The organism is Erwinia sp. BNK-24-b, assembly GCF_047456155.1.
Taxonomy (GTDB): Bacteria; Pseudomonadota; Gammaproteobacteria; order Enterobacterales; family Enterobacteriaceae; genus Erwinia; species Erwinia phyllosphaerae.
On the sequence record NZ_CP179901.1, the window covers coordinates 1 to 57,671 of the forward strand.

Below are 57,671 nucleotides of genomic sequence, written 5' to 3' on the forward strand. Positions count from 1 at the left end.
GAGAACTCCCTATAATGCGCCTCCACTGACACGGAACAACGGCTTACGAGTCGCCGGGTTAGAAAGAGAAAAGTGAGAAATTCCTTGACTCTACAGCGGGAAAGCGTAACATCTGCACCCCGCGCCACACGAGATATGTGGCAACGCTCTTTAACAATTTATCAGACAATCTGTGTGGGCACTCGCAGGATTGATATCAGCGTCTCCGGACGCAAAAAATATCAAGTCTTAAGAGTGAACACATAATGAAAATTCATTATGACGTTTTACACTTGAGCATCGCTGCACTTGTTGCAGCAAATCAAACTTAAATTGAAGAGTTTGATCATGGCTCAGATTGAACGCTGGCGGCAGGCCTAACACATGCAAGTCGAACGGTAGCACAGAAGAGCTTGCTCTTCGGGTGACGAGTGGCGGACGGGTGAGTAATGTCTGGGGATCTGCCCGATAGAGGGGGATAACCACTGGAAACGGTGGCTAATACCGCATAACGTCGCAAGACCAAAGAGGGGGACCTTCGGGCCTCTCACTATCGGATGAACCCAGATGGGATTAGCTAGTAGGTGGGGTAACGGCTCACCTAGGCAACGATCCCTAGCTGGTCTGAGAGGATGACCAGCCACACTGGAACTGAGACACGGTCCAGACTCCTACGGGAGGCAGCAGTGGGGAATATTGCACAATGGGCGCAAGCCTGATGCAGCCATGCCGCGTGTATGAAGAAGGCCTTCGGGTTGTAAAGTACTTTCAGCGGGGAGGAAGGGACAGAGCTTAATACGCTCTGTCATTGACGTTACCCGCAGAAGAAGCACCGGCTAACTCCGTGCCAGCAGCCGCGGTAATACGGAGGGTGCAAGCGTTAATCGGAATTACTGGGCGTAAAGCGCACGCAGGCGGTCTGTCAAGTCGGATGTGAAATCCCCGGGCTCAACCCGGGAACTGCATTCGAAACTGGCAGGCTAGAGTCTCGTAGAGGGGGGTAGAATTCCAGGTGTAGCGGTGAAATGCGTAGAGATCTGGAGGAATACCGGTGGCGAAGGCGGCCCCCTGGACGAAGACTGACGCTCAGGTGCGAAAGCGTGGGGAGCAAACAGGATTAGATACCCTGGTAGTCCACGCCGTAAACGATGTCGACTTGGAGGTTGTGCCCTTGAGGCGTGGCTTCCGGAGCTAACGCGTTAAGTCGACCGCCTGGGGAGTACGGCCGCAAGGTTAAAACTCAAATGAATTGACGGGGGCCCGCACAAGCGGTGGAGCATGTGGTTTAATTCGATGCAACGCGAAGAACCTTACCTGGCCTTGACATCCACGGAATTTGGCAGAGATGCCTTAGTGCCTTCGGGAACCGTGAGACAGGTGCTGCATGGCTGTCGTCAGCTCGTGTTGTGAAATGTTGGGTTAAGTCCCGCAACGAGCGCAACCCTTATCCTTTGTTGCCAGCGATTCGGTCGGGAACTCAAAGGAGACTGCCGGTGATAAACCGGAGGAAGGTGGGGATGACGTCAAGTCATCATGGCCCTTACGGCCAGGGCTACACACGTGCTACAATGGCGCATACAAAGAGAAGCGACCTCGCGAGAGCAAGCGGACCTCATAAAGTGCGTCGTAGTCCGGATCGGAGTCTGCAACTCGACTCCGTGAAGTCGGAATCGCTAGTAATCGTGGATCAGAATGCCACGGTGAATACGTTCCCGGGCCTTGTACACACCGCCCGTCACACCATGGGAGTGGGTTGCAAAAGAAGTAGGTAGCTTAACCTTCGGGAGGGCGCTTACCACTTTGTGATTCATGACTGGGGTGAAGTCGTAACAAGGTAACCGTAGGGGAACCTGCGGTTGGATCACCTCCTTACCTGAAGATACCGTCGTGCGAAGTGCTCACACAGATTGTCTGATAGAAAAGTAACGAGCAGAAAAAACCTCTACAGGCTTGTAGCTCAGGTGGTTAGAGCGCACCCCTGATAAGGGTGAGGTCGGTGGTTCAAGTCCACTCAGGCCTACCAGATTCTTTCCTGTCCTGCGTTGTGACTTCACTTGCATATCGTGATATGCGGCGCGAAGCCACGCCTTGACCAGAAAAGAATTGCATCTTTCGCAGGAGAGATGCTGCTGCGGTTTTCCGCAAGGAAAAACGTGACCTGGTGGAGTGGTAGATGGTCTCTGCAGTAACTGTATGGGGCTATAGCTCAGCTGGGAGAGCGCCTGCCTTGCACGCAGGAGGTCAGCGGTTCGATCCCGCTTAGCTCCACCATGCAGTTTACAACACTATCTCAAAACTGGCTTACGAGCCACGTTTGAGATATTTGCTCTTTAACAATCCGGAACAAGCTGAAAATTGAAACGACGCGTCGCGTTCATTCTCCGTAATAAGAATGAACAGAGCGATGTGGTCGAGTCTCTCAATGCCTGCAACAGCAATGTGTCCTTTCGGGACGCTTGTGGGTTGTGAGGTTAAGTGACTAAGCGTACACGGTGGATGCCCTGGCAGTCAGAGGCGATGAAGGGCGTGCTAATCTGCGATAAGCGTCGGTAAGGTGATATGAACCGTTACAACCGACGATACCCGAATGGGGAAACCCGGTGCACTTGTGCATCATTGCAGCATGAATACATAGTGCTGCAAGGCGAACCTGGGGAACTGAAACATCTAAGTACCCAGAGGAAAAGAAATCAACCGAGATTCCCCCAGTAGCGGCGAGCGAACGGGGAACAGCCCGGAACCATCATCAGTTTGTGTGTCAGTGGAAGCGTCTGGAAAGTCGCAGGGTACAGGGTGATACTCCCGTACACGAAGATACACTTGCTGTGAGTTCGAAGAGTAGGGCGGGACACGTGATATCCTGTCTGAAGATGGGGGGACCATCCTCCAAGGCTAAATACTCCTGACTGACCGATAGTGAACCAGTACCGTGAGGGAAAGGCGAAAAGAACCCCGGCGAGGGGAGTGAAACAGAACCTGAAACCGTGTACGTACAAGCAGTGGGAGCACCCTTGTGGTGTGACTGCGTACCTTTTGTATAATGGGTCAGCGACTTATATTCTGTAGCAAGGTTAACCGTATAGGGGAGCCGCAGGGAAACCGAGTCTTAACTGGGCGTTAAGTTGCAGGGTATAGACCCGAAACCCGGTGATCTAGCCATGGGCAGGTTGAAGGTTGGGTAACACTAACTGGAGGACCGAACCGACTAATGTTGAAAAATTAGCGGATGACCTGTGGCTGGGGGTGAAAGGCCAATCAAACCGGGAGATAGCTGGTTCTCCCCGAAAGCTATTTAGGTAGCGCCTCGTGAATTCATCTCCGGGGGTAGAGCACTGTTTCGGCTAGGGGGCCATCCCGGCTTACCAACCCGATGCAAACTGCGAATACCGGAGAATGTTATCACGGGAGACACACGGCGGGTGCTAACGTCCGTCGTGAAGAGGGAAACAACCCAGACCGCCAGCTAAGGTCCCAAAGTCATGGTTAAGTGGGAAACGATGTGGGAAGGCACAGACAGCCAGGATGTTGGCTTAGAAGCAGCCATCATTTAAAGAAAGCGTAATAGCTCACTGGTCGAGTCGGCCTGCGCGGAAGATGTAACGGGGCTAAACCATGCACCGAAGCTGCGGCAGCGACACTATGTGTTGTTGGGTAGGGGAGCGTTCTGTAAGCCGTCGAAGGTGGCCTGTGAGGGCTGCTGGAGGTATCAGAAGTGCGAATGCTGACATAAGTAACGATAAAGCGGGTGAAAAGCCCGCTCGCCGGAAGACCAAGGGTTCCTGTCCAACGTTAATCGGGGCAGGGTGAGTCGACCCCTAAGGCGAGGCCGAAAGGCGTAGTCGATGGGAAACAGGTTAATATTCCTGTACTCGGTGTTACTGCGAAGGGGGGACGGAGAAGGCTATGTTGGCCGGGCGACGGTTGTCCCGGTTTAAGCGTGTAGGCTGAGCATCCAGGCAAATCCGGATGCTTAAGGCTGAGGCGTGACGACGAGGCACTACGGTGCTGAAGTAACAGATGCCCTGCTTCCAGGAAAAGCCTCTAAGCTCCAGGTAACACAGAATCGTACCCCAAACCGACACAGGTGGTCAGGTAGAGAATACCAAGGCGCTTGAGAGAACTCGGGTGAAGGAACTAGGCAAAATGGTGCCGTAACTTCGGGAGAAGGCACGCTGGCGCGTAGGTGGAGGGACTTGCTCCCCGAGCCGAAGCCAGTCGAAGATACCAGCTGGCTGCAACTGTTTATTAAAAACACAGCACTGTGCAAACACGAAAGTGGACGTATACGGTGTGACGCCTGCCCGGTGCCGGAAGGTTAATTGATGGGGTTATCCGCAAGGAGAAGCTCTTGATCGAAGCCCCGGTAAACGGCGGCCGTAACTATAACGGTCCTAAGGTAGCGAAATTCCTTGTCGGGTAAGTTCCGACCTGCACGAATGGCGTAATGATGGCCAGGCTGTCTCCACCCGAGACTCAGTGAAATTGAACTCGCTGTGAAGATGCAGTGTACCCGCGGCAAGACGGAAAGACCCCGTGAACCTTTACTACAGCTTGACACTGAACATTGAGCCTTGATGTGTAGGATAGGTGGGAGGCTTTGAAGCGTGGACGCCAGTCTGCGTGGAGCCATCCTTGAAATACCACCCTTTAACGTTTGATGTTCTAACCTGGCGCCATAATCTGGCGTGGGGACAGTGTCTGGTGGGTAGTTTGACTGGGGCGGTCTCCTCCCAAAGAGTAACGGAGGAGCACGAAGGTCAGCTAATCACGGTCGGACATCGTGAGGTTAGTGCAATGGCATAAGCTGGCTTGACTGCGAGAGTGACGGCTCGAGCAGGTGCGAAAGCAGGTCATAGTGATCCGGTGGTTCTGTATGGAAGGGCCATCGCTCAACGGATAAAAGGTACTCCGGGGATAACAGGCTGATACCGCCCAAGAGTTCATATCGACGGCGGTGTTTGGCACCTCGATGTCGGCTCATCACATCCTGGGGCTGAAGTAGGTCCCAAGGGTACGGCTGTTCGCCGTTTAAAGTGGTACGCGAGCTGGGTTTAGAACGTCGTGAGACAGTTCGGTCCCTATCTGCCGTGGGCGCTGGAGAATTGAGAGGGGTTGCTCCTAGTACGAGAGGACCGGAGTGAACGCACCGCTGGTGTTCGGGTTGTCACGCCAGTGGCATTGCCCGGTAGCTAAGTGCGGAAAAGATAAGCGCTGAAAGCATCTAAGCGCGAAACTTGCCTCGAGATGAGTTCTCCCTGTGGCTATACGCCACCTGAAGGGACGTTGAAGACGACGACGTTGATAGGCCGGATGTGTAAGCGCAGCGATGCGTTGAGCTAACCGGTACTAATGACCCGTGAGGCTTAACCTTACAACGCCAGAAGCGTTCTGGCAGTGTTGAGAGACACACAATTTTCAGCTTTGTTCCCGGATAACTTTGCGCGGCCTGTGGCGGCGTGAAGAACAGAATTTGCCTGGCGGCTTTAGCGCGGTGGTCCCACCTGACCCCATGCCGAACTCAGAAGTGAAACGCCGTAGCGCCGATGGTAGTGTGGGGCCTCCCCATGCGAGAGTAGGGAACTGCCAGGCATCAAATTAGACCATTTATGGTCATGACCTTTCCGGTGACATGGAAAGGGCGAAACACCTGATATCAGAGGCAACATTCTGAGTTCAGTACAGAATCGGTGGAGCGGTAGTTCAGTTGGTTAGAATACCTGCCTGTCACGCAGGGGGTCGCGGGTTCGAGCCCCGTCCGTTCCGCCACCCTTTTAGGGGCGTAGTTCAATTGGTAGAGCACCGGTCTCCAAAACCGGGTGTTGGGAGTTCGAGTCTCTCCGCCCCTGCCAAATAAAAAATAATCCTTTGCTTCGGCAAAGGATTTTTTTTGTCCTGAAAATGTCTTTCTGTATCTTTTCTTTTTTTCATTCACTTCTTTTTTAGCAAAAAATCTTAGCAAAAACGTAGATACGCTATTCAAAATAAAACCAGAATGGCCAGAGATCTTCCCATCTATAGCACTAAGCTATGGATCAACGATCCAGGCTTTGTTTATCTACTGTGCTGAAATATAGCCAATGACCCAGACTTTGTTGATCTCTGCTGTGCTGAGATAGGGTAAATAGCCATAAATTTGCTCAGCTGCTGCGCTGAACTATGAAATAACCAGAGACTTGTTCATCTGCTGCGCTGAATAATGGCAGATGGCCAGAGACCTGACCATCTGCTGCGTTGAACTATCTGGATGGTCAGAGACCTGACCATCTAATGCGTTGAACTATGGCGTATTGACCGGGAACTTTAGCAGCTGTCGGATATGCGCCTGCTGATCGCTGTTTTGTAACCAGACTGCATAAAGCGGCCTGACGGCGACAGGCGTATCGGGGATCACAATCAGATCCGCATATTCGCTGTGCCAGAGATCCGGTAAGAAAGCGCAGGCACCGGTTGTATGCAGCAGCTGACGCGTCAAATGAGCCGAGGTTGTCGTCAAGACCGGCACATCATCGGCACCTGCCAGGTAGCTCTCATGTTGATGAAAGTCCGCCCCCCATTCCAGCTTAATGTAGTCATATTTCTCACGTTTCTCCGATTTTCGCGAACGATAAAGCGTAAGAGAGATATGGCCAATTTGCTGACTGGTAAGCTCGTCCATTTTTGGCGCTTCGGTCGTAATGAGCAGATCGAGCTGACGCTCATGTAGCTGCTTCACCAGCAAATGTCGCTGGGCCACCCTTGCTTCAAGATGCAAATCTTCCCGGTTTTCATACAGCGTTTGCAGCCATGGCGTCAGATACGCCTCCCACAAGGACGCGCTGGCCCCGATGGAAAGCTCATGGTGCTGCTGCGTGTGGGCTACCTCTTTTTTCGCCATGATCCAGGTACTCATCAGGCTTTCGGCATAAGGGAGCAGCCGTTCACCTGCCGAGGTCAGACGAATGTTATTACGATGACGGGTAAAGAGGTTGACGCCAAGCTGGTTTTCCAACTGCCTGATACGAAAGCTAACGGCAGATTGCGTAAGGTAGAGCGCTTCAGCGGCACGTCCAAAGTGGCGAGTTCTGCTCACTTCAAGAAAGGTTTTTAATAATTCCGTATCCACATCCGTCTCCTGAAAATCATTTGTCGTCATGATTTAAATGTTTTGTTTTACACTCTGTCAAGCGTATCTAATACTCCGCGCCATAAATAGCACGGCCATAAAAGAGTTAGGAGCGTGTAAAATGGCGGAAAGCTTCGCAACAACGAATCGTTTTTTTGATAATAAACATTACCCGCGCGGTTTCTCGCGTCACGGTGATTTCACCATCAAAGAAGCTCAACTTCTTGAGCGTTATGGTTACGCTTTTAACGAGCTGGATTTGGCAAAGCGTGAACCGGCAACGGAAGAAGAGCGTCTGTTTATTGAGGTATGCCGTGGCATACGTGAGCCTCAAACCGAAGCCGAACGGGTTTGGTCAAAATATATGACGCGAATCAAGCGTCCCAAGCGTTTTCACACGCTTTCCGGCGGCAAGCCGCAGATGGAAGGTGTGGAAGACTATTCGGACAGCGATGATTAATGATAAAGGGGCTTCGGCCCCTTTATTGTCAGTGATAAACGCTTTTTTGCAAGGCAAAACCTTATTCCAGGCTCCTGAGCAGGTGAATTAACAACCTGTCGATAGCACGATAGCTTAAAGCCTCGTGTAAATGTTCCCGCTTAATGCTTTTCTCTTCCGCCAGATCGGCAATGGTGCGCGCAACTTTCAAAATGCGTTGCCAGGCTCGTACAGAAAGTCCCAGCTGGCTTAACACCTCTTCCAGCCACTTTGCGTCTTTATCCTCAATGTCACAATGCTGACGGATTTCATGCGGTTTCAACATTCCGTTTATTGCTCCGGCACGCGCTTGCTGAATTTTCCTTGCTGACAGAACACGTTGTCGTACCGTCGCGCTGGGGTTCATGGCCGCTATCAGCTGGAAACGTGCTGGCCAGGTTACTTTTGCCCGTGCGCGCGAGATACAGATACTGCCAGATTCGACAGGTTCCCGTAAGGCATCCAGCGTCTTACGTTCAAATTCCGGTAATTCATCCAGAAACAGGATGCCGTTGTGGGCCAGCGATATCTCGCCAGGCTTAGGTAATGCTCCACCGCCGACCAGCGCATAGCGTGAAGAAGTATGATGAGGTGCACGGAAAGGCCGCTGACGCCACTGATGCTGAATGAGCGATGAGCTAACCACGCTGGCAATAGCGGCGCTCTCCAGCGCTTCATTGTCGCTTAACGGCGGTAACAACCCGGCAAGCCGCATGGCCAGCATCGTTTTTCCTGTGCCAGGCGGCCCGATTAACAGCAGGTTATGGCCGCCGGCGGCAGCCACTTCCAGCGCTCTTTTTGCCTGCTGCTGCCCGATAATTTCATTCAGGTCTTCAGGTGGGAAAAGGGGCGCGGCCGCGTTATAGCAAGCTTTTTCCAGCGGTGCCTGGCCGTTCAGAAAAGTACACACCTCCAGCAGACTGGTTGCCAGGTGGCTGTGCGCATGACGTACCAGACCAACCTCATCCCGATTATCGCAAGAGAGGATAAGCTCACGGTTAGCGTCGGCTGCGGCCATCGCTGCAGGGATCGCAGCCTGTACGCCCCGCAGAGCCCCCGTCAGCGCAAGTTCTCCCAGTAACTCATACTTCCCCAGTTTTTCTCCGGAAATTTGCTCTGAGGCCGCCAGAATCGCTATGGCAATAGGCAGATCGTATCGGCCGCCTTCCTTGGGTAAATCCGCAGGGGCGAGATTGACGGTAATGCGCCTGGCAGGGAAAGAAAAACCGCAGTTTATCAATGCGCTCCGCACACGCTCTCGGGCTTCTTTTACCGTTGTTTCCGGTAAGCCAACCAGCGTAAGCGCAGGCAGACCATTACTCAGATGAACCTCAACGGTGACCAGCGGCGCTTCTACGCCCATGGCGGCACGGGTGTAGGCTATAGATAACGACATAAAAACTCCTTTTGGCGTTATTTTGTCCGCTGGCGGATACAAATACGATGCCCCAATGTTTGTTTACGAAGACAGCTCGCAGAAAAATTGCTGGCGGCAACATTGTTGCGCATAATTTTTCGATGCATCTCGCAAGTTAAAGCAGCGGCGATAACCGGCATAAAACGTTACGTCGGGTGCGTAATGAATAATTTTCAGGATCTGGGTTATGGGTTGATTAATAAGTGCTTTTTAATTAATCATGGCTTGCGCCAAAAAATAAAATGATGAAAAAAGTTGAATGCGATCCGCTAACTGTGATAACTCTGTAGGCATTACTTCGAACAAGTGAATTTATCGAAACTAAATGAAAGCCCTTCTACGAGTCCTAAGCCTTGTCATTATCAACGTCGTCGTGATTATTATCACGCCGTGCGGGGCTACGCTCGGAGGAAGAAAGGCTTAAAAATCAAGCCTGATTTCAGAAGAACCCCCGCACCGAAAGGTCCGGGGGTTTTTTTTTGGCAGGGCTTCCAGTGTATTAACGACAGAGGAACAGAAGATGAACAGTAGAATAAAATGCTGTTGTTCCCAGCGAGAGGCGGGGAAATAACTATGAATGGTGCTCAGTGGGTGGTTCAGGCGTTGCGTGGGCAGGGGGTCGAGACGGTTTTCGGCTATCCGGGTGGTGCAATTATGCCCGTCTATGACGCGCTTTATGATGGCGGCGTCGAACACCTACTGTGCCGTCATGAGCAGGGCGCTGCTATGGCCGCCATTGGCTATGCCCGTTCTACCGGCAAGGTAGGCGTTTGCATCGCAACTTCTGGCCCTGGCGCGACCAATCTTATTACCGGCCTGGCGGATGCAATGATGGACTCCGTGCCGGTTGTGGCCATTACCGGCCAGGTTGCTGGCGGCCTGATCGGCACCGACGCCTTTCAGGAAATCGACGTGCTGGGTTTGTCATTGGCCTGCACTAAACACAGTTTCCTGGTGGGGTCTCTGGAAGAGCTGCCGGAAGTGATGGCTGAGGCTTTTGCCATTGCACAGTCTGGTCGTCCGGGCCCGGTTTTAATCGATATTCCTAAAGATATTCAGTTAGCCAGCGGCGATCTGACCGCGCATCTGCTGCCGGTTGAAGATGACGCAGAGCATCCTCATCAGGAGCTGCAGCAGGCGCGGGCTATGCTGGCCCAGGCCAAAAAGCCGGTACTGTATGTAGGCGGCGGCGTAGGTATGGCGAACGCCGTTGGTGCACTGCGCTCATTTGCCCGCGAAACGGGTATTCCTGTTGTCGCCACGCTGAAAGGCCTGGGCGCACCCGATCCTCAGGATGCCTGCTATCTGGGTATGCTGGGCATGCACGGTACTAAAGCGGCTAACTTCGCCGTGCAGCAGTGTGATTTGCTGATTGCCGTGGGCGCGCGTTTTGACGACCGCGTGACGGGTAAGCTTGATACATTCGCTCCCCACGCCAGCGTTATCCACATGGATATCGACCCGGCTGAACTCAATAAACTGCGCCAGGCGCATGTTGCCCTGCGCGGCGATCTCAATAAGTTATTACCCGACCTGTATCATCCAACAGACATTACTGCATGGCGCGACCACGTGCAGGCGCTGAAGGCGGATCACGGCTGGCGTTACGATCACCCGGGCGAAGCCATTTATGCGCCGCTGTTTTTAAAGCAGCTTTCCGATCGTAAACCTGCCAGCGCTGTAGTGACCACAGATGTTGGCCAGCACCAGATGTGGACGGCACAGCATGTAAGCTTTAACCAGCCGGAAGATTTCATTACTTCCAGCGGCCTGGGCACGATGGGCTTTGGGCTGCCAGCCGCCGTGGGTGCTCAGGTGGCGCGCCCTGACGATACGGTCATCTGCGTCTCGGGCGATGGCTCTTTTATGATGAACGTCCAGGAGCTGGGCACCATCAAGCGTAAGCAGCTGCCGCTGAAAATCGTGCTGCTGGACAACCAGCGCTTAGGCATGGTGCGCCAGTGGCAGCAGCTGTTCTTCTCAGAACGCTACAGCGAAACCAACCTGTCTGATAACCCGGATTTCCTGATGCTGGCACGCGCCTTTGACATTCCCGGCCAGCGCATTACGCGTAAAGATCAGGTAGAAGCCGCGCTGGACGCCATGTTGAACAGCAAAGGCCCTTATATGCTGCACGTGTCCATTGATGAATTAGAAAACGTCTGGCCGCTGGTGCCGCCGGGCGCCAGCAACGAAAATATGATGGAGAAAACCTCATGATGCAGCATCAGTTATCCATTGAGGCGCGTCCGCGTCCCGAAATCCTGGAGCGTATCCTGCGCGTCGTTCGCCATCGTGGCTTCCAGATTTGCGCCATGAATATGTCTTCTGGCGAAAACAGCGGCAATATTAATATTGAAATGACCGTTGCCAGCCAACGTCCGGTCGACTTACTGTCGACACAGTTAAGCAAGCTGATGGATGTAGCTACCGTTCATATCCAACACCAGACAACACAACAAATCCGCGCCTGAGCGCGAAAGGAAAGAAGAATGACGAAGAAAGCTGACTTTATCTGGTTCAATGGCGAGATGGTTAAGTGGGAAGAAGCGAAGGTAAGCGTCATGTCCCACGCGTTGCACTACGGCACCTCTGTATTTGAAGGCGTCCGCTGCTACGACTCGCACAAAGGCCCGGTAGTCTTCCGCCATCGTGAACACATGCAGCGCCTGCGCGACTCAGCAAAAATCTATCGTTTCCCGGTGACGCAAAGCGTCGATGACCTGATGGAAGCGTGCCGTGAAGTGCTGCGCGTCAACAAGCTGACCAGCGCTTATATTCGTCCGCTGGTGTTTGTCGGCGATGTTGGTCTGGGCGTGAACCCGCCGGACGGTTACAGCACCGACGTGATTATTGCCGCTTTCCCGTGGGGCGCTTACCTGGGCGCAGAAGCGCTGGAGCAAGGTATTGACGCGATGGTTTCTTCCTGGAACCGCGTAGCGCCAAATACGCTGCCAACGGCGGCGAAGGCGGGCGGTAACTATCTTTCCTCTCTGCTGGTAGGCAGCGAAGCGCGTCGTCACGGCTATCAGGAAGGCATCGCGCTGGATACACAGGGTTATATCTCTGAAGGCGCGGGCGAAAACCTGTTTGAAGTGAAGGATGGCATTTTGTTTACGCCGCCGTTTACCTCTTCCGCGCTGCCGGGCATCACGCGTGACGCCATCATCAAGCTGGCGAAAGATATGGGTATCGAAGTCCGCGAGCAGGTGCTGTCCCGTGAATCGCTTTACCTGGCCGACGAAATCTTTATGTCCGGCACTGCAGCAGAAATCACGCCGGTACGCAGCGTAGACGGTATTCAGGTAGGTGAAGGTAAACGTGGTCCGGTGACAACGCGTATTCAGTCCGCCTTCTTTGGGCTGTTCACTGGCGAAACCGAAGACAAATGGGGCTGGTTAGATCCGGTAAACCCATAATAATGAAAATTGACGGGCGCCGTCTGGCGTCCGTATACCGTCTGATTCTGGAGTATGAGCATGCCTAAGTACCGTTCCGCCACTACCACCCATGGCCGTAATATGGCCGGTGCCCGCGCGCTGTGGCGCGCCACGGGAATGACCGATGACGATTTTGGTAAACCCATTATTGCCGTAGTGAACTCCTTTACGCAGTTTGTGCCGGGTCACGTCCATCTGCGCGATCTGGGCAAGCTGGTTGCCGAACAGATTGAAGCTTCCGGCGGCGTCGCCAAAGAGTTCAACACTATCGCCGTTGATGATGGCATCGCGATGGGGCACGGCGGCATGCTTTACTCTCTGCCTTCGCGCGAGCTGATTGCTGACTCGGTAGAGTACATGGTTAACGCCCATTGCGCGGATGCCATGGTCTGTATCTCTAACTGCGACAAAATCACGCCGGGCATGCTGATGGCCTCCCTGCGTTTGAATATTCCGGTGATCTTTGTTTCCGGCGGCCCAATGGAAGCCGGTAAAACCAAGCTTTCCGACAAAATCATCAAGCTGGATCTGGTCGATGCAATGATCCAAGGGGCTAACCCGAACGTCAGCGACGAAGACAGCGACAAAATCGAGCGCTCTGCCTGTCCTACCTGCGGTTCCTGTTCCGGTATGTTTACCGCGAACTCAATGAACTGTCTGACGGAAGCGCTGGGCCTGTCACAGCCGGGCAACGGCTCGCTGCTGGCAACGCATGCTGACCGTAAAGAGCTGTTCCTGAATGCCGGCAAGCGCATTGTCGAGCTGGCTAAACGCTATTACGAGCAGGATGACGAAAGCGCACTGCCGCGCAACATCGCCAGCAAAGCCGCTTTTGAAAACGCGATGACGCTGGATATCGCCATGGGCGGTTCAACCAATACCGTGCTGCACCTGTTAGCGGCAGCGCAGGAAGGCGAAATCGATTTCAATATGTCCGATATCGATCGCCTGTCACGTAAGGTGCCGCATCTGTGCAAGGTCGCGCCAAGCACGCCGAAATACCATATGGAAGATGTGCACCGTGCAGGCGGCGTTCTCGGCATTCTTGGCGAGCTGAACCGCGCGGGCCTGATGGACAACAGCGTCAAAAACGTGCTGAACCTGAGCCTGAACGAAACGCTGGAACAGTACGACATCATGCTGACCAAAGACGAAGCGGTGAAAAAGATGTTCCGTGCTGGCCCTGCCGGTATCCGCACCACCCAGGCTTTCTCGCAGGATACGCGCTGGGACACGCTGGATGACGACCGTCAGGAAGGCTGTATTCGTTCCCGCGAGTTCGCCTATAGCCAGGACGGCGGCCTTGCCATCCTGTACGGCAACATCGCCGAAGATGGCTGTATCGTTAAAACCGCTGGCGTGGAGAAAGAGATCCACAAATTCCGCGGGCCGGCCAAAGTGTATGAAAGCCAGGACGATGCGGTAACCGCTATTCTGGGCGGAAAAGTAGTTGCCGGTGACGTAGTGGTTATCCGCTACGAAGGGCCGAAAGGCGGGCCAGGCATGCAGGAAATGCTTTATCCAACCACCTACCTGAAATCGATGGGCCTGGGTAAAAGCTGTGCGCTGATTACTGATGGACGCTTCTCGGGCGGCACTTCAGGTCTTTCTATCGGTCACGCCTCTCCGGAAGCGGCCAGCGGCGGCACCATTGCGCTGGTAAAAGATGGCGACATGATCGACATCGATATTCCAAACCGCGGCATCAAGCTGGACGTGCCGGACAACGAGCTGCATGCCCGTCGTGAAGAGGAAGAGGCGCGTGGTGACGCGGCTTATACGCCTCATCATCGCGAGCGTCAGGTTTCCCTTGCTCTGCGTGCTTACGCCTTACTGGCAACCAGCGCGGACAAAGGCGCGGTACGTGATAAGAGCAAGCTGGGAGGCTAAAAAGAATGGCTGAGTCTCAACCGCTACCCGCCGAGCCTTGCGGCGCGGAATATCTACGAGCCGTGCTTCGTTCGCCGGTTTACGAGGTCGCACAGGTGACGCCTTTGCAAAAGATGGAGAAAATTTCTTCTCGTCTGGGTAATACGGTGCTGGTTAAACGTGAAGATCGCCAGCCGGTGCACAGCTTCAAGGTGCGCGGTGCCTATGCGATGATCGCTTCGCTGAACGAAGAGCAAAAAGCCAACGGCGTAGTCACCGCTTCGGCAGGCAACCATGCTCAGGGCGTCGCGCTGTCGGCAACCCGGCTGGGAATTAAATCGCTGATCGTGATGCCGCTGGCGACGGCAGACATCAAAGTGGAAGCCGTGCGGGCGTTTGGCGGTGAGGCTTATCTGTTTGGCGCTAACTTTGACGAAGCCAAAGCGAAAGCGCTCGAGCTGGCGGAGCAAAAGGGCTACACCTTTGTGCCGCCGTTCGATCATCCGATGGTCATCGCGGGCCAGGGAACGCTGGCGATGGAGCTGCTGCAGCAGGATGCACATCTCGATCGCATTTTTGTGCCCGTGGGCGGCGGCGGCCTGGCGGCTGGCGTGGCGGTGCTGATCAAACAGCTGATGCCACAAATAAAAGTTATCGCCGTTGAGGCGGAGGATTCAGCCTGTCTGAAAGCCGCGCTGGAAGCGGGTGAACCGGTCGATCTGCCGCGCGTGGGGCTGTTTGCCGAAGGCGTGGCGGTAAAACGCATCGGCAGCGAAACCTTTCGGCTTTGCCGGGAATATCTGGATGACATCATCACCGTAGACAGCGATGCCATCTGTGCGGCAATGAAAGACCTGTTTGAAGATGTGCGCGCCGTTGCGGAGCCTTCTGGCGCACTGGCGCTGGCCGGGATGAAAAAGTATATCCAGCAGCATCAGATCAAGGGTGAGCGTCTGGCGCATGTTCTTTCTGGCGCTAACGTTAACTTCCACGGTTTACGCTATGTTTCCGAACGCTGCGAACTGGGCGAACAGCGTGAAGCGCTGCTGGCGGTAACTATTCCGGAACAAAAAGGCAGCTTTCTGAAGTTCTGTCAGCTGCTGGGCGGTCGCTCAGTCACCGAGTTCAACTATCGCTTCGCTAATCCCGATAACGCCTGCATTTTTGTCGGCGTCCGGCTGACGCGTGGCCTGGAAGAACGCAGTGAAATATTGCAGCTGCTGGATGAAGGCGGCTATAAGGTGGTCGATCTTTCCGATGATGAAATGGCAAAGCTGCACGTGCGCTATATGGTTGGCGGTCGTCCATCCAAACCGCTGCGCGAGCGCCTGTACAGCTTTGAGTTTCCGGAAGCGCCCGGCGCGCTGCTGCGCTTTTTGCAGACGCTGGGCACGCACTGGAACATTACGCTGTTTCATTACCGCAGCCACGGCACCGACTATGGCCGCGTGCTGGCAGGATTCGAACTGAGCGACAGCGAGCCGCAGTTTGAAGAACACCTGACCGCGCTGGGCTACGATTTTCACAACGAAACCGCTAACCCGGCTTTCAGCTTCTTCCTGGCCGGTTAAAGCAGGCTCCAGAACGCATCAATCAGCGGCTCGTTGAGCCGCTTTCTTTGCACGCAAACGCCCAGCTCCAGCGGGGCGACAATATCAATGTTTTCCAGTTCCAGAATACGGTTACGGATTGGCTCCGGGCTGTTCTCCAGCACCACATCGGGGATCAGCGCGATGCCGCAGCCTAAAGCTACCATCGACACAATCGCCTCATGTCCGCCCACGGTGGCATAAATCAGCGGACTGGCAATGCGGCGGCGGCGAAACCATAAATCGATACGCTGTCGGGTTGGCCCTTGATCGGGCAGGATAAACGGAATCTGCGTCCAGTCGGGTTCGGGCTGGCTGGCCTGGCTACGTACCGGACAGGGCAGCGCGGGCGCAATCAGCACCAGCGGGATCGGGCCAAGCGCAGTAAAATCAATACTGGCAGGCAGCGTTTCCGGTCGTCCGGCGATAGCGATATCGGCCTCGGCGCTTTGCACTTTTTCCACCGCATCGGCGGGATCGCCCGTGGTTAGCTTGATCTCCACCAGCGGATGCTCTGCGCGAAAACGATCAAGGATTGGCGGTAAATGGCTGTAGGCGGCGGTCACCGAGCAAAACAGGCGTAGTTCGCCGCTCAGCGACGGACCATGCTGACCGATAGCGTGGCGCAGCTGCTGATACTGCAACAGCGTTTGCTGGGCGAACTGCCGCAGCTGCTCTCCGGCATCGGTCAGCGTAACGGTGCGGTTATCGCGTAAAAACAGCGTCTGGCCAAGATCTTCCTCCAGCCGCTGAATCTGGCGGGAAAGCGTGGAGGGACTCACGTGCATGGCTCGCGCGCTGCGGCCAAAATGGCGGCTTTCGGCCAGGTGAAGAAAAAGTTTTAGATCGCGTAAATCCATGCGCTTCAGGCCTCATTTTAGCGTTGCAGTAATTGCAATATGACGTTGTTAATATATCAATTTAAGCAATGCATTTCCTGTCATAAGATGGGAATCAAGAGGGTGATACACATCACCGACAAATAAAAGACGAACACAACCTCAGGAGTTACCATGGCTAACTATTTCAATACTTTGAACCTGCGCAACCAGTTAGCGCAATTAGGTAAATGCCGCTTTATGGCGCGCGATGAATTTGCGGATGAAGCAAGCTACCTGAAAGGCAAAAAGGTCGTCATCGTTGGCTGTGGCGCTCAGGGTCTGAACCAGGGTCTGAATATGCGTGATTCTGGCCTGGATATCGCTTATGCACTGCGCGCCGAGGCGATTGCAGAGAAGCGTGCTTCATGGCGTAAAGCGACTGAAAACGGTTTTAAAGTAGGCACCTACGAAGAACTGATCCCGCAGGCCGATCTGGTGGTTAACCTGACTCCGGACAAGCAGCACACCTCGGTAGTACGTGCAGTCCAGCCGCTGATGAAAGATGGCGCCGCGCTGGGCTATTCGCACGGTTTTAACATCGTGGAAGTGGGCGAACAAATTCGTAAAGACATCACCGTAGTGATGGTTGCGCCAAAATGTCCGGGTACGGAAGTGCGTGAAGAGTACAAGCGTGGTTTTGGCGTGCCGACGCTGATTGCCGTGCACCCGGAAAACGATCCGAAAGGCGAAGGCATGGCGATTGCCAAAGCCTGGGCAGCCGCAACCGGCGGCCATCGTGCTGGCGTGCTGGAATCCTCTTTCGTAGCGGAAGTGAAATCTGACCTGATGGGCGAGCAGACCATTCTGTGCGGTATGCTGCAGGCCGGTTCGCTGCTGTGTTTCGACAAGCTGGTGGCTGAAGGTACCGATCCGGCTTACGCGGAAAAACTGATTCAGTTCGGCTGGGAAACCGTGACCGAAGCGCTGAAGCAGGGCGGCATCACGCTGATGATGGACCGTCTGTCTAACCCGGCTAAAGTTCGCGCTTTTGAGCTGTCCGAGCAGCTGAAAACCATTATGGCGCCGCTGTTCCAGAAGCACATGGACGACATCATCTCCGGCGAGTTCTCTTCCGGCATGATGGCTGACTGGGCCAACGACGACAAAAAACTGCTGGGCTGGCGTGAAGAGACCGGGAAAACCGCTTTTGAAACCGCGCCGCAGTTTGAAGGTAAAATCGCCGAGCAGGACTACTTCGATCAGGGCGTGCTGATGATCGCAATGGTCAAAGCAGGCGTTGAGCTGGCGTTTGAAACCATGGTGGATGCAGGCATTATTGAAGAGTCTGCCTACTACGAGTCGCTGCACGAACTGCCGCTGATTGCCAACACCATCGCACGTAAGCGCCTGTATGAAATGAACGTGGTTATCTCTGATACTGCCGAATACGGTAACTACCTGTTCTCTTACGCGGCCGTTCCGCTGCTGAAAGAGTTTATGACCACCTTGCAGGCAGGCGATCTGGGCAAGGCGGCGACAGCTTCCGCTTCCGTCGATAACGCACAGCTGCGCGACGTTAATGAAGCTATTCGTAACCATCCTATCGAATCTGTTGGCCGCAAGCTGCGTGGCTATATGACCGATATGAAACGTATTGCAGTAGCTGGCTAAGATAAGAAGCGCGGGCTGGCCCGCGCTTTAACGTTTGCAGGCGCGGGGGAAATCCCGCGCTTTTTTTATGCCGCTACCGTGACCGGGACAATTATCCCCTGGCGGTCGTTAGTTACGGTACAGAACCTTAATGATGTGGTAGCCAAACTGCGTATGCAGCGGGCCGTAAGGCGTGATAAGCGGGCAGGAAAACACCACTTTATCGAAAGCCGGCACCATGGCGCCCTGTTTAAACTCGCCTAAATGGCCGCCTTTTTTACCTGACGGACAAATGGAGTGCTTTTTGGCCAGCTTTTCAAAATCTGCGCCTTGCTCCAGCTGTGCCAGAATTTCCTGCGCCTGTTTCTCTTCCTTTACAAGGATATGGAGTGCTGCTGCGGTTTTTGCCATGATCGTACCTTGAGTCGTATGGATGCTGCTGGCTATACTACCACGCTGTGATTTCTTTCCCTCTGTCATTTCATCGAGTAAAACCCTATGCGTCTTAATCCTGGTCAGCAACACGCCGTCGAATTTGTCACCGGGCCTTGTCTGGTGCTGGCCGGTGCAGGCTCGGGCAAAACGCGTGTTATTACCAATAAAATTGCTCACCTGATCCGCGAATGCGGCTATCAGGCTCGCCATATTGCGGCGGTGACGTTTACCAATAAAGCCTCGCGTGAAATGAAAGAGCGCGTGGCGCAAACCCTGGGACGTAAAGAAGCGCGCGGCCTGATGATTTCTACCTTCCACACGCTGGGGCTGGAAATCATCAAGCGTGAATATGCCGCGCTGGGGATGAAATCGAATTTTTCCCTGTTTGACGACCAGGATCAGCTGGCGCTGCTTAAAGAGCTGACCGAGCAGTGGCTGGAAAACGATAAAAACCTGTTACAGCAGCTGGTCTCGACGATCTCTAACTGGAAAAACGATCTGCTGGATCCTGGCCGCGCGGCGGCGGGAGCCACGTCCGAACGCGACAAGATTTTTGCGCACTGTTACGGACTTTATGACCAGCATCTGAAAGCCTGTAACGTACTGGACTTTGACGATTTAATCCTGCTGCCGACGCTGCTTTTCCAGCGCAATCTGGAAGTGCGCGAGCGCTGGCAGCAGCGTATCCGCTATCTGCTGGTGGATGAATACCAGGATACCAACACCAGCCAGTATGAGCTGGTTAAACTGCTGGTCGGCGCTCGCGCCCGTTTCACCGTGGTAGGTGATGACGATCAGTCAATCTACTCCTGGCGTGGCGCGCGGCCGCAAAACCTGGTGCTGCTAAAGGAAGATTTCCCGGCGCTGCAGGTGATAAAGCTGGAGCAAAACTACCGTTCGTCGGAACGTATTCTGAAAGCGGCCAATATCCTGATCGCCAACAATCCGCACGTTTTTGAAAAACGGCTCTTTTCAGAGCTGGGCTACGGCGCGGAGCTAAAAGTGGTCACGGCCAACCATGAAGATCATGAAGCCGAAAGGGTAACGGGCGAACTGATAGCGCATCACTTCATTAATAAAACGCAGTACAAAGATTACGCCATTCTTTACCGGGGCAACCATCAGTCGCGCGTTTTTGAAAAAATGCTGATGCAAAACCGGATCCCCTATCGGATTTCTGGCGGAACCTCATTTTTCTCGCGACCGGAAATCAAAGATTTACTCGCCTATCTGCGCGTACTGACCAATCCCAACGACGACAGCGCCTTTATGCGCATCGTCAATACGCCAAAGCGTGAAATCGGGCCAGCCACGCTGCAAAAGCTGGGCGAGTGGGCAATGCAGCGCAACAAGAGCCTGTTTACCGCCAGCTTCGATATGGGGCTGGGACAGACGCTGACCGGACGCGGGCTGGAATCGCTACAGCGTTTCACCTTCTGGCTGCAGGAAATTGCCGTGCTGGCAGAGCGTGAACCGATTGCCGCAGTACGCGATTTAATTCGCGGTATCGATTATGAGAGCTGGCTGTTTGAAACTTCCGCCAGCCCGAAAGCCGCCGAAATGCGGATGAAAAACGTCAATATGCTCTTTCAGTGGATGACGGAAATGCTGGAAGGCAGCGATATCGACGAGCCGATGACGCTGACGCAGGTGGTGACGCGCTTTACGCTGCGCGACATGATGGAACGCGGCGAAAGCGAGGAAGATATGGATCAGGTCCAGCTCATGACGCTGCACGCCTCGAAAGGGCTGGAGTTTCCTTACGTTTATCTTGTCGGCATGGAAGAAGGGCTGTTGCCGCACCAGAGCAGCATTGACGAAAACAACGTAGAAGAAGAGCGCCGGCTGGCATACGTGGGGATCACGCGGGCGCAGAAGGAGCTGACGTTTACGCTGTGCCGCGAACGGCGCCAGTATGGCGAAGTTATTCGACCAGAGCCGAGTCGTTTTCTGCTGGAGCTGCCGCAGGACGATCTGAACTGGGAAACCGAGCGCAAAGTAGTTAGCCCGGAACAGCGGATGCAAACGGGGCAGAGCCGCGTGGCCGGATTAAGGGCGATGCTGGATAAGGCAAAAAGCGCCGGGTAATAAACTAGTTTATGGTCAGCGACCAGTGCACATAGCTTTGCCAGTGGCTTTCCTGCTCCAGCAGTTCTGCACGTAGCGGGTGCGCCTCCAGCCAGCCAGCCGGTAAGGCCACCTGCAAACTATCGTCATCAGCATGCAGCCGAACCGCGGGCAGCGTATCATCGCGACGACGGCTGGCAAAAATGATGGCCAGCCGCAGCAGCCGACACATTCTTTCCGCCATGCGCGGCGGCACGGCATTTTGCTGGCTGAGCAGCGCCAGATCGATACCGTTGACCTGGTTTTGCAGCAGCGTCGCCAGCAGCTTTTTCTGCGCGGGCGTAAAGCCCGGCAAATCCAGATTACGTACCAGATAGGCGGCGTGCTGCGGAGCCTGTTTGAAGTCGACGCTCAGGCCGATTTCATGGATCAGGCAGGCGCTGTCGAGCAGCTCCCGGCAGCGATCGTCTAGCTTCCAGCTGTGGCTAACCTGACGAGCAAAACTTTCTGCCAGCATACGTACGCGCGAAGCCTGATCGGCGTCAATGGCAAAGCGGCGCTGGATATTGTGCAGCGTGCGGTTACGAATATCGCGATCGACCGGCAGCTTCAGCATGCCGTAAACCAGACCTTCGCGCAGCGCGCCACCGGCCAGCGTCATGCTGCTGATATTCAGCTCGGTAAAGATGGCGATCAAAATGGAAAGGCCGCTGGGGAAAACCAGCGCGCGCTCCAGCGTCAGGCCTTCGATTTCCAGCTCTTCCAGCTTGCCGCACTGGATAGCGCGCTGTTTCAGCTGTTGCAGCTTGCTCAGCGTGATGCGCTCGTCCATGCCTTGCGCCATCATGATTTCCTGCAGCGCCTGGACGGTGCCCGACGCGCCAACGCAGATTTCCCAGCCTTGCTCGCGCAGCTTTTTCGCTACCGGACGAATCATCTCGCTGGCGGCCTGCTCGGCCTCGTCAAAGTTGAGCTTGCCCAGGTGACGATCGCCAAAATAGCGTTCCAGCCAGGTCACGCAGCCCATGGGCAAGCTGAACAGCGCGCCTGGTTCTGCGCCGCTGCCCGTGACCAGCTCCGTACTGCCGCCGCCGATATCAACCACCAGACGCTTATCGGAACCGCCAGTGGTATGCGCCACGCCCTGGTAAATCAGGCAGGCTTCTTCTTCGCCGCTAATCACATTAATGGCGCAGCCTAAAATCTGCTGCGCCTGATGCAGAAAGGTTCCGGCGTTGGCGGCCAGGCGCAGCGTTGCCGTCGCAACGACGCGGATCTGGTGCGCCGGGATATCCTGCAGCTGTTCAGAGAACAGTTTCAGGCACTGCCAGCCGCGCGCCATCGCCTCATCGGAAAGGCGGCTGTCGCTGTCCAGACCGGCAGCCAGGCGCACCTTGCGTTTGATACGCGCAACGGTCTGGATGCTGCCAGCCACCTCACGCACCACCAACATATGAAAGCTGTTAGATCCTAAATCTATTGCAGCATAAAGCGATGAAGCGCTAGGCATGGCGTTAACCTGAACGTTTGCGGTTATTGTTGCGCGGCGGACCGCTGCGACGATTGTTCGGGCCGCTGCTGCGGCGCGGGCCGTTGCCAGGACGACTACGCGTTAAGCGTTTTGGCGGCGGCAGGTCGGTCATCAGCGCGTCGCTGTTATAGCGGCTTACGGTAATGCTGTGGCCGATATACTCTTCGATAGCAGGCAGGTTCAGCGCATACTCTTCACAAGCCAGGCTGATAGAATGCCCGTTTGCGCCCGCGCGACCGGTACGGCCGATGCGGTGGACGTAGTCTTCACGATCGTCAGGCAAATCGTAGTTGAAAACGTGGGTCACCGCAGGGATATGCAGACCGCGAGCGGCTACGTCGGTAGCAACCAGTATATCTACATCGCCTTTGGTAAAGTCATCGAGAATACGCAGGCGTTTCTTTTGCGCCACGTCGCCGGTCAGCAGACCAACACGGTGACCATCAGCCGCCAGGTGGCCCCAGATGTCTTCACAACGGTGTTTGGTATTGGCGAAAATAATGGCGCGATCCGGCCACTCTTCTTCCAGAAGGGTTTGCAGAAGACGCATCTTCTCTTCGTTGGAAGGATAGAAAAGCTCTTCTTTAATGCGGTGTCCGGTTTTCTGCTCCGGCTCCACTTCCACATATTCGGCGTTGTTCATGTTTTCAAACGCCAGCTCGCGGACGCGGAAGGAAAGCGTTGCGGAGAACAGCATGTTAAGACGCTGGTTAGCGGCAGGCATGCGGCGGAACAGCCAGCGAATGTCTTTAATGAAGCCCAGATCGAACATCCGGTCGGCTTCGTCGAGGACGACAACCTGAATCGCGCCCAGGTTAACGTGATTCTGTTTTGCGTAGTCAATCAGCCGGCCGGTGGTGCCGATAATAATATCGACGCCGCTTTCCAGTACTTTCAGCTGCTTGTCATAGCCGTCACCGCCGTAGGCCAGCCCGAGCTTGAGGCCGGTCACCTGCGCCAGTGGTTCTGCATCTGCATGAATTTGCACGGCTAATTCGCGAGTCGGAGCCAGGATCAGCGCGCGTGGCTGGTTAACCTGACGCCCTTCCGGCGCGGGGTGAGAAAGAAGATGATGGAACGTTGACGTTAAAAACGCCATCGTTTTCCCGGTACCGGTTTGCGCCTGTCCCGCTACATCACGCCCGTTCAGCGTGAAAGGCAATGCCAGCGCCTGAATAGGCGTGCAGTTATGAAACCCTTTATTTTCAAGGGCTTCAATGACCTGTGGGTGCAGGGCGAAGTCGGAAAACTTCTGTTCGGTTAAGTGTGTTTTGCTCATAGTGTGGTAGAATATCAGCTTACTATTGCTTTACGAAAGCGTATCCGGTGAAATAAAGTCAACCTAAGTTGGCAGATTTTACGCCACGCAGCCAGGCATAATATTTTGGAGTAAGACATGAGCAGCGATAAAATTGTCCACCTGACCGATGACAGCTTTGAAACCGACGTACTGAAAGCAGAAGGCCTGACGCTGGTCGACTTCTGGGCAGAATGGTGCGGTCCGTGCAAAATGATTGCCCCGATCCTCGATGAAATCGCCGAAGAGTTCGACGGCAAGCTGACCATCGCAAAACTGAACATCGACGAAAACCCGGGCACGGCGCCAAAATATGGCATTCGCGGTATTCCTACTTTGCTGCTGTTTAAAGACGGCGAAGTGGCGGCAACGAAAGTGGGCGCCCTTTCTAAAGGCCAGCTCAAAGAGTTCCTGACCGCGAACCTGGGCTAATCGCCCTTTGTCCGGCAGCGGCGGCGCTGCCGGGCACTATTCCATCCAGCCCGATTCTGCGCCTTGTCATACCAGCTGCATATTTTTAGCTCACCGCTAGACGTTTGCGAACAAGCGTGCTAACTTATTTTTACTGCACTACGCACTTACCTGTAGTTTGAATCTAAGATTTGCTCCTTGTTGAACACTGTATTCATCTGAGTTTTACAGATATTCAGCAATCTGACGGTTAGTATCCAGAATTTCCGGCACCTTGTCCTTACCGTCTCCTCGTATCGGATCCGCGTATTCCTGCACGCGATCGTCGAGAGTCCGACAAGAAAGCCATTAACAGGCATGGATTTTTCGCCATACCATTGACGACAAACATTTCGAGATTTACCCCGAGTTTAAGAACCCACCATTATGAATCTTACCGAATTAAAAAATACGCCGGTTTCTGACCTGATAACTCTCGGCGAAAATATGGGGCTGGAAAACCTGGCGCGCATGCGCAAACAGGACATTATCTTCGCCATCCTTAAACAACATGCGAAAAGCGGCGAAGATATTTTCGGCGACGGCGTACTGGAGATATTGCAGGATGGATTTGGTTTCCTCCGCTCCGGAGACAGTTCCTACCTTGCCGGCCCCGACGACATCTACGTATCTCCCAGCCAAATCCGCCGTTTTAACCTCCGCACTGGTGACACCATTTCCGGCAAGATCCGCCCGCCGAAAGAAGGTGAGCGCTATTTCGCCCTGCTGAAGGTTAACGAAGTTAACTATGACAAACCGGAAAACGCCCGTAGCAAAATCCTGTTTGAAAACTTAACGCCGCTGCACGCTAACTCGCGTCTGCGCATGGAGCGCGGCAACGGTTCTACCGAAGACTTAACCGCACGCGTACTGGATCTGGCTTCGCCGATCGGTCGCGGCCAGCGTGGTCTGATCGTCGCGCCGCCAAAAGCCGGTAAAACCATGCTGCTGCAGAACATCGCGCAGAGCATTGCCTACAACCATCCTGACTGCGTGCTGATGGTGCTGCTGATTGACGAACGTCCGGAAGAAGTTACCGAGATGCAGCGTCTGGTGAAAGGCGAAGTTATTGCCTCTACCTTTGATGAGCCAGCTTCCCGCCACGTGCAGGTTGCCGAAATGGTTATCGAAAAAGCCAAGCGCCTGGTTGAGCACAAGAAAGACGTGATCATCCTGCTGGACTCCATTACGCGTCTGGCCCGTGCCTATAACACCGTTGTACCGGCTTCCGGTAAAGTGCTGACGGGTGGTGTGGATGCTAACGCCCTGCATCGTCCAAAACGCTTCTTCGGTGCCGCGCGTAACGTAGAAGAGGGTGGCAGCCTGACCATTATCGCCACCGCGCTGGTTGATACCGGCTCGAAAATGGACGAGGTTATCTACGAAGAGTTTAAAGGTACAGGCAACATGGAACTGCACTTAGCGCGTAAAATCGCCGAGAAGCGCGTGTTCCCTGCTATCGATTACAACCGTTCCGGTACCCGTAAAGAAGAGCTGTTGACCAGTTCTGAAGAGCTACAGAAGATGTGGATCCTGCGTAAAATCATCCATCCAATGGGTGAAATCGACGCGATGGAATTCCTGATCAACAAGCTGGCGATGACCAAAACCAATGACGAATTCTTCGACATGATGAAGCGTTCGTAACAGCGAATGGTCTATACAAAAAAGAGGGTTGAGCGATCAACCCTCTTTTTTTGTCTGAAAGGATGTCAGAAGCCGGAAAAATAAGAAAACTCGGGGAACGCCACGCTCAGACGTGGCGTTTTTCGTTTATGGGCTATACGATGTCGCGACTGGAGAATTAAATTAAAGGTGCATTCGGGTATAAAACCGGACGGTTATACTGAGTTTTATCCGATACACGATGGACATCAGAATCAAACAGCCACTTATGGCATAAAAGTTGCTATAAAGTTGGGATTCTTAGCAGAGAGCTGGTTAATGTGAATTTACTCAATATGAGTACTGAGCTTGCTTTAATATTTTTATTTTCGCTGGTATTCCTTTTTTTCGCGCGTAAGGCAGCAAAAAAAGTGGGTCTTGTGGACAAGCCCAACTATCGCAAGCGTCACCAGGGTGTTATCCCTCTGGTCGGCGGCATTTCTGTTTTTGCCGGCATTTGCTTCGGTTTTACTATCACTGATTACTATATTCCCCACAGCCTGCTTTACCTGAGCTGTGCTGGCGTACTGGTACTGGTTGGCGCACTTGATGACCGCTTTGATATCAGCGTCAAAATCCGCGCCTGCGTACAGGCGGGCATTGCGGTGGTCATGATGACGATGGCCAAGCTCTATCTGCTGAGCCTGGGGTTTATCTTCGGCCCATGGGAGCTGATTGTCGGCCCTTTCGGCTACGTGCTGACGCTGTTTGCGGTCTGGGCGGCGATTAACGCCTTTAATATGGTGGACGGTATCGACGGGCTGCTGGGCGGCCTTTCCTGCGTCACCTTTCTGGCGATGGGCATCATTCTGATTGTTGATGGCCAGCAGAGCCTGGCGATGTGGTGCTTTGCGATGATCGCCGCCATTATCCCTTATATCCTGCTCAACCTGGGCGTGTTTGGCCGTCGCTACAAGGTGTTTATGGGCGATGCGGGCAGCACGCTGATAGGCTTTACCATTATCTGGATCCTGCTGGAAGCAACGCAGGGACAGAGCCATCCCATCACGCCCGTGACCGCGCTGTGGCTTATCGCCATTCCGCTGATGGATATGGTGGCCATTATGTATCGTCGCCTGAGCAAAGGCATGAGCCCATTTTCTGCTGACCGCCAGCATATTCACCATCTGATTATGCGGGCCGGATTCACCTCCCGTCAGGCCTGCTTTCTGATTACGCTGGCGGCCGCGCTGCTGGCTGGTGTCGGCGTGCTGGGCGAATCGCTAAGCTTTGTCCCTGACTGGATGATGCTGCTGCTGTTCCTGCTGGCTTTTATGCTGTACGGCTACTGTATCAAGCGCGCATGGCGCGTGGCGCGACTGTTAAAAAGAGCAAAAAGAAGGCTGCGCAAAGCACAATAGCTCGCTTTTACCCTGGACCTCTTTACCCTGATGACAAGGAATATCAAGTATGACGCATCCTGACGTTGCAGAGAACGAACTGGATATCCGCGGGCTTTGCTGCGCTTTATGGCGAGGAAAACGCTGGATTATCGGCGGCGCCATCTCTTTTGCGCTGCTGGCCTGGCTCTGTTCGCTGCTGATGACGCCAAAATGGAGCACGACGGCAGTAACCGATCGCCCCACGGTCAACATGTTGGGCCGTTACTATTCGCAGCAGCTTTTTCTGGATAACCTGGCTATCCGCAGCAGCAACGCGCCGGTTCAGCTGCCCGTTATTGCCGATGAAGCCTATCAGGAGTTTATTATGCAGCTCGCGTCTTACGATGCGCGCCGCGAATTCTGGCTGCAAAGCGACTATTACAAGCAGCGGCAACAAGGCAGCGCGCGTGACGATGCGGCGCTGCTGGATGAACTGATCGCTAATATCCAGTATCAGCCGGGCGACGCGGCCAAGAGCCTGAACGACAGCGTCAAACTTATTGCTGAAACCGCGCCGGAAGCGAATACGCTGCTGCGCCAGTACGTGGCTTTTGCCGGTCAACGCGCGGCAATGCATCTTAATGAAGAGCTGGCCGGTGCCTGGGCGGCACGTAGCCAACAGCTGCAGGCGCAGGTGCTGAGACAGGAAGCCGTGGCCAAAGCGGTTTACGATCGCCAGATCAACAGCGTCCAGCAGGCGCTAAAGATTGCGCAGCAGCAGGGCTTTGAGCAGGCAAAAACCAGTACGCCTTCTGAACAACTGCCGGACTCCGAGCTGTTTCTGTTAGGACGTTCGCTGCTGCAGGCCAGGCTGGAGAATTTACAGGCCAGCGGGCCGGCATACGATCTGGACTATGATCAGAACAGGGCGATGCTCGGCACGTTGAAAGCAGGCCCGACGCTGAGCAATAACTTTCAGAGCTGGCGCTATCTGCGTACGCCGGAAGAGCCGGTTACACGAGACAGTCCTCGTCGCCTGTTTCTGATGATCATGTGGGGCGCTGTAGGCGCGCTGATTGGCGCAGGAACGGCACTGATACGTCGGCGTCCGCGCTGATTTGCCGTCATCAAACAGACGAAGGAAAGAAAGTAACAGTGAAAGTATTAACCGTGTTTGGCACGCGCCCGGAAGCGATAAAAATGGCGCCGCTGGTTCACGCTCTCGCGCAGGATAGTGAGATAGAAGCGCGCCTGTGCGTCACCGCGCAGCATCGTGAGATGCTGGACCAGGTGCTACAGCTGTTTGCTATCGTCCCGGATTACGATCTCAATATCATGCGTCCCGGCCAGGGGCTCACGGAGATCACCAGCCGTATTCTCGAAGGGCTGAAGGCCGTCTTTGCTGAATTCAAGCCGGATGTGGTACTGGTGCATGGCGATACCACCACCACCTTTGCCGCAAGCCTGGCCGCTTTTTACCACCGTATTCCCGTTGGCCACGTCGAAGCCGGACTGCGCACGGGCGATCTCTACTCTCCGTGGCCGGAAGAAGCTAACCGTACGCTGACCGGTCGCCTGGCAAGCTGGCACTTTACGCCCACGGAAACGGCCCGGCAGAATTTGCTGCGGGAAGGCCTGCCGGAATCGCGCCTTTTTGTCACCGGCAACACGGTGATTGATGCGCTGTTTTGGGTGCGCGATAGAGTATTAAGCGACGAGCAGTTAAGAAATACCCTGGCAACGCGCTATCCCTTCCTTGAAGAGGGGAAGAAGTTGATTCTGGTGACGGGCCACCGACGCGAGAGCTTCGGGGACGGGTTTGAACGCATCTGTAGCGCCCTGGCGGAAATCGCCCGGCGTCACCCTGAAGCGCAAATCGTCTATCCGGTGCACCTCAATCCCAACGTCAGCGAGCCGGTGAACCGTATTCTTAGCGATATCGACAACGTGGTGCTGATAGAGCCGCAGGAGTATCTGCCGTTTGTCTGGCTAATGGATCGCGCCTGGCTAATCCTGACGGATTCTGGCGGTATCCAGGAAGAGGCGCCATCGCTGGGCAAACCCGTGCTGGTCATGCGCGAAACGACAGAGCGTCCGGAAGCAGTGGATGCAGGCACTGTCAGGTTGGTGGGTACTGACATACAAAAAATTGTTCACGAGACCACGCGTCTGTTAACGGATGAAGAGGCCTGGCAATCCATGAGCCGCGCCCATAACCCTTATGGCGACGGCCTGGCCTGCGAACGTATTGTGCAGGCGCTTAAAAATAATCGGATTTCTTTATAATGTTCAATACCATTTCTGTTATCGGGCTGGGCTACATTGGCCTGCCTACCGCTGCGGCATTTGCCTCCCGACAAAAAACGGTGATCGGCGTGGATATCAACGCGCACGCGGTCGAAATCATTAACCGGGGCGAAATTCATATCGTCGAGCCGGATCTGGACAGCGTAGTCAAAACGGCGGTGGAACAGGGTCACCTGCGCGCCGTCACGCGGCCAGAGCCAGCGGACGCCTTCCTGATCGCCGTGCCTACGCCGTTTAAAGACGACCACCAGCCTGATTTGAGCTGGGTAAAAGCGGCTGCGGAATCTATCGCGCCCGTGCTGAAAAAAGGCGACCTGGTCATTCTGGAATCGACCTCCCCGGTAGGTGCGACGGAGCAAATGGCCGAATGGCTGGCGATGGCGCGTAGCGACCTGACGTTTCCACAGCACGAGGGCAGCAAAGCGGATATCCATATCGCCTATTGTCCGGAGCGCGTACTGCCGGGCAAAGTCATGGTTGAGCTGTTTAAAAACGATCGGGTGATTGGTGGCATGACGCCGCTTTGTTCGCAAAAAGCCTGCGATCTTTACAACATCTTCCTGGAAGGCGAGTGTGTGGTTACTAACTCGCGCACCGCCGAGATGTGTAAGCTGACCGAAAACAGCTTCCGTGATGTCAACATCGCTTTCGCCAACGAGCTGTCGCTGATTTGCGCCGATCAGGGGATTAGCGTCTGGGAGCTGATTGCACTGGCTAACCGCCATCCGCGCGTTAACATTCTTCAGCCGGGCCCGGGCGTCGGCGGCCACTGTATTGCGGTCGATCCCTGGTTTATCGTGGCGCAAAACCCGGTGCAGGCCCGCCTGATCCGCACCGCGCGTGAGGTGAACGACAGTAAGCCGCACTGGGTGCTGGAGCAGGTGAAGAAAAAGCTGGCCGAATGTCTGGTTGCCAGCGACAAACGCGCCAGCGAACTGAAAATTGCCTGCTTTGGCCTGGCCTTCAAGCCCGATATCGACGACTTAAGAGAAAGTCCGGCGATGCACGTGGCCAGCATGATTGCGGACTGGCATCAGGGCACCACGCAGCTGGTGGAACCCAACATTCAGCAATTGCCGCACGGCATGCCGGAAAGAAGCGTGCTGGTCACCCAGCAAGAGGCGCTACAGCAGGCGGACGTGCTGGTGATGCTGGTAGATCATCGCCAGTTCAAAACTATCGACGCGGCCAGCCTGAAATCGCGCTGGCTGGTGGATACTAAAGGCATCTGGCGGTGAGCATGATCCAGCCTCTGCAAGGAAGCGTCACGCCGCTGGCGTGGGAAAACGCTTTTTTTAATCTCAACAGCGGCCTGCTGAATCTTGATTTGCACGAAGCGCCGATTGATGAAGCTTCGTTGCAGGGATACGATCTGATTCAGGCGAAAGTGCTGTCACAGCAGACGGCAGAGCTGGATGCACTGAGCGCGCTGGGGTTTCGCTTTGTCGAAGGCGAAGCGGATTTTGTGCTGGGTATCGGCGCGGGCGGCAGGCCGGAAGGCATTCGTATCGCCCGCAAAGAGCATATTCCCGCACTGCGTGAGGCGGCCAGCAGCGCTTTTGCCTTCAGCCGTTTTCGCGCGCCCTGGTATCAGCCTGAAGACAGTGGGCGCTTTTATGCGCAGTGGATAGAAAACGCCGTGCTCGGCACCTTTGACCACCAGTGCCTGATTGCCGTCAATGACCAGGGCGATCTTCAGGGCTTTATCTCGCTGCGTGAACTGGCCGACGGCAGTGGCCGAATCGGCCTGCTGGCGACGCTGCCGGAAGCGCAGGGGCTGGGCGTTGGTCAGAGAATGATCGAGGCGGCAATCGACTGGTGCCGGGCGCGACGCCTGACGCGTCTGCACGTTGCCACACAGCTTGGCAATCTGCCAGCGCTCCGACTTTATCATCGCTGCGGCGGCGTGATTGAACGCACCGCCTGGTGGCTCTACAGGTAATTTTATGATCCCGTTTAACGCCCCACCGGTAGTGGGAACCGAGCTTGAATATATGCAGTCGGCGATGGGCAGCGGCAAGCTGTGCGGCGACGGCGGCTTTACCCGACGCTGCCAGCAGTGGATGGAAAACCGTTTCGGCAGCCGTAAAGTGCTGTTGACGCCATCCTGTACCGCTTCGCTGGAGATGGCCGCTATCCTGATAGCTATCCAGCCCGGTGACGAAGTGATTATGCCCAGCTACACCTTCGTTTCTACCGCTAATGCTTTTGTGCTGCGCGGCGCGACCATCGTGTTTGTCGATATTCGTCCCGATACGCTCAACATAGATGAAACGCTGATTGAAGCGGCCATCACCGAGAAAACCAAGGCCATCGTGCCGGTTCACTACGCGGGCGTCGCTTGCGAAATGGACACGATAATGGCGCTGGCGGAAAAGCATGGGCTGTACGTCGTTGAAGATGCGGCGCAGGGCGTAATGTCGACCTATAAAGGCAAAGCGCTGGGCACTATCGGCCATATTGGCTGCTTCAGCTTTCACGAAACCAAAAACTACACGGCGGGCGGCGAAGGCGGCGCAACCTTAATTAACGATCCGGCGCTGGTTGAACGCGCGGAAATCATTCGCGAAAAAGGCACCAACCGCAGCCAGTTTTTCCGGGGCCAGGTGGATAAATATACCTGGCGGGATATCGGCTCCAGCTATCTGATGGCGGATTTGCAGGCCGCTTATCTCTGGGCGCAGCTGGAGGCGGCAACGCGTATTAACGACCAGCGCCTGCGCCTGTGGCAAAACTATTACGATGCGCTCAAGCCCGTTGCCGACAGCGGCCGTATTGAATTGCCGATTATCCCTCAAGATTGCCAGCACAACGCGCATATGTTCTATATCAAGCTTGCCGACAACGACGACCGCAGCGCATTGATTAACTGGCTAAAAGAAGCGGAAATTTTAGCCGTATTCCACTATATCCCGCTGCACTCGTCACCGGCCGGACAGCGTTTTGGCCGTTTCCACGGTACGGATAACTATACGCAGGCGGAAAGCGAGCGCCTGCTGCGGCTGCCGCTGTTTTATAACCTTTCTGCTAATAACCAGAAAACGGTTATTAATTCGCTGCTGAGCTATTTCTGATATGTCACTGGCTAAGGCTTCGGTGTGGACGGCTTCGTCCACGCTGGTAAAAATCGCTGCCGGTTTGCTGGTGGTAAAAATGCTGGCGGTGGCGTTTGGCCCTGGCGGCGTCGGCCAGGCGGGCAACTTCCGCCAGCTGATTACCGTGCTTGGCGTGCTGGCTGGCGCAGGAATTTTCAACGGCGTAACCAAATACGTGGCGGAATATCAGCAGCAGCCGACGCAGCTGCGTGCCGTCGTCGGTACCGCTTCGGCGATGGTGCTGGGGTTTTCTACGCTGCTGGCGGTCATTTTCCTGCTGTTTGCTGAACCGATCAGCGTTGGGTTGTTTGGACACGGCGATTACCAGAATGTGGTGCGGCTGGTCGCCTTTTTGCAGGTCGGTATCGCTTGGGCAAATCTGGCGCTGGCGGTGATAAAAGGGTTCCGCGATGCGCAGGGCAACGCGCTGGCGCTGATTTTTGGCAGCCTGACTGGCGTAGCGGCGTGGTTTATCTGCTACTGGCTTGGCGGCTACAGCGGCGCGCTGGTTGGTATGGCGATGGTTCCGGCGCTGGTGGTAGTGCCCGCAGCCGTGCTGCTGGCGAAGCGTGACCACCTGCCGCTGCGTTTTCTGCAACCGCAGTGGCACGGTGAGATTGCGCGTAACCTTAGCAAATTCACCTTGATGGCGGTAATTACCTCCGTAACGCTGCCGGTCGCATGGGTAATGATGCGTAATCAGTTAGCGGCTCATACCAGCTGGGATCAGGTAGGGTTATGGCAGGGCGTCACCAGCATTTCCGATGCTTATCTGCAATTTATTACCGCGTCGTTCAGCGTTTACCTGCTGCCGACGCTCTCAAGATTAACGGATAAAAAAGCGATTTCGCGCGAAATTCTCCGCTCGCTGAGCTTTGTGTTGCCAGCGGTGATGGCCGTGAGCCTGACCGTGTGGCTGCTGCGCGACGTCGCTATCTGGCTACTGTTCTCCAGCAAGTTTACCGGCATGCGCAATCTGTTTGTCTGGCAGCTAACCGGCGACGTTTTCAAAGTCGGCTCGTATGTCTTTGGTTATCTGGTGATCGCCAAAGCGTCGCTGCGGTTTTACGTGCTGACCGAAATCAGTCAGTTCCTGCTGCTCACGCTGTTTGCCGGATGGTTAATCCCGTTGCATGGCGCGGCGGGCGCGGCCCAGGCCTATATGGCCACCTACATCGTCTATTTTGCGCTTTGCGCCGGCGTATTCTTTCTTTATCAAAGACAAGTATGACAACATTGATTCACGTTCTTGGCTCGCCTGTTGAGCACCACAACCAGACCGTACTGCGATTTTTTAACGACGTTATGCCACAGGCCGTTCCCGCAGGCGAAAAGCGCCAGTTTTGGGTCGTTGGCACTCCATCGATGGCCACGTTTGCCGCGCTAAATGTTCGCTGGTTCGCCAGTAAAAAAAGCATTGCCCGGGCGGTCATCGAGCGCGCGCAGGCCGATCGCAAGACGCGCTTTTTCTTCCACGGCCAGTTTAATCCGACGCTGTGGCTGGCCTTGTTGCTAAGAAAAATTCGCCCTTCACAGGCCTGGTGGCATATCTGGGGCGCCGATCTTTATGAGCAGGCTGGCGGTATCAAATTCCGTCTGTTCTATATGCTGCGTCGACTGGCGCAAAAGCGTATCGGACACGTTTTCGCCACGCGTGGCGATATCACCTTTTTTCACCAGCGCCATCCTGCCGTGCCCGCTTCGCTACTCTATTTTCCTACCCGCATGGCGCAGCCAGAACTACCGGAAACGGCTAAGAACGAGCAGCTAACGATCCTGGTGGGTAACTCTGGCGATGCCAGCAACCGTCACCTTCAGGCCCTACAGGAAATTCACCGGCAGTTTGGCGACAAGGTAAACGTGGTGGTGCCGCTGGGCTATCCGGAAAACAACGAAGCCTATATCCAGCGCGTGCGGGAAGCGGGCGAGGCCCTGTTTGCCGCTAATCTGACTATCCTCAGCGAGAAACTCGATTTTGCTGCGTACCTACAGCTGATTGCGCGCTGCGACCTGGGCTATTTTATTTTTGAGCGCCAGCAGGGCATAGGGACGCTGTGCCTGCTGATTCAGGCCAATATTCCCTTTGTGGTCAATCGCAAAAACCCTTTCTGGCAGGATTTGACCGAACAGCAGGTGCCCGTCCTGTTTAGCGGCGACCCGCTGACGCCCGAGCTGATTGCGGAAACAAAGCGGCAAATGGCTGGTCTGAATAAATCGGCTATCGCCTTTTTTGAACCGGCCTATGTGGCGGGCTGGCAGCAGGCGCTGGCGCTGGCAGAAGGAGAAACGGCATGATGCTTTCACAATTTGCAGGCCTGCTGACGGTGTGGCTGCTGTCGCTGGCGCTGATCCTGACGCTGACCTGGCGGGAGTTTCGCCGCGTCCGCTTTAATTTTAACGTCTTCTTCTCTTTGCTTTTTCTGCTGACCTTTTACTTTGGTTTCCCACTGACCAGCCTGTTGGTGTTTGATTTTAACGTGGAGGTCGTCCCGGCAGAATACCTGTTGCAGGCAATGCTCTCCGCCACCGGGTTCTATGCCATTTATTACGTCAGCTATAAAACCCGGCTGCGGCAGGCAACGGATAAGCCCGCGCGACAGGCTTTTACCATCAACCGCGTTGAAGCCCATCTTACGTGGGGCATTCTGGCGCTGATTGCGCTGGGTACGGTGCTGGTTTTCTTTCTGCACAACGGCTTCCTGCTTTTTAAACTACACAGCTATAGCCAGATTTTCTCGGCGGAAGTTTCCGGCGTGGCGCTAAAGCGCTTCTTCTACTTCTTTATTCCGGCGATGCTGGTGGTCTATTTCCTGCGTCCGGGTCTGAAAAGCTGGCTGCTGTTTCTGGTGAGCACCGTAGCTTTTGGACTGCTGACCTACGCCATTGTCGGCGGCACGCGAGCGAACATCATTATTGCTTTCGCACTGTTTCTGTTTATCGGCATTATTCGCGGCTGGATAACGCTGTGGATGCTGGCGATGGCTGGCGTGGCTGGCGTGGTCGGCATGTTCTGGCTGGCGCTACGACGTTATAATCTCGACGTCAGCGGCAGCGAGGCGTTCTACACCTTCCTTTACCTGACGCGAGACACTTTCTCGCCGTGGGAAAATCTGGGGCTGCTGCTGCAAAACTACGACAAGATCGAGTTTCAGGGCCTGGCACCGATAGTCAGAGATTTCTACGTCTTTATTCCGGGCTGGCTGTGGCCGGACCGGCCGTCGCTGGTGTTAAACAGCGCTAACTACTTTACGTGGGAAGTGTTAAATAACCATTCGGGCCTGGCGATTTCGCCAACGCTGCTGGGTTCGCTGGTGGTGATGGGCGGCGTCTGGTTTATTGCTCCGGGTGCGGTAGTGGTCGGGATGATCATTAAATGGTTCGACTGGCTGTATAACAAAGGCCGTCAGGAGAGCAATCGCTACAAGGCGGCGATCCTGCAAAGCTTCTGTTTTGGCGCGGTGTTCAACATGATTGTGCTGGCCAGGGAAGGGCTGGACGCCTTTGTCTCTCGCGTGGTGTTCTTCTGCCTGATTTTTGCAGCGGCGGTAGTGGTCGCTAAATTGCTTTACTGGCTGCTCGACAGCGCAGGCGTGATCCGCGCACGCGCACGCGTAGCGGTTCAGAACTGAATTTTGCCATAAGGACTCGACCATGAACTCTGCCTTTACGGCTCCGCAGTACCCGATCCGCGGCATTACGCTGTTGGGCTTTCGCAATATGGCGGAATTTATCGATTTTCTCTGGCAGGGAAACCAGTTGAAAAGCGGCACACTGGTGGCGATCAATGCCGAGAAAGTGCTGACGGCGGAGAGAGAGCCGGACATTCATCGGCTGATTGATGCGGCAGAGTACAAATATGCCGACGGTATCAGCATTGTGCGCTCTATCCGCAAAAAGTATCCGCACGCCGTAGTATCGCGCATCGCCGGGGCAGACCTGTGGGAAGGGCTGATGGAACGTGCCGGACGGGAAGGGACGCCGGTTTTCCTGGTGGGCGGCAAGCCGCATATTCTGGCGCAGACCGAAGAAAAGCTGAAGCGGCAGTGGAACGTCAATCTGGTCGGTTCGCAGGATGGTTATTTCACGCCAGCCGAACGCGAAGCTTTGTTTGCCCGCATCGCCGCCAGCGGCGCGAAGATTGTCACCGTAGCGATGGGGTCGCCGCGTCAGGAAGTCCTGATGCGCGACTGCAAGGCGCTTTATCCTGACGCGCTTTATATGGGCGTAGGCGGCACCTATGACGTCTTTACGGGAAACGTAAAGCGTGCGCCAAAGATATGGCAGAAAATGGGCCTTGAATGGCTTTATCGGCTGATCATGCAGCCTTCAAGGTTAAGAAGACAGCTCGGGCTGCTGAAATATCTGCGCTATCATTTACGTGGCGATCTTTAATCAACCTTTTTTAAACGGGCGTAAAGGTCAAAAAGTAACGGATTAGCGGGTCAAAACAGGCTAAAACGCCTGTAGTTTAGACAGAACGCACAAAGCGTAAGCAAACAGGATTTTTTATGAAAAAAGCACTGGACAGGATCGGCTCGAATCCGTAGTATGCCCATCCGCAACGGCGCTACGCGCCCGTAGCTCAGCTGGATAGAGCGCTGCCCTCCGGAGGCAGAGGTCTCAGGTTCGAATCCTGTCGGGCGCGCCATTAAGTTTGTGCGCGAGAGCTGCGGTGGTAGTATTACCGCGTTAAGAAGTAAGCAGTAAAGAAGTCGAGTAACAGGTGTGGTGGCTATAGCTCAGTTGGTAGAGCCCTGGATTGTGATTCCAGTTGTCGTGGGTTCGAGTCCCATTAGCCACCCCAGATTTTGTATGCGAAGGTGGCGGAATTGGTAGACGCGCTAGCTTCAGGTGTTAGTGTTCTTACGGACGTGAGGGTTCAAGTCCCTCTCTTCGCACCACAAAATCTTTAGCAGTACGCAGTTTTCGGCGAGTAGCGCAGCTTGGTAGCGCAACTGGTTTGGGACCAGTGGGTCGGAGGTTCGAATCCTCTCTCGCCGACCATATTTAGAAACCTTGCTAAGGCAGGGTTTTCGCTTAAAAGACGAATTTTTTAAGCCGCAGTGCCAGCAGTATTCGGCGAGTAGCGCAGCTTGGTAGCGCAACTGGTTTGGGACCAGTGGGTCGGAGGTTCGAATCCTCTCTCGCCGACCATATTAAGAAAAGGCCAGCTTTCGAGCTGGCCTTTTTGCGCTCAAAGCTCAAAGAGGATGAGAGCCTCCGAAGGAGGTTTGAGCCGAGCGCAGCGAGACAACGTTGCTTTAGCAACGGCCCGCAGGGGAATAATCCTCTCTCGCCGACCATATTAAGAAAAGGCCAGCTTTCGAGCTGGCCTTTTTGCGTCTCTGTCGTTAAAACGCTAAAGCGTGTCGCTAAAAAGAGACGTTTAACTCATTGTTATTATTCACCTTTACCTCACTATACATGGCCTGTCGCTAACAAACGACGCCTGGCCCGCTTTCCGTCGCTATATAAAGACAACCGCAGACAGGCCGTTTTAAAAAGGTCGGTGTTATAAGTGACTGTATAAAAAGAATATAAATTATCATTATCGCGTCAGCTAAAGACCTGGCACGTTAACTGCTATAATCCCCCTGTAGATGCTCATTCCACCTCTTATGTTTGCGCACGCTTCATAAACCCGGGAATGATGCAGAGCCCCCTTAGGGTACCTGTTGTCCATCTGCCGCTATCGCCGTAAGGCTTTAACGGGCGTCCAGGACACAACGTTGAGTCAGGTATCAGCCGGTCTTTTCGGCCTGTTTTTACACCCGCCAAATTGGTGGGTGTTTTTTTATGTGCAGGCGAAAAAAAACCGGGCAGGTGCCCGGTTCAGGTTATCGATGACGTGTTGCTATAGCTGGCTTCAGGGATTGTTTTTCAAGGTCAGCAGCAAACCGTCGCGGCGCATCTCTGCGGCTTCTTCCGGCTTGTTCTGGCGGTCCAGCGTATCGGCCAGCCAGGCGTAGTCGAAAGCATCAGGGCGCTGCTTCAGCGCTTCGCGGAAAGCGTCGCTCGCCTTTTCCCATTCGCCGTGCTTCATCAGCAGCTGACCCAGCGTGCTGTGCAGCAGTGGCGTAGCGCCATGCTGTTTAATCTGCTGGCGCAGCGCTTTTTCCAGCTGGTCAGGATTGCCGGTTTTCAGACGCGGCATCAGCAGTACCAGGCGCTCATCGTAACCGCGCTTAAGCCCGTCCAGCACGATCGCCTGAGCGGTCTCATGGTCGTCACAGACGATCAGATGGTCCGCCATCGCCACCTGCAGCGCCGTTTCGTGCCGCGTTTTACGGCTCTGGTCATGCCACCAGCGCTTCAGCCCTTCGCTTCCCTGATCGGCCATCGCCTGACTCATTAAGCCAAGCCATGCCTGCTGCTGTAGCGCCAGACGGTGCGTTTCATCGGCGACGCCAGCTTTTTCCATTGCGGGCAGGATATCCAGCAACGCGCTCCACGCGCCGGTACGTACGTATGCCTGTTCTGCCAGACGCAAGACTTCAGGATGGCGCGGCGCGACCTCAAGCAGTCTGTCGACGCCGTGTCTTGCCGCATGATCCTCATTGCGCGCCAGCTGCAGGCGTACCCGCGTAATTTCTACCGGCAGTTGGTCGTTACCGGCCAGTTCGGTTGCCCGTTCCAGATGCTGATTAGCGCGCGCTTCATCGTTGCGTTGCTGAGCCGCTTCCGCTGCCAGCAGATAGTTCACCATTGGCTGTTCGGCATGGTCGGCGTTACGCGACAGCAGCTTCTCAACCTGACGATGATCGCCTTCCGCCAGCTTAAGCAGTGCGGCGTTGGTTTGCTTACGCGCGCGGTTGCGCTTGCGGCCCTTAAACCAGCCGCGAGTACGGGCACCGGTGCGAAACAGACGACGCAGTACCCACTCAACAAAAAGAATCACCAGCAGCGCCAGGATCAGAATGATCACCAGGCCGGTAACGCTGGTTTCAATATTCCAGCTATCGGTCTGGATCAGCACATAGCCCTGGTGGCCTGCCAGCATCGGACCAAGCACGACGCCTGCCATCAATAACACAAAAACGATCAGTACCTTAAGCATGCTTATTCTCCCTGCTGCTGTTGGGCACCTGGCTGAGCCAGCAGGTTACGCACGCGTGTTTGCATCAGCTTATCCAGCATCGGCTGGCTTTGCAGCGCGTTCGGCACGTCCATTGATACGCTCTGCTGGCTAAGTTCGTCCAGCTGGCTGAGGAAGGCTTTTGTTGCCGCGTCGTTAGTATCAAACCAGGCGCGAACCCAGGCAGAAACCGAGTCGATGGACTGCTTATAGATTTGATCCTGGTGGCGTGGCACAGCCTGAGCAGCAATCAGCAGGCGCGAACGGATGTTCTCGCGCAGATAAACGTCCTGATTAGGCGCCAGCAGCGGTTCGGCTGTGGTGTCACGGCGACGGATGGTAATGAAATCATCCATAAAGTTATGCCAGCTTTTTACCAGATTCTGTCGCCATTCGCGCAGCGAAGAGGAAAGCTCACCGCTATCGGCATCCATTGGCGCGTCGTCGCTGTCATCATCGGCCAGGCGCAGATTATCGACGCCGTTGGAAAGCTGATTAAGCTTGAGAATAATGCCGTCGTAATCGACCTGGCTAATCGAGGAGAGCGTACTGATATCCTGCGTTAGCGCCCGGCGCACGTCGATCAGGCTGGGATCGTTCATGTCGGCCAGGCTGGCGTCGGCGCTTTTCAGCAGCGCGGCGGCGGTGGTGACGTCCTGATCGCTCCAGAGTTTGCGACCGGCCAGCTTAACCAGATAGTCGGCCTGAGCCAGCAGCCAGGTATGCGCGTCGTTACCCGAAATCGTCGCGACTTTTTCTTTCAACTCGTCCAGCTGCTTACTGGTCGCTGCCTGCTGTGCGCGGGCGGCATCCAGCGCGCTGCCTTGCGCGGCAAGCTGACGAACCAGCGTTTGTTTCTCGCCAGCGGCATCCTGCTGCAGCGCGGCCAGCTGATCTGCCAGCGCTTTATTTGCCGCAGCCTGGTGCTGAGCCTGAGAGTGGGCATTGAAATAGAGGCCGACGCCGGAAGCCAGCGCGATGGCAATCGCCAGTACGGCCAGCGCCGTCGCCCCATTGCGCGGCTTGCGCGGTGGTTTTTGCTCTGGCGTTAAGGTTGCTTCCTCTGGGGTGGTCGCTTCAACCATGGCAGAGGCGTCTTTGTGTTCCGTCATTGTGGCACATCCCATATTTAAGTTTATTGTAACGCGCGCAGCAGCGCGTCGTTATCGGCACCTTCGGCTACCTGAACCGCTCGCCAGCCCAGTTCTCTGGCGCGGGTAGCCAGGCGTTCACTAACGACCACCAGTCGGCAGTGGAGAAGCCATTCCTCACGATCGATCTCCGGGAAGAGCGAATAAAGCTGCTGCAACATTTCGCCGCTGGTTACAACCAGCGTATCAACCTGGCGATCTCGCCAGCGTCGACCTTCCTCGGCACCCTGATAAATTTTCGCACAGCGTTGATAGCATTCAACAAACTGTACATCAGCACCGCGCTGTTGCAAGGTTTCCGCCAGTAATTCACGTCCGCCATTGCCGCGCAGGATCAACGCGCGCTTTCCGGCAACCTGCTGTAAAGCAGGAAGCTGGATCAATATTTCACTGGTTTCGCGCTCGTGCGGCCAGACTACATCCCGGCCACTGACCGTATGCAAAGCCAGCGCGGTGGTACGGCCTATAGCATAATAGTGCAGAGAGGAAGGCCACGAAACGCCAGCACGCGCTAAAGCGGGGTGGGCGTAATGAATAGCGTGTTGGGAAAGAAGAAAAACCAGATCGCCATCCTGTAATGAAGCCAGCTGCTGCGGTAGCTGGTCCAGGCCGGTGCCCGGCGTAAATTCGATCAGCGGCATAGACCAGGCAACCCGGCCAGCGGTACGTAAACGGCTGACCAGCTCTTCAGCCGCCGGAGCCGGGCGGGTTACCAGGATGCTCATTTTGGCGGATTTCCTTTATAGACTTCTGCCAGGATTTCACGTGCGCCGTTGCTCAACAGCTCTTCGGCCAGCGAGATACCCATTTTTTCTGCATCTTCACGCGGCCCACGGCGTTCGCCACGGATCATCTTACTGCCGTCCGGCGAACCAACCAGCCCGCGCAGCCAGAGTTCGTTACCTTCCAGCTCGGCAAAACTGCCGATTGGCACCTGGCAACCGCCCTCTAGCCGGGTATTCATCGCGCGCTCGGCTTTTACGCGTATTGCCGTATCTTCATCATTCAGCGCGGCCAGCAGGGTAATGGTGTTCGCATCGTCCAGGCGGCACTCAATCCCGACCGCGCCCTGGCCTACCGCAGGCAAAGATTCTTCTGCCGGCATGGCGTGGCGAATACGGTCGCCCTGTCCCAGCCGCTTCAGACCCGCGACGGCAAGAATGATGGCGTCGTAATCGCCCGCATCCAGCTTGCTTAAACGAGTGCCGACGTTGCCGCGCAGCGAGCGGATAATCAGATCCGGACGGCGGGCGCTAAGCTGACACTGGCGGCGCAGGCTGCTTGTGCCGACAACGGCGCCCTGCGGGAGCGCATCAACAGAATCAAACTTGTGGGAAACAAAGGCGTCGAGCGGATCTTCGCGCTCGCAGATAGTCACCAGCCCCAGCCCCTGCGGAAACTCTACCGGCACATCTTTCATCGAGTGAACGGCAATATCGGCGCGGCCGTCCAGTAAAGCCTGTTCAAGCTCTTTGACAAACAGGCCCTTGCCGCCAACCTTCGCCAGCGGCGTATCTAAAATAATGTCACCTTTGGTGACCATAGGCACCAGCTCAACGCGCAGCCCTGGATGGCTGGCCATCAAACGCTGCTGAACATAGTGCGCCTGCCACAGCGCAAGCGGACTCTGGCGGGTAGCTATTCTTAAAATTTTGTCTGACATGCTGGTTACCGTTTTTATCGTTCACTGATTATCCTATCATTGTTACGGGAAGCCTGTCAGTTTCCACGGCCTGAAACGGCGATGGCGGGGCGGGTTGCGGGATTTTGGGTCTGGCTGATGGTAAAACGTGCTAAACTGTTTGGTAGCGCAACTTTCTTTACGGTCAACCGACCAGGTGTTAGATTGATCACGTTTCCAGCAATAATTTGCACGACTATTTTTAAAGCAAGCGGCAAATTTCGGGAACAGGTTTTTTTGCAGGCACTGGGATAATCAGGCGAGACGTCTTGTACCTCTACATTGAGACACTGAAACAGAGACTGGATGCCATCAACCAGCTGCGCGTCGATCGCGCCCTGGCGGCGATGGGACCTGAGTTCCAACAGGTTTACAGTCTGCTGCCGACCTTATTACATTATCATCATCCGCTGATGCCGGGTTACCTTGCGGGTAACGTTCCACATGGCATCAGCTTCTACACGCCTGATGAAAGCCAAAAAACTTATCTCGATGATTTAGAAGGTAAATCTGGATCATCCGCCGCGCTGACGCCGCAGGGTGAACTGCCGATTACCGGCGTTTACTCGATGGGCAGCACCTCTTCCGTCGGCCAGAACGCCACTTCTGACCTGGATATCTGGGTTTGCCATCAATCCTGGCTGGATAACGAAGAGCGTCTGGCGCTGCAAAAGAAATGTACGCTGCTGCAAAAATGGTGTGCGGGCATGGGCGTGGATGCCAGCTTCTTCCTGATCGATGAAAACCGCTTCCGCCACAATGAAAGCGGCAGCCTGGGTGGCGAAGACTGTGGTTCCACGCAGCATATTCTACTGCTGGATGAGTTTTACCGTACCGCCGTGCGCATGGCCGGTAAGCGTATTCTGTGGAATATGGTGCCGGGCGAAGAGGAAGAGCATTACGACGACTACGTAATGTCGCTTTATCAAAAAGGCGTGCTGACGCCGAACGAATGGCTCGACCTGGGCGGCTTGGGCACGCTTTCCGCTGAAGAGTACTTCGGCGCGAGCCTGTGGCAGCTCTATAAAAGCATCGACTCTCCTTATAAAGCGGTGTTGAAAACGCTGCTGCTGGAAGCCTATTCCTGGGAATATCCGAGCACGCGCCTGCTGGCAATGGATATCAAACAGCGCCTGCACGACGGCGAAATCGTCTCCTATGGCCTCGATCCCTACTGCATGATGCTGGAACGCGTCACGCACTATCTCACCAGCATCGATGACCATGCGCGTCTCGATCTGGTGCGCCGCTGCTTCTATTTAAAAGTGCGTGAAAAATTATCGGTCAGCAGCGAACCGGGCTGGCGGCGGGAAATCCTTGGCCAGCTGGTAAAAGAGTGGGGCTGGGACAAGCAGCGTCTGATCATGCTGGACAGCCGCGCCGAATGGAAAATCGGCCGCGTGCGCGAGGCGCACAATGAGCTGCTGGACGCGATGATGCAGAGCTATCGCAACCTGATCCGCTTTGCGCGCCGCAATAATCTGAGCGTCAGCGCCAGCCCGCAGGATATCGGCGTGTTAACGCGTAAGCTTTACGCCGCTTTTGAAGCGCTACCGGGAAAAGTCACGCTGGTGAACCCGCAGATTTCCCCGGATCTTTCCGAACCGCATTTGACCTTTATTCACGTGCCGCACGGCCGCGCTAACCGTGCGGGCTGGTATCTGTATAACCAGGCACCGGATATGCAGTCGATCATCAGCCATCAGCCGCTGGAATATAACCGCTATCTTAACAAGCTGGTTGCCTGGGCGTGGTTCAACGGTTTGCTGACCAGCAAAACGCGCCTGCATATCAAGGGCAACGAGCTTTGCGATCTGGCCAGGCTGCAGGAGCTGGTGGCGGATGTGTCGCACCATTTTCCGCTGCGCCTGCCCGCGCCGACGCCAAAGGCGCTGTATAGCCCGTGTGAGATCCGCCATCTGGCGATTATTGTTAATCTGGAATATGACCCGACCGCCGCTTTCCGCAATCAGGTGGTGCATTTCGATTTTCGCAAGCTGGACGTGTTCAGCTTCGGCCAGCAGCAGCAGTGTTTAATTGGTAGCATCGATCTGCTTTACCGCAACTCGTGGAATGAAGTGCGCACGCTGCATTTCAACGGCGAGCAGGCGATGATTGAGGCGCTAAAAACCATTCTGGGCAAAATGCATCAGGATGCCGCGCCGCCGGATGCCGTAGAAGTCTTCTGCTACAGCCAGCATCTGCGCGGTTTAATTCGCACGCGCGTGCAGCAGCTGGTATCCGAATGTATTGAGCTGCGCCTTTCCAGCACGCGCCAGGAGCCGGGCCGCTTTAAGGCCGTGCGCGTGGCTGGCCAGACCTGGGGGCTGTTCTTTGAGCGCCTGAGCGTTTCGGTGCAGAAATTAGAGAACGCCGTGGAGTTTTATGGCGCTATCTCCAATAACAAGCTGCACGGCCTGTCGATAAAGGTAGAAACGGATCAGACCCGTTTGCCGTCGGTGGTAAACGGCTACGCCAGCGAAGGCATTATTCAGTTCTTCTTCGAAGATACCAAAGACGATCGCGGCTTCAATATCTATATTCTGGATGAAACCAACCGCGTCGAAATTTATCATCACTGCGAAGGCAGCAAAGAGGAGCTGGTGCGCGACGTTAGCCGCTTCTATTCTTCCTCGCACGATCGGTTTACCTACGGCTCCAGCTTTATTAACTTCAATCTGCCGCAGTTTTATCAGATTGTGCAGGTGGACGACCGTTTTCAGGTTATTCCTTTCCGCAGCCAGGCGCTGGCGCAGCTTTGCGCAGCCGTTTCGGATAACGATCCCAGCGACTACGCACAGCGCTACCAAATGCACTGACGGCGCGCGCCAGCGTTGTCAGGGCATTTATTCCACGCCGCCGCGCATTTAACCCCTTTCCTTTCTGCAAGCTTCGCCTTTTTCCTGTTGCTTTTAGCACTTCACCTGCGATGATAGTCAACCAACAGGCAGCAACAAATGAGCAGAACGAGCATGAAGAAAATGATTTGTCGGCTGGCGCTGGCGCTAGCCGTGGTGAGTCTGGCGGGATGCGGACTGAAAGGCCCTCTCTATTTTCCAAAGCAGGAACAGCCGCAAAAAACCGCAGGTAAAGCGACGCAGCCCAAAACGGCGAGCGCGGCAGCGGTTAACGCGCAGCAGCAGTCAAAGACCACCGATGCGGAACAGCAATCGGCTCAGTAAAACATGACGCACTCGCTGGAGCCACACATGCAGTTCTCCAAAATGCACGGTCTGGGCAATGACTTTATGGTCGTCGATGCCGTGACGCAAAACGTCTACTTCTCTCCGGAACTGATCCGTCGGCTGGCGGATCGCCATCTGGGGATCGGCTTCGATCAGCTGCTGATCGTAGAGCCGCCTTACGATCCGGATCTGGATTTCCACTACCGCATCTTTAACGCTGACGGCAGCGAAGTGGCGCAGTGCGGCAACGGCGCCCGCTGTTTCGCCCGCTTTGTACGGCTGAAAGGCCTGACTAACAAAAGCGACATCCGCGTCAGCACGCAGACTGGCCGCATGGTACTAAGCGTTACGCCGGACGAAATGGTCTGCGTCAACATGGGCGAGCCGAACTTTGAGCCGCAGCAGGTGCCGTTTCGCGCGAACAAAGCGGAAAGCCTTTATCTGATGCGTGCCGCCGAGCAGACGGTAATGTGCGGCGTGGTATCGATGGGCAATCCGCACTGCGTGTTGCAGGTCGACAGCGTGAAAACCGCGCTGGTAGAAACCTTAGGCCCGGTGCTGGAAAGCCACGAACGTTTTCCTGAGCGCGTTAACGTTGGCTTTATGGAAGTGGTCGCGCGTGAGCATATCCGCCTGCGCGTTTACGAACGCGGCGCGGGTGAAACCCAGGCGTGCGGCAGCGGTGCCTGCGCGGCGGTTGCCGTTGGTATTCAACAGATGCTGCTGGCGGAAAAAGTGCGCGTTGACTTACCTGGCGGCAGCCTGACTATCGCCTGGAAAGGGCCTGGCCATCCGCTTTATATGACCGGCCCCGCCACTCACGTTTACGACGGATTTATTCATCTATGAAACAGGTCAGCGAGGAGCCATCTGAATTTTTGCTGGACGACGGCGCGGTCAGCGACTATCTGCGGCAAAACCCGGATTTCTTTATCCGCAATGCCCGCCAGGTAGAGCAGATGGTGGTGCCGCATCCGGTACGGGGAACCGTCTCGCTGGTGGAATGGCAGCTTGGTCGCCAGCGTCATCAGATTGCGCAGCTGGAAGAAGAAATTACCCTGCTGATGGAACAGGCCAGCGCCAACCATCGGCTGTTCGAGAAGCTGTTGACGCTTCAGGCACGGCTTGCCGCCGCCGACAGCCTGCAGGATATGCTTAACCGGCTGCACCGCTGGGCGCGCGAGCTGGGCATAGCGGGCGCTAACGTGCGCCTGTTCAGTGAAAAATGGCGGATTGGCGCGCCATCGGACTTCACCCAGCTGGCGCTGTCAAAACCGGCTTTTGAGCCCGTACGCATTCAGCGTCTGGGCAACCAGCAGCACTATCTGGGCAGCCTGAACGGCCCGGAACTGCTGCTGCTGCTGCCGCAGGCAAAAGCGGTCGGTTCGGTGGCTATGTCGCTGCTGGGCGAGCGCGGCGATCTGGGCGTACTGATTTTCAGCAGCCGCGACAGCCAGCACTATCAGTCCGGGATGGGCACGGTGCTGTTGCAGCATCTCTCGCAGATGCTGCCGGAACTGCTACAGCGCTGGGTAGAACGGGTATGAATCCGTCTCCTCTACAGCCTGCCGTAGAGGGCTTCCTGCGCTACCTGAAGGTTGAGCGACAGCTTAGCCCGCTGACGCAGATCAACTACCAGCGCCAGCTGAGCGCCTGCATTACGCTGCTTGACGAAATGAAGCTCGCTGCCTGGAACAGGCTGGACGCGGCCCAGGTTCGTTCGCTGGCCGCGCGCAGCCGTCGTGAAGGCCTGAAGCCCGCCAGCCTGGCGCTGAGGCTTTCCGCGCTGCGCAGTTTTCTGGACTGGCAAATCAGCCAGGGCGTGCTGAAAGCCAATCCGGCAAAAGGCGTCGCCACGCCGCGCGCTTCACGCCATCTGCCTAAAAATATTGATGTGGACGAGGTCAACCGCCTGCTGGATATCGATCTAAACGATCCGCTGGCGGTACGCGATCGCGCAATGCTGGAAGTGATGTATGGCGCGGGACTGCGTCTGTCTGAACTGGTAGGGATCGATATCGGTCACCTTGATCTGGCTTCTGGCGAAGTCTGGGTATCGGGCAAAGGCAGCAAGGAGCGCCGTCTGCCGATTGGCCGTACGGCGGTCGAGTGGACAGAGCACTGGCTGGTACTGCGCGAGCTGTTTGCGCCTGAAGATAACGCGCTGTTTCTGTCAAAGCAGGGCAAGCGTATCTCAACGCGCAACGTGCAGAAACGCTTTGCAGAGTGGGGCGTTAAGCAAGGGCTTTCCAGCCATATCCATCCGCACAAGCTGCGCCACTCTTTCGCCACGCATATGCTGGAATCGAGCGGCGATCTGCGTGCGGTTCAGGAGTTGCTGGGCCACGCTAACCTCACCACCACTCAAATATATACCCACCTTGATTTTCAACATCTGGCTTCGGTTTATGATGCCGCGCATCCCCGTGCCAAACGAGGAAAAACCTGATGCATTTTTACCGTTCGCTGCGGCCGATTGCAGCCATGACGTTCGATCTGGACGATACGCTTTACGACAACCGTCCGGTTATCAGCCGTACCGCCAAAGAGTCTCATGCCTTTTTACAGGCTTATCATCCGGCGCTGAATGACTTTAGCCCGCAGCAGTATCATCAGCTACGCGAAAGCCTGCGCGAGCAGGAGCCGGAAATTTATCATGACGTTAGCGAATGGCGGCGTCGCGCGGTTGAGCTGGCAATGCTGAATGCAGGTCTACCGGCGGCGGAAGCGGAAAAAGGCTCGCGCGCGGTCATGGCGAATTTTACTCACTGGCGTAGCCAGATAACGGTGTCCGAAGAAACGCACAGCACGCTGGCTGCTTTAGCCGCGCGCATGCCGCTGGTGGCCGTGACTAACGGCAATGCCGAGCCGCACCTGTTCGGGCTGGATAAATATTTTAAATTTATTCTGCGAGCCGGGCCGCACGGCCGCGCCAAGCCTTATCACGATATGTATCACCTGGCGGCGGAAAAGCTGAATTTGCCGCTGGAAAATATTCTGCACGTTGGTGACGATCTCACCACGGACGTGGCCGGGGCCGTACGCTGCGGCATGCAGGCGTGCTGGATTAATCCGCATAATGACAATCTGATGCGGGCCAGCGACAGTCGTCTGCTGCCCACGCTGGAAATTTCGCAGTTGGCATCGCTGACCGCGTTGTTATAATACGCTGGTTAAATATCCAGTGGAGCTAGCTCCCTTAACCTGACGGTGCTTATGGACGTTTCTGACCTTCTCGACGGCTTGAATGACAAACAACGCGAGGCCGTAGCCGCGCCGCGCAGCAATTTGCTGGTGCTGGCGGGCGCGGGCAGCGGCAAAACCCGCGTGCTGGTGCACCGGATTGCCTGGCTGCTGGCGGTTGAAAACTGTTCGCCATACTCGATCGTTGCCGTGACCTTTACCAATAAGGCGGCGGCAGAGATGCGCCATCGCATCGAGCAGCTAATCGGCACCAGCCAGGGCGGGATGTGGATTGGCACCTTCCACGGGCTGGCGCACCGTTTGCTGCGCGCGCACCATCTTGACGCTAACCTGCCGCAGGATTTCCAGATCCTCGACAGCGAAGACCAGATGCGCCTGTTAAAGCGCCTGATTAAGGCGATGAATCTGGATGAGAAGCAGTGGCCCGCCCGTCAGGCAATGTGGTACATCAACGGCAAAAAAGACGAAGGATTACGTCCTAAGCATATTGAAAGCTACGGCAATCCGGTTGAGCAGACGTGGTTGCGCATCTATCAGGCCTATCAGGAAGCCTGCGATCGCGCGGGGCTGGTGGACTTTGCCGAGCTGCTGCTGCGCGCGCACGAGCTGTGGCTAAACAAGCCGCACATCCTTAACCACTATCGCGAGCGCTTCACCAACATTCTGGTGGATGAATTTCAGGATACCAACAATATCCAGTACGCCTGGATCAGGATGCTGGCCGGCGACAGCGGCAAAGTGATTATCGTGGGCGATGACGACCAGTCCATTTACGGCTGGCGCGGCGCGCAGGTTGAAAACATCCAGCGCTTCCTCAACGATTTCCACGGCGCGCAGACCATTCGCCTGGAGCAGAACTACCGCTCGACCAACAATATTCTGAAAGCGGCTAACGCGCTGATCGCTAACAATAACGGGCGATTAGGCAAAGAGCTGTGGACGGACGGCAGCGACGGCGAACCTATCTCTATCTACTGCGCGTTTAACGAGCTGGACGAAGCTCGCTTTGTGGTTAACCGCATCAAAGTGTGGATGGAAAACGGCGGCGCGCTGAACGACTGCGCCATTCTCTACCGCAGTAACGCCCAGTCGCGCGTGCTGGAAGAGGCGCTGCTGCAAACCAGCATGCCTTACCGCATCTATGGCGGTATGCGCTTCTTCGAACGTCAGGAAATCAAAGACTCGCTGGCCTACCTGCGGCTGATAGCCAACCGCAACGACGATGCCGCCTTTGAGCGCGTGGTAAATACGCCGACGCGCGGCATTGGCGACCGCACGCTGGATGTGGTGCGGCAAACCGCGCGCGAACGTCAGCTCACGCTATGGCAGACCGCGCGCGTGCTGCTGCAGGAAAAAGCGCTGGCCGGACGTGCCGCTTCGGCGCTGCAACGCTTTACCGAGCTGGTGGATTCCCTGGCGCAGGAAACCAGCGAAATGCCGCTACACGTGCAGACTGACCGGGTGATTAAAGATTCCGGGCTGTGGCTGATGTACGAGCAGGAAAAAGGCGAAAAAGGCCAGGCGCGTGTCGAAAACCTTGAGGAGCTGGTCAACGCCACGCGGCAGTACAGCTATCAGGACGAAGACGAAGATCTGATGCCGTTGCAGGCGTTCCTTTCCCATGCGGCGCTGGAAGCGGGAGAAGGCCAGGCGGATAAATGGCAGGATGCGGTACAGCTGATGACCATGCATGCCGCAAAAGGGCTGGAGTTCCGCCAGGTGTTTATCGTCGGTATGGAAGAAGGCATGTTTCCAAGCCAGATGTCGCTGGAAGAGGGCGGCAGGCTAGAAGAGGAGCGTCGTCTGGCCTATGTTGGCGTGACGCGCGCCATGCAGAAGCTGACGCTGACCTATGCGGAAACGCGTCGGCTCTACGGCAAAGAAGTTTATCACCGGCCTTCGCGCTTTGTCGGCGAATTGCCGGAAGAGTGTGTCGAAGAAGTGCGTCTGCGTGCCAGCGTCAGCCGTCCGGTCAGCCACCAGCGCATGGGAACGCCAGTCGCGCAAAACGACAGCGGCTTTTCGCTTGGCCAGCGCGTGCGCCACGCTAAATTTGGCGAAGGCACAATTGTGAATCTGGAAGGCAGCGGCGATCACAGCCGTTTGCAGGTCGCTTTCCAGGGCCAGGGGATCAAGTGGCTGGTAGCCGCTTACGCGAAGCTGGAAACCGTCTAGCCCTGTACCGGATAACAGAGTCGGCGGGGGCGCTTTGCTCCTGTCGTATATCAGACATGCCCTAACCTGGTCAGCAGTCTTAACGAAGCCGACCAGGGTCGCCTTGCTCCTGTCGTATATCAGGCATGCCCTGGCCTGGTCAGCAATCTTAACCAAGCCGACCAGGGTCGGCTCCGCTTTTATTACCTAACGTGAATAGCGATCGCCCGGCTGGGCTTTGGCATACCAGGCCATAACGTCTGCCGTTCCTTCGCCGCCTTCTTGCGGCGCCCAGTGCATGCAGTCATCCTCCGTTAGCGCCTGATAAGGGCCATGCTTAACTTCAAAAATTACGCCGCCCTCGTCCAGCGACAGGACCGCGTGCCAGGTAAAAGCCGGCATTTCCTGTAACAAAATGTCTTCGCCCAATAGCGTACGATGCGTCACTTCGCCTTCGTCATTAAATTGCAGCACCACGAAACGCCCCTTCAGCGGCGTCAGTAGCTCCCAGGTCTGCGGGTGGCGGTGCGGACGGATATAGGTACCCGGCTCCATGGCGATAGCCAGACGCTGCACCGGATCCGTTAACTCTTCATGGAAAGTTCGGTGTGAACGCAGGCGAGCGACGCTGGCAGCCTGTTTGCTCATGTCGCTTAAATCGGCATGGGAAAGCTGTTTCATTCTGAATCCTTATTCTCTGGGGTTGCTGTTGACGTCATTTTCAGCACAGCGTAACATGCGCGCACCATTACCCAGAGAGGACATTTGCCTTGGACACACCCAGTAGATACTGGCTCACTGACCTGCACCGCAGGTACAACTCCTAAGGCTATCCTCCTCTGCCGATAGCCTTCGTGGTTGTCGGCGATCCGCATTACCGCATCGCTCCGAGTCAGACTGACCTACCTGTTCCGTGTTCAGGCGCGTCCCATGTTATGAAGAATTGGGAGTACCAGCTATGCTGAGCGCATTTAAACTTGATCAGAACCGCCTTGCTCGTCTGGAGCTGGAAGAAGCCAGCGACGAGCTGACCAGCTCCGTCTGGGTGGATCTGATTGAGCCTGAGGAAAACGAACGCGACCGCGTGCAAAACGAACTGGGCCAGAGCCTGGCAACGCGTCCCGAACTGGAAGATATCGAAGCCTCCGCGCGCTTTTTTGAAGACGAAGATGGCCTGCATATTCACTCCTTCTTCTTCTATGAAGATGCGGAAGACCATGCCGGAAACTCAACGGTCGCTTTTACCATTCGCGACGGGCGTCTTTACACGCTGCGCGAGCGTGAGCTGCCTGCGTTTCGCCTTTACCGCATGCGCGCGCGCAACCAGGTGCTGATTGACGGCAACGCTTACGAGCTGCTGCTGGATCTGTTTGAAACAAAAATCGAGCAGCTCGCTGACGAGATAGAAAACATCTATAGCGATCTGGAAAAGCTCAGCCGCGTTATTATGGAAGGCCAGCAGGGCGACGAATTTGATGCCGCGCTTTCTACGCTGGCGGAGCTGGAAGATATCGGCTGGAAAGTGCGTTTGTGCCTGATGGATACGCAGCGCGCGCTCAATTTCCTGGTGCGTAAAGCCCGTCTGCCTGGTAACCAGCTGGAGCAGGCGCGTGAAATCCTGCGCGATATCGAATCGCTGCTGCCGCATAACGAATCTCTGTTCCAGAAGGTCAACTTCCTGATGCAGGCGGCGATGGGTTTTATCAACATCGAGCAGAACCGCATTATTAAAATCTTCTCGGTTGTCTCCGTGGTGTTCCTGCCGCCGACGCTGGTTGCTTCCAGCTACGGCATGAACTTTGAGTTTATGCCTGAACTGAAGTGGAGCTTTGGCTATCCTGGCGCTATCTGCCTGATGATCCTGGCGGGGCTCGCGCCTTACGCCTACTTCAAGCGTAAGAACTGGCTGTAACCCATATCAGGGAAGCCGTCCGCAAACGGCTGACCGATACGGCGCAGCCGCGCTATGCCACGGACGGCTGCGCCAATGTTTTCGCGGTAGAGCTTTATCGCGCGTCAGGCAAATTTAATCAGCACCATACCCACCAGCAGCACGCCAATACCAGTCCAGCCCCGAGCGTTAAGACGCTGCCCAAATAAAATCCAGCCGGCCGCCGCCGTTGCGACAATGCCGAAACCTCCCCATAAAGCGTAAGCTACAGAAAGGTCGATGCTTTTTACGGCCTGTGCCAGCGCGGTAAAAGCGGCCAGTACGGCAGCGAGAGATGACAAACCGTAAAGCGGCCGACGAAAACCGTGCGAATATTTTAAAAAAATGTTGGCGAGGATCTCCAGGACGACCGCCAGCGCCAGCCAGGCGAGATGTAATCCGTTAAGCGATGACATGCTTTTTCTCCTCGCGGCCCGTCGTGCCGGACTTTACCAGCACAATACCCGCGACCAGCATCGCCAGACCGGCAACTTTCATCGGCGTCAGCAACTCGTCGAAAAGCATAACGCTAAACAGCGTAATAAACAGAATGCCAATTCCTTCCCAGATAGCATAGGCCACGCCCAGCGCAATTTTTTTAACGGCAAAGCTTAAAAAAATATAGGAAAGGGCGATCATCGCCAGCATAAAAATATAGCCGGCGGCATGGCCGTTAAGGCTGGCCCATTTCATGGTCAGCGTACCGATGATTTCACAGGAAATCGCCAGCGCTAATAAAAACCAGTACAGCATTTTCTCTCTCCAGAAAATAAAATAGCGGACGCGCACGCCGCGCAGTAATAAAAAATTTCGGAAGAGGGCTACAGCGCAAAGCGCCAGTGCGTATCGCTGCAAGGGCAGAAGAGAACCGGCCTGATGGCAAAAGAAGGGGGCATGACGGAAATGAACAGACTGTCCATGAATTTACAACTCATCCACGCTATTGCTTCTCATCCTGGTGGAGTGAATATTGTCCTCGGTAGTTAAACACGCCGCTATTCTGCCATTACCTGTCATGCTATGGCTAAAATCTTTTCACTGATTTACGAAGGCTGTCGTGGCGCTTTAATTAAACTTCGCCGAACGGACATTATTCGGCGAAGTGAAAATTTAAACCTCGGAAGCTTTTTTACGTTTAAGCGTTTTTAGTGCATCAAAGATAAATATCGCCAGCGCCGCCCAGATAAAAGAGAATGTTACCGCTTTATCCTGCGTCATCTTTTCGCCATAAAATGAAACGGCCAGCAGAAACATCAGCGTCGGGCCAAGGTACTGGAAAAACCCTACCGTAGAGAGGCGCAGGCGGGAACAGGCAGCGGTAAACAGCATCAGCGGGATAGTGGTAACAATGCCGGCCGCAATCAACAATAAATTCAGCGAAAGCGGATTCTGCGTCAGATGGCTGGTCGAACTGTCCGCTATGCCGAACAGATAGATAGCGGCGACCGGCAGCAGCCAGCTGGTTTCAATCAGCATGCCGGTTTGCGCGTCTACGCCGATTTTTTTGCGCATCAGGCCGTAGAGCGAAAAAGTCACCGCCAGGCCCAGTGCAATCACCGGCACCGAGCCAAATTTCCACAGCTGGATAACCACGCCGCAGGCGGCCAGCGCCACCGCCAGCCACTGCAGGCGACGAAAGCGTTCGCCGAGAAAGAGCATACCTACCAGCACGTTTAGCAGCGGATTAATAAAGTATCCCAGGCTCGCTTCCAGAATATGATGATTATTCACTGCCCAGATGAATATCAGCCAGTTACTGCACACCAGCGTGGCGGAAACCGCCAGCAGCAGCACCTTTTTTGGCTCTTTAAAGATTGCCCTGACTTTACCCCAGTTGCGGCTGACGCTCAGCAACAGCAGCATAAAAAAGAACGACCAGATTACCCGGTGCGTCATAATCTCGCCCGGTGCCACCTGCTGGATGAGCTTAAAATAGGCGGGCGCGATGCCCCAGATAAAATAAGCGCCCAGCGCATAAAAGATGCCCTGCCGAGTTTGTTGCGCGTCCATGTAACGTTACTCCATAAAGGTTTGCAATCAGCCTACAAGATAGGTTGCCGTGGTGCTGGCGATATAAAGCCCGGCGTCATTATGCAGCTCAACTCGCGCCACGGCGACCTTATTGCCGCCGCGCAGCAGGCTGCTGGTCGCGATAAAACGCTCGCCGCGACCGGGCCGTAAATAGTCAACGCGCAAATCGATAGTGCCCATACGCGACAGACGCTGGCGTAGCTCTTCTTCCGTAATCGCTTCCTGCCGCGTCAATGCGCTGCTGACGCAAACCAGACCGGCCGCCACGTCCAGCACCGCAGCAATCACGCCGCCATGCAATATTTTCTGCGCAACGTTGCCGACCAGCTGCGTCTGATTCGCAAAGCTCAGTTCTGCATAGTCAGGCTCCAGCCGCTCCAGCGTCAGGCCAAGCGTGCGGTTGAACGGCATATCATAAACAAAAATTTCGCCAATCAGGCGGCGGGCGGCGTCCCGATCGAGCAAAGCAGGTGAGGTCATAAAAAATTCCTTTGTAGCGTAAGTCGCTTACCGGACTGGCTATTTTTGCCGGTCGTTAACAGGCCTTCCACTTTACAAAAACAGCACTAATGTCGGCCACCAATTCTGTGTAGAATGGCGTGCTTTTTACACACACGTATAACAATTCCGTTTTGTTCTGGAGAACAACACTATGTCTATGCTGAAAGGCCTGCTGGCCGCAGCGCTTCTGTTCCCCACGCTGGTTCTGGCGCAGGAAGCGACGGTCACAGAGGTGCACGATCAGCCCGCCGTTCGTGGCAGTATTATTGCTAACCTGTTGGAAAAGCATGACAACCCTTTTGTGCTTTTTCCTTATGAAAGCAACTACGTACTGTACACCGACACCAGCAATATCAATAAAGACGCAATCAGCTCCTACAACTGGGCCAACAAAGCCAAGCACGATGAAGTCAAATTTCAGCTGAGCCTGGCGTTTCCGCTATGGCGGGGCATTTTAGGTGACAACTCGGTGCTCGCGGCCTCTTATACTCAGGGATCCTGGTGGCAGCTCTCTAACCGTGGCGCCTCTTCGCCGTTTCGCGAAACGAACTATGAGCCGCAAATTTTCCTGGGCTGGGCTACCGACTACAGCTTTGCAGGCTGGACGCTGCGTGATGTGGAGATGGGCCTGAACCATCAGTCGAACGGCCGATCGGATCCGACCTCGCGCAGCTGGAACCGTGTTTACGCTCGTTTGATGGCGCAAAACGGCAACTGGCTGGTTGAGGCAAAACCCTGGTACCGTCTTCCAGAAAGCGAAAATAATGACGATAACCCTGATATCACCAAATACATGGGGTATTATCGCCTGACTGTCGGTTACCAGCTGGGCGAGAGCGTTTTCAGCCTGCAGGGCAACTACAACTGGAACAGCGGCTACGGCGGCGCGCAGGCGGGCTGGAGCTATCCACTTACCGAACACGTTCGGTTCTATACGCAAGTCTTTAGCGGCTATGGCGAATCGTTGATTGACTATAACCACCGCCAGACCAGGGTCGGCGTCGGCGTCATGCTGAACGACCTGTTTTAACGCTTTTTGGGCAGCCGCCGCGCTGCCCGCCATCAATTGGAGTACACGTGTCTACGGCTGCAGTGATTAATCAGGAAGCGCTGGCGCAGCAGGTTTTGCAGGAAACCTTCGGCTACCAGCAGTTTCGTCCCGGGCAGCAAACCATCATTCAGGCTTCATTGCAGGGACGCGACTGTCTGGTCGTCATGCCAACCGGCGGCGGAAAATCGCTTTGCTACCAGATTCCGGCTCTGGTGCGTGACGGCCTGACGCTGGTGGTTTCGCCGCTGATCTCATTGATGAAGGATCAGGTCGATCAGCTGTTGGCTAACGGCGTGGCCGCCGCCTGCCTGAATTCCACGCAGAATCGCGAGCAGCAGCAGGACGTTTTAGCCGGCTGCCGCACGGGCCGCATCAAGTTACTGTATATTGCGCCCGAACGTCTGATGATGGACAACTTCCTGGATAATCTGGCGCACTGGAATCCGGCGATGCTGGCGGTGGATGAAGCGCACTGCATTTCGCAATGGGGACACGATTTCCGGCCTGAATATGGCGCGCTGGGCCAGCTGCGTCAGCGGCTACCGGACGTTCCGGTGATGGCGCTGACCGCTACCGCCGACGAAACCACGCGCAACGATATCGCACGGCTGCTACAGCTTAACGATCCCCTGATTCAGGTCAGCAGTTTTGACCGTCCTAATATTCGCTATACGCTGGTAGATAAATTTAAGCCGACGGAGCAGCTGCTGCGTTATGTGCAGGATCAGCGCGGCAAGTGCGGCATTATTTACTGCAACAGCCGGGCGAAAGTAGAAGATACCGCCGCGCGTTTGCAAAGCCGTGGAATGAGCGTGGGCGCCTATCATGCCGGAATGGACAACGAGCATCGCGCCCGCGTGCAGGAAGCCTTTCAGCGTGACGATTTGCAAATCGTTGTCGCTACGGTCGCTTTTGGCATGGGCATCAACAAGCCCAACGTGCGTTTCGTGGTGCACTTTGATATTCCTCGCAATATCGAATCCTACTATCAGGAAACCGGTCGCGCCGGTCGCGATGGCCTGCCTGCCGAAGCGCTGATGCTTTACGATCCGGCAGATATGGCGTGGCTGCGCAAATGCCTGGAAGAGAAAGCCCCCGGTCCGCTGCAGGATATTGAACGCCATAAGCTCAACGCCATGGGTGCCTTCGCCGAGGCGCAGACCTGTCGCCGCCTGGTGCTGCTGAACTATTTCG

The 57,671-nt window shown here is 55.3% G+C and carries 47 protein-coding genes, 9 tRNA genes, 3 rRNA genes and 1 other RNA gene (1 of these 60 running past the window's edge); 45 read left to right on the forward strand and 15 right to left on the reverse strand.

The window, feature by feature from the left end; all coding sequences use genetic code 11:
• Positions 1-309: 309 nt before the first annotated feature.
• The 7 genes from ACMGGR_RS00005 to ACMGGR_RS00035 all read left to right on the forward strand — a co-directional run bounded on the left by ACMGGR_RS00005 (position 310) and on the right by ACMGGR_RS00035 (position 5,828).
• A 16S ribosomal RNA gene (locus tag ACMGGR_RS00005) occupies positions 310-1,851 on the forward strand.
• Positions 1,852-1,925: 74 nt separating this feature from the next.
• Positions 1,926-2,002, forward strand: a tRNA-Ile gene (locus tag ACMGGR_RS00010).
• A 172-nt stretch (positions 2,003-2,174) separates the two neighbouring features.
• Positions 2,175-2,250, forward strand: a tRNA-Ala gene (locus ACMGGR_RS00015).
• 198 nt (positions 2,251-2,448) lie between these two features.
• A 23S ribosomal RNA gene (locus tag ACMGGR_RS00020) occupies positions 2,449-5,350 on the forward strand.
• Between the two features lie 102 nt (positions 5,351-5,452).
• Positions 5,453-5,568: ribosomal RNA gene (rrf, locus tag ACMGGR_RS00025) — 5S ribosomal RNA — on the forward strand.
• The 16S, 23S and 5S rRNA genes sit together here with 4 tRNA genes alongside, the layout of an rRNA operon.
• 100 nt (positions 5,569-5,668) lie before the next feature.
• Positions 5,669-5,745: transfer RNA gene (locus ACMGGR_RS00030), tRNA-Asp, on the forward strand.
• Between the two features lie 7 nt (positions 5,746-5,752).
• Positions 5,753-5,828 (forward strand) — tRNA-Trp (locus ACMGGR_RS00035).
• Positions 5,829-6,256: 428 nt separating this feature from the next.
• Here ACMGGR_RS00035 and hdfR read toward each other — a convergent pair.
• Positions 6,257-7,081, reverse strand: a complete 825-nt coding sequence (gene hdfR / locus ACMGGR_RS00040) for an HTH-type transcriptional regulator HdfR (protein ID WP_246762428.1) — start codon at positions 7,079-7,081, stop codon at positions 6,257-6,259.
• Between the two features lie 121 nt (positions 7,082-7,202).
• Between hdfR and ACMGGR_RS00045 the strand changes: the two genes are divergently transcribed.
• Positions 7,203-7,541, forward strand: a complete 339-nt coding sequence (locus ACMGGR_RS00045) for a DUF413 domain-containing protein (RefSeq protein ID WP_246762429.1) — start codon at positions 7,203-7,205, stop codon at positions 7,539-7,541.
• Between the two features lie 61 nt (positions 7,542-7,602).
• Here ACMGGR_RS00045 and ACMGGR_RS00050 read toward each other — a convergent pair whose 3' ends face one another.
• A complete protein-coding gene (locus tag ACMGGR_RS00050; protein ID WP_414147890.1) occupies positions 7,603-8,955 on the reverse strand; it encodes a YifB family Mg chelatase-like AAA ATPase in 1,353 nt (450 codons plus the stop codon).
• A gap of 346 nt (positions 8,956-9,301) precedes the next feature.
• On the opposite strand from ACMGGR_RS00050, the gene ACMGGR_RS00055 reads away from it, so the two are divergent.
• The 6 genes from ACMGGR_RS00055 to ilvA all read left to right on the forward strand — a co-directional run bounded on the left by ACMGGR_RS00055 (position 9,302) and on the right by ilvA (position 15,856).
• A complete protein-coding gene (locus ACMGGR_RS00055; protein WP_125290746.1) occupies positions 9,302-9,400 on the forward strand; it encodes an IlvGEDA operon leader peptide in 99 nt (32 codons plus the stop codon).
• A gap of 149 nt (positions 9,401-9,549) precedes the next feature.
• On the forward strand, positions 9,550-11,196 hold the full coding sequence (gene ilvG / locus ACMGGR_RS00060; protein ID WP_414147891.1) for an acetolactate synthase 2 catalytic subunit: 1,647 nt from the start codon (positions 9,550-9,552) through the stop codon (positions 11,194-11,196).
• Positions 11,193-11,450 carry an acetolactate synthase 2 small subunit gene (gene ilvM / locus ACMGGR_RS00065; protein ID WP_246762446.1) on the forward strand — a complete coding sequence of 86 codons (258 nt, stop codon included), beginning with the start codon at positions 11,193-11,195 and terminating at the stop codon, positions 11,448-11,450. Before ilvG ends, ilvM begins: the two co-directional genes overlap by 4 nt.
• Positions 11,451-11,468: 18 nt before the next feature.
• On the forward strand, positions 11,469-12,395 hold the full coding sequence (locus ACMGGR_RS00070) for a branched-chain amino acid transaminase (RefSeq protein WP_246762447.1): 927 nt from the start codon (positions 11,469-11,471) through the stop codon (positions 12,393-12,395).
• 60 nt (positions 12,396-12,455) lie between these two features.
• Positions 12,456-14,306: a dihydroxy-acid dehydratase gene (ilvD, locus tag ACMGGR_RS00075; RefSeq protein WP_246762449.1), complete on the forward strand. Its 1,851-nt coding sequence runs from the start codon at positions 12,456-12,458 to the stop codon at positions 14,304-14,306.
• Positions 14,307-14,311: 5 nt separating this feature from the next.
• Positions 14,312-15,856, forward strand: a complete 1,545-nt coding sequence (gene ilvA, locus ACMGGR_RS00080) for a threonine ammonia-lyase, biosynthetic (protein WP_246762456.1) — start codon at positions 14,312-14,314, stop codon at positions 15,854-15,856.
• Here ilvA and ilvY read toward each other — a convergent pair.
• Positions 15,853-16,734, reverse strand: a complete 882-nt coding sequence (gene ilvY, locus ACMGGR_RS00085) for an HTH-type transcriptional activator IlvY (protein ID WP_246762457.1) — start codon at positions 16,732-16,734, stop codon at positions 15,853-15,855. The two genes, ilvA and ilvY, sit on opposite strands and share 4 nt — an antisense overlap.
• Positions 16,735-16,887: 153 nt before the next feature.
• Here ilvY and ilvC point away from each other — a divergent pair, with 153 nt between their 5' ends.
• The gene (ilvC, locus tag ACMGGR_RS00090) at positions 16,888-18,366 is read left to right on the forward strand and encodes a ketol-acid reductoisomerase (RefSeq protein ID WP_414147892.1); all 1,479 of its coding nucleotides are present in this window, start codon (positions 16,888-16,890) and stop codon (positions 18,364-18,366) included.
• Positions 18,367-18,474: 108 nt separating this feature from the next.
• Here ilvC and ppiC read toward each other — a convergent pair whose 3' ends face one another.
• Positions 18,475-18,756 carry a peptidylprolyl isomerase PpiC gene (ppiC, locus tag ACMGGR_RS00095; RefSeq protein WP_246762461.1) on the reverse strand — a complete coding sequence of 94 codons (282 nt, stop codon included), beginning with the start codon at positions 18,754-18,756 and terminating at the stop codon, positions 18,475-18,477.
• A gap of 87 nt (positions 18,757-18,843) precedes the next feature.
• On the opposite strand from ppiC, the gene rep reads away from it, so the two are divergent.
• Positions 18,844-20,868, forward strand: a complete 2,025-nt coding sequence (rep, locus tag ACMGGR_RS00100) for a DNA helicase Rep (RefSeq protein ID WP_414147893.1) — start codon at positions 18,844-18,846, stop codon at positions 20,866-20,868.
• A gap of 4 nt (positions 20,869-20,872) precedes the next feature.
• Here the strand turns inward: rep and gppA are convergent, their stop codons facing one another.
• Entirely contained in the window at positions 20,873-22,357 is a 1,485-nt protein-coding gene (gene gppA, locus ACMGGR_RS00105; protein ID WP_246762470.1) for a guanosine-5'-triphosphate,3'-diphosphate diphosphatase, read from the reverse strand.
• A 4-nt stretch (positions 22,358-22,361) separates the two neighbouring features.
• A complete protein-coding gene (rhlB, locus tag ACMGGR_RS00110) occupies positions 22,362-23,657 on the reverse strand; it encodes an ATP-dependent RNA helicase RhlB (protein WP_246762472.1) in 1,296 nt (431 codons plus the stop codon).
• A 117-nt stretch (positions 23,658-23,774) separates the two neighbouring features.
• On the opposite strand from rhlB, the gene trxA reads away from it, so the two are divergent.
• From trxA to ACMGGR_RS00200, 18 genes are all read left to right on the forward strand, one after another.
• On the forward strand, positions 23,775-24,107 hold the full coding sequence (trxA, locus tag ACMGGR_RS00115; protein ID WP_246762478.1) for a thioredoxin TrxA: 333 nt from the start codon (positions 23,775-23,777) through the stop codon (positions 24,105-24,107).
• Between the two features lie 405 nt (positions 24,108-24,512).
• Positions 24,513-25,772 (forward strand): transcription termination factor Rho, encoded by a 1,260-nt coding sequence (gene rho, locus ACMGGR_RS00120; RefSeq protein ID WP_246762481.1) that lies wholly within the window; start codon positions 24,513-24,515, stop codon positions 25,770-25,772.
• Between the two features lie 299 nt (positions 25,773-26,071).
• Positions 26,072-27,151 (forward strand): UDP-N-acetylglucosamine--undecaprenyl-phosphate N-acetylglucosaminephosphotransferase, encoded by a 1,080-nt coding sequence (gene wecA, locus ACMGGR_RS00125; protein ID WP_246762487.1) that lies wholly within the window; start codon positions 26,072-26,074, stop codon positions 27,149-27,151.
• A gap of 49 nt (positions 27,152-27,200) precedes the next feature.
• Positions 27,201-28,229: an ECA polysaccharide chain length modulation protein gene (gene wzzE / locus ACMGGR_RS00130; protein WP_414147894.1), complete on the forward strand. Its 1,029-nt coding sequence runs from the start codon at positions 27,201-27,203 to the stop codon at positions 28,227-28,229.
• 38 nt (positions 28,230-28,267) lie between these two features.
• Positions 28,268-29,398 (forward strand): non-hydrolyzing UDP-N-acetylglucosamine 2-epimerase, encoded by a 1,131-nt coding sequence (gene wecB, locus ACMGGR_RS00135; protein WP_246762496.1) that lies wholly within the window; start codon positions 28,268-28,270, stop codon positions 29,396-29,398.
• Positions 29,395-30,657: a UDP-N-acetyl-D-mannosamine dehydrogenase gene (gene wecC / locus ACMGGR_RS00140; RefSeq protein WP_246762531.1), complete on the forward strand. Its 1,263-nt coding sequence runs from the start codon at positions 29,395-29,397 to the stop codon at positions 30,655-30,657. Before wecB ends, wecC begins: the two co-directional genes overlap by 4 nt.
• Positions 30,658-30,659: 2 nt before the next feature.
• A complete protein-coding gene (rffC, locus tag ACMGGR_RS00145) occupies positions 30,660-31,361 on the forward strand; it encodes a dTDP-4-amino-4,6-dideoxy-D-galactose acyltransferase (RefSeq protein ID WP_246762508.1) in 702 nt (233 codons plus the stop codon).
• A gap of 4 nt (positions 31,362-31,365) precedes the next feature.
• Complete coding sequence (rffA, locus tag ACMGGR_RS00150) at positions 31,366-32,493, forward strand: dTDP-4-amino-4,6-dideoxygalactose transaminase (protein ID WP_246762513.1); 1,128 nt, start codon at positions 31,366-31,368, stop codon at positions 32,491-32,493.
• A 1-nt stretch (position 32,494) separates the two neighbouring features.
• A complete protein-coding gene (gene wzxE, locus ACMGGR_RS00155; RefSeq protein ID WP_414147895.1) occupies positions 32,495-33,745 on the forward strand; it encodes a lipid III flippase WzxE in 1,251 nt (416 codons plus the stop codon).
• Entirely contained in the window at positions 33,742-34,809 is a 1,068-nt protein-coding gene (locus ACMGGR_RS00160; RefSeq protein ID WP_414147896.1) for a TDP-N-acetylfucosamine:lipid II N-acetylfucosaminyltransferase, read from the forward strand. Before wzxE ends, ACMGGR_RS00160 begins: the two co-directional genes overlap by 4 nt.
• Positions 34,806-36,143: an ECA oligosaccharide polymerase gene (gene wzyE, locus ACMGGR_RS00165; protein ID WP_246762522.1), complete on the forward strand. Its 1,338-nt coding sequence runs from the start codon at positions 34,806-34,808 to the stop codon at positions 36,141-36,143. Before ACMGGR_RS00160 ends, wzyE begins: the two co-directional genes overlap by 4 nt.
• A 22-nt stretch (positions 36,144-36,165) precedes the next feature.
• Entirely contained in the window at positions 36,166-36,906 is a 741-nt protein-coding gene (gene wecG, locus ACMGGR_RS00170) for a lipopolysaccharide N-acetylmannosaminouronosyltransferase (protein ID WP_246762524.1), read from the forward strand.
• Between the two features lie 179 nt (positions 36,907-37,085).
• A tRNA-Arg gene (locus ACMGGR_RS00175) sits at positions 37,086-37,162 on the forward strand.
• A gap of 80 nt (positions 37,163-37,242) precedes the next feature.
• A tRNA-His gene (locus ACMGGR_RS00180) sits at positions 37,243-37,318 on the forward strand.
• 10 nt (positions 37,319-37,328) lie between these two features.
• A tRNA-Leu gene (locus ACMGGR_RS00185) sits at positions 37,329-37,415 on the forward strand.
• A 26-nt stretch (positions 37,416-37,441) separates the two neighbouring features.
• Positions 37,442-37,518 (forward strand) — tRNA-Pro (locus ACMGGR_RS00190).
• A gap of 73 nt (positions 37,519-37,591) precedes the next feature.
• Positions 37,592-37,668 (forward strand) — tRNA-Pro (locus tag ACMGGR_RS00195).
• A 35-nt stretch (positions 37,669-37,703) separates the two neighbouring features.
• Positions 37,704-37,817: non-coding RNA, RtT sRNA (locus ACMGGR_RS00200), on the forward strand.
• Positions 37,818-38,380: 563 nt separating this feature from the next.
• Here ACMGGR_RS00200 and hemY read toward each other — a convergent pair.
• From hemY to hemC, 4 genes are read right to left on the reverse strand one after another with little or no spacing between them, the layout of a single operon-like run.
• Positions 38,381-39,571 carry a protoheme IX biogenesis protein HemY gene (gene hemY / locus ACMGGR_RS00205; RefSeq protein ID WP_246762160.1) on the reverse strand — a complete coding sequence of 397 codons (1,191 nt, stop codon included), beginning with the start codon at positions 39,569-39,571 and terminating at the stop codon, positions 38,381-38,383.
• A gap of 2 nt (positions 39,572-39,573) precedes the next feature.
• Positions 39,574-40,701 carry a uroporphyrinogen-III C-methyltransferase gene (hemX, locus tag ACMGGR_RS00210; RefSeq protein ID WP_246762162.1) on the reverse strand — a complete coding sequence of 376 codons (1,128 nt, stop codon included), beginning with the start codon at positions 40,699-40,701 and terminating at the stop codon, positions 39,574-39,576.
• Positions 40,702-40,724: 23 nt separating this feature from the next.
• On the reverse strand, positions 40,725-41,465 hold the full coding sequence (gene hemD, locus ACMGGR_RS00215) for a uroporphyrinogen-III synthase (protein WP_246762164.1): 741 nt from the start codon (positions 41,463-41,465) through the stop codon (positions 40,725-40,727).
• Entirely contained in the window at positions 41,462-42,403 is a 942-nt protein-coding gene (gene hemC, locus ACMGGR_RS00220; RefSeq protein WP_414147897.1) for a hydroxymethylbilane synthase, read from the reverse strand. The genes hemD and hemC overlap by 4 nt, the downstream gene beginning before the upstream one ends.
• Positions 42,404-42,690: 287 nt before the next feature.
• Here hemC and ACMGGR_RS00225 point away from each other — a divergent pair, with 287 nt between their 5' ends.
• The 7 genes from ACMGGR_RS00225 (at position 42,691) to uvrD (ending at position 50,985) form a co-directional block, all read left to right on the forward strand.
• A complete protein-coding gene (locus ACMGGR_RS00225) occupies positions 42,691-45,240 on the forward strand; it encodes a class I adenylate cyclase (protein ID WP_246762168.1) in 2,550 nt (849 codons plus the stop codon).
• A 153-nt stretch (positions 45,241-45,393) separates the two neighbouring features.
• Positions 45,394-45,603 carry an LPS translocon maturation chaperone LptM gene (lptM, locus tag ACMGGR_RS00230; RefSeq protein ID WP_414148887.1) on the forward strand — a complete coding sequence of 70 codons (210 nt, stop codon included), beginning with the start codon at positions 45,394-45,396 and terminating at the stop codon, positions 45,601-45,603.
• 27 nt (positions 45,604-45,630) lie between these two features.
• Positions 45,631-46,455 (forward strand): diaminopimelate epimerase, encoded by an 825-nt coding sequence (dapF, locus tag ACMGGR_RS00235; RefSeq protein WP_246762170.1) that lies wholly within the window; start codon positions 45,631-45,633, stop codon positions 46,453-46,455.
• Positions 46,452-47,153 (forward strand): DUF484 domain-containing protein, encoded by a 702-nt coding sequence (locus tag ACMGGR_RS00240; RefSeq protein WP_246762171.1) that lies wholly within the window; start codon positions 46,452-46,454, stop codon positions 47,151-47,153. The genes dapF and ACMGGR_RS00240 overlap by 4 nt, the downstream gene beginning before the upstream one ends.
• Positions 47,150-48,055 carry a tyrosine recombinase XerC gene (xerC, locus tag ACMGGR_RS00245; protein WP_414147898.1) on the forward strand — a complete coding sequence of 302 codons (906 nt, stop codon included), beginning with the start codon at positions 47,150-47,152 and terminating at the stop codon, positions 48,053-48,055. The genes ACMGGR_RS00240 and xerC overlap by 4 nt, the downstream gene beginning before the upstream one ends.
• Positions 48,055-48,771, forward strand: coding sequence for a 5-amino-6-(5-phospho-D-ribitylamino)uracil phosphatase YigB (gene yigB / locus ACMGGR_RS00250; protein WP_414147899.1), 717 nt, complete (start codon positions 48,055-48,057; stop codon positions 48,769-48,771). Before xerC ends, yigB begins: the two co-directional genes overlap by 1 nt.
• A 51-nt stretch (positions 48,772-48,822) precedes the next feature.
• The gene (gene uvrD / locus ACMGGR_RS00255; RefSeq protein WP_246762176.1) at positions 48,823-50,985 is read left to right on the forward strand and encodes a DNA helicase II; all 2,163 of its coding nucleotides are present in this window, start codon (positions 48,823-48,825) and stop codon (positions 50,983-50,985) included.
• Positions 50,986-51,171: 186 nt separating this feature from the next.
• Here the strand turns inward: uvrD and ACMGGR_RS00260 are convergent, their stop codons facing one another.
• Positions 51,172-51,645 (reverse strand): WbuC family cupin fold metalloprotein, encoded by a 474-nt coding sequence (locus tag ACMGGR_RS00260; RefSeq protein ID WP_246762178.1) that lies wholly within the window; start codon positions 51,643-51,645, stop codon positions 51,172-51,174.
• Between the two features lie 89 nt (positions 51,646-51,734).
• Between ACMGGR_RS00260 and ysgD the strand changes: the two genes are divergently transcribed.
• Both ysgD and corA read left to right on the forward strand, forming a co-directional pair.
• Positions 51,735-51,791: a YsgD/CorL family protein gene (ysgD, locus tag ACMGGR_RS00265; protein ID WP_414148888.1), complete on the forward strand. Its 57-nt coding sequence runs from the start codon at positions 51,735-51,737 to the stop codon at positions 51,789-51,791.
• 131 nt (positions 51,792-51,922) lie between these two features.
• Positions 51,923-52,876 (forward strand): magnesium/cobalt transporter CorA, encoded by a 954-nt coding sequence (gene corA, locus ACMGGR_RS00270; RefSeq protein ID WP_246762180.1) that lies wholly within the window; start codon positions 51,923-51,925, stop codon positions 52,874-52,876.
• Between the two features lie 104 nt (positions 52,877-52,980).
• Here corA and mdtI read toward each other — a convergent pair whose 3' ends face one another.
• From mdtI to ACMGGR_RS00290, 4 genes are all read right to left on the reverse strand, one after another.
• Positions 52,981-53,310, reverse strand: coding sequence for a multidrug/spermidine efflux SMR transporter subunit MdtI (gene mdtI / locus ACMGGR_RS00275; RefSeq protein WP_246762181.1), 330 nt, complete (start codon positions 53,308-53,310; stop codon positions 52,981-52,983).
• Complete coding sequence (gene mdtJ, locus ACMGGR_RS00280) at positions 53,297-53,647, reverse strand: multidrug/spermidine efflux SMR transporter subunit MdtJ (protein WP_414147900.1); 351 nt, start codon at positions 53,645-53,647, stop codon at positions 53,297-53,299. Before mdtJ ends, mdtI begins: the two co-directional genes overlap by 14 nt.
• 357 nt (positions 53,648-54,004) lie before the next feature.
• On the reverse strand, positions 54,005-54,904 hold the full coding sequence (gene rarD, locus ACMGGR_RS00285) for an EamA family transporter RarD (RefSeq protein ID WP_414147901.1): 900 nt from the start codon (positions 54,902-54,904) through the stop codon (positions 54,005-54,007).
• Positions 54,905-54,931: 27 nt separating this feature from the next.
• A complete protein-coding gene (locus tag ACMGGR_RS00290) occupies positions 54,932-55,405 on the reverse strand; it encodes a thioesterase family protein (RefSeq protein ID WP_246762186.1) in 474 nt (157 codons plus the stop codon).
• 172 nt (positions 55,406-55,577) lie between these two features.
• Here ACMGGR_RS00290 and pldA point away from each other — a divergent pair, with 172 nt between their 5' ends.
• Positions 55,578-56,456 (forward strand): phospholipase A, encoded by an 879-nt coding sequence (pldA, locus tag ACMGGR_RS00295; protein WP_246762188.1) that lies wholly within the window; start codon positions 55,578-55,580, stop codon positions 56,454-56,456.
• Between the two features lie 47 nt (positions 56,457-56,503).
• Positions 56,504-57,671 carry the 5' portion of an ATP-dependent DNA helicase RecQ gene (gene recQ / locus ACMGGR_RS00300; RefSeq protein WP_246762190.1) on the forward strand. 659 nt of this gene lie beyond the right edge of the window, so the window shows 1,168 of its 1,827 coding nt (coding positions 1-1,168); its start codon is at positions 56,504-56,506; its stop codon lies off the right edge, out of view.

Bases quoted from the DNA above. Each gene is read 5' to 3' on its own strand.
- wzyE (WP_246762522.1), top strand. From the start codon at position 34,806: ATGATGCTTTCACAATTTGCAGGCCTGCTGACGGTGTGGCTGCTGTCG.
- ilvG (WP_414147891.1), top strand. From the start codon at position 9,550: ATGAATGGTGCTCAGTGGGTGGTTCAGGCGTTGCGTGGGCAGGGGGTC.
- hemY (WP_246762160.1), bottom strand. From the start codon at position 39,571: ATGCTTAAGGTACTGATCGTTTTTGTGTTATTGATGGCAGGCGTCGTG.
- hemD (WP_246762164.1), bottom strand. From the start codon at position 41,465: ATGAGCATCCTGGTAACCCGCCCGGCTCCGGCGGCTGAAGAGCTGGTC.
- ilvC (WP_414147892.1), top strand. From the start codon at position 16,888: ATGGCTAACTATTTCAATACTTTGAACCTGCGCAACCAGTTAGCGCAA.
- yigB (WP_414147899.1), top strand. From the start codon at position 48,055: ATGCATTTTTACCGTTCGCTGCGGCCGATTGCAGCCATGACGTTCGAT.
- pldA (WP_246762188.1), top strand. From the start codon at position 55,578: ATGTCTATGCTGAAAGGCCTGCTGGCCGCAGCGCTTCTGTTCCCCACG.
- rarD (WP_414147901.1), bottom strand. From the start codon at position 54,904: ATGGACGCGCAACAAACTCGGCAGGGCATCTTTTATGCGCTGGGCGCT.
- rho (WP_246762481.1), top strand. From the start codon at position 24,513: ATGAATCTTACCGAATTAAAAAATACGCCGGTTTCTGACCTGATAACT.
- xerC (WP_414147898.1), top strand. From the start codon at position 47,150: ATGAATCCGTCTCCTCTACAGCCTGCCGTAGAGGGCTTCCTGCGCTAC.
- ppiC (WP_246762461.1), bottom strand. From the start codon at position 18,756: ATGGCAAAAACCGCAGCAGCACTCCATATCCTTGTAAAGGAAGAGAAA.
- wecG (WP_246762524.1), top strand. From the start codon at position 36,166: ATGAACTCTGCCTTTACGGCTCCGCAGTACCCGATCCGCGGCATTACG.
- ilvM (WP_246762446.1), top strand. From the start codon at position 11,193: ATGATGCAGCATCAGTTATCCATTGAGGCGCGTCCGCGTCCCGAAATC.
- ilvY (WP_246762457.1), bottom strand. From the start codon at position 16,734: ATGGATTTACGCGATCTAAAACTTTTTCTTCACCTGGCCGAAAGCCGC.
- ACMGGR_RS00160 (WP_414147896.1), top strand. From the start codon at position 33,742: ATGACAACATTGATTCACGTTCTTGGCTCGCCTGTTGAGCACCACAAC.
- ACMGGR_RS00045 (WP_246762429.1), top strand. From the start codon at position 7,203: ATGGCGGAAAGCTTCGCAACAACGAATCGTTTTTTTGATAATAAACAT.
- ACMGGR_RS00050 (WP_414147890.1), bottom strand. From the start codon at position 8,955: ATGTCGTTATCTATAGCCTACACCCGTGCCGCCATGGGCGTAGAAGCG.
- rffA (WP_246762513.1), top strand. From the start codon at position 31,366: ATGATCCCGTTTAACGCCCCACCGGTAGTGGGAACCGAGCTTGAATAT.
- wzzE (WP_414147894.1), top strand. From the start codon at position 27,201: ATGACGCATCCTGACGTTGCAGAGAACGAACTGGATATCCGCGGGCTT.
- ilvD (WP_246762449.1), top strand. From the start codon at position 12,456: ATGCCTAAGTACCGTTCCGCCACTACCACCCATGGCCGTAATATGGCC.
- corA (WP_246762180.1), top strand. From the start codon at position 51,923: ATGCTGAGCGCATTTAAACTTGATCAGAACCGCCTTGCTCGTCTGGAG.
- trxA (WP_246762478.1), top strand. From the start codon at position 23,775: ATGAGCAGCGATAAAATTGTCCACCTGACCGATGACAGCTTTGAAACC.
- ACMGGR_RS00260 (WP_246762178.1), bottom strand. From the start codon at position 51,645: ATGAAACAGCTTTCCCATGCCGATTTAAGCGACATGAGCAAACAGGCT.
- mdtI (WP_246762181.1), bottom strand. From the start codon at position 53,310: ATGTCATCGCTTAACGGATTACATCTCGCCTGGCTGGCGCTGGCGGTC.
- ACMGGR_RS00240 (WP_246762171.1), top strand. From the start codon at position 46,452: ATGAAACAGGTCAGCGAGGAGCCATCTGAATTTTTGCTGGACGACGGC.
- lptM (WP_414148887.1), top strand. From the start codon at position 45,394: ATGAAGAAAATGATTTGTCGGCTGGCGCTGGCGCTAGCCGTGGTGAGT.
- ACMGGR_RS00055 (WP_125290746.1), top strand. From the start codon at position 9,302: ATGAAAGCCCTTCTACGAGTCCTAAGCCTTGTCATTATCAACGTCGTC.
- hemX (WP_246762162.1), bottom strand. From the start codon at position 40,701: ATGACGGAACACAAAGACGCCTCTGCCATGGTTGAAGCGACCACCCCA.
- ACMGGR_RS00290 (WP_246762186.1), bottom strand. From the start codon at position 55,405: ATGACCTCACCTGCTTTGCTCGATCGGGACGCCGCCCGCCGCCTGATT.
- dapF (WP_246762170.1), top strand. From the start codon at position 45,631: ATGCAGTTCTCCAAAATGCACGGTCTGGGCAATGACTTTATGGTCGTC.
- rep (WP_414147893.1), top strand. From the start codon at position 18,844: ATGCGTCTTAATCCTGGTCAGCAACACGCCGTCGAATTTGTCACCGGG.
- mdtJ (WP_414147900.1), bottom strand. From the start codon at position 53,647: ATGCTGTACTGGTTTTTATTAGCGCTGGCGATTTCCTGTGAAATCATC.
- ACMGGR_RS00070 (WP_246762447.1), top strand. From the start codon at position 11,469: ATGACGAAGAAAGCTGACTTTATCTGGTTCAATGGCGAGATGGTTAAG.
- ilvA (WP_246762456.1), top strand. From the start codon at position 14,312: ATGGCTGAGTCTCAACCGCTACCCGCCGAGCCTTGCGGCGCGGAATAT.
- gppA (WP_246762470.1), bottom strand. From the start codon at position 22,357: ATGCCTAGCGCTTCATCGCTTTATGCTGCAATAGATTTAGGATCTAAC.
- rhlB (WP_246762472.1), bottom strand. From the start codon at position 23,657: ATGAGCAAAACACACTTAACCGAACAGAAGTTTTCCGACTTCGCCCTG.
- rffC (WP_246762508.1), top strand. From the start codon at position 30,660: ATGATCCAGCCTCTGCAAGGAAGCGTCACGCCGCTGGCGTGGGAAAAC.
- uvrD (WP_246762176.1), top strand. From the start codon at position 48,823: ATGGACGTTTCTGACCTTCTCGACGGCTTGAATGACAAACAACGCGAG.
- hemC (WP_414147897.1), bottom strand. From the start codon at position 42,403: ATGTCAGACAAAATTTTAAGAATAGCTACCCGCCAGAGTCCGCTTGCG.
- wzxE (WP_414147895.1), top strand. From the start codon at position 32,495: ATGTCACTGGCTAAGGCTTCGGTGTGGACGGCTTCGTCCACGCTGGTA.